Genomic DNA, 57671 nt, shown 5'->3' with positions numbered 1-57671 from the left:
TTATGACACACTTGAATGTTTAGGCTACAAAGCTAGAAGGGGTGAATATAGTGACTCTAATTTGTTATTTTTACTAATAACGAGCGCATAATTAAATAACGGGGCTGATACAACCGCACTTAATAGCACAGATGATGTTGGTTTGTTTGGGTAGGTGAATACATAAAGGCAACTTCTATCCTCTTCATTTGCGAATAAAACAGATTGAAAATGTAAGGAAGCATGCTTTTGGTATTATTCTAGAGGTGCGAGCTGCGTTAATTGATGTCATTAACTAAATAGATTGAACCACAAAAATTATAAAATAATAACTAATCTTTATTTTTATGCTTCAAGGCATACAAACCACCAGCAAGTGAAAATATTGTAATAGTTAAAACTATAATAGTCGCAATTTGAATTGTATTCATAAATACCTCGAAGTAGTTTAATAATAATTATACACAAAGCTATTAAATATAAAAAGCGCACTGAGATTAGTAATCTTTACTAGCTTCAAATTATTAGCTTGTGGCCTTAACTGCAAATAAATAAAGACCTGATAAAATTGATACGACAAACGTCAATATAGCTACAGGTAAGTTAAGCTCAATTAATGAATTTGAAGTTGCTTCAAAAATATTGGTAAATTATATACCTACTTATTTGACTTGCCGACTGCACTAACCTTTCCATTTGACCATCTTATGAAGAGGGTGTTCCCTACTCGCCATTCAGTAATCTTTTTAATCATTCTTCCAATTTTCCTTTATTAACATTCCCAAACCACAGAATAAGCATGCCAAGCGCGGCACAAGCGACGATACCAAAAACAACCCAGACAGGGTCATCATTTGCCGATATTGAACTAATCATATTTACTAATTTCTACTTTCTTTTGCGTAGTAAATCTATAGCTGTCTTCTGTTTTTTTACTTCAACTAACAAGTTCATCTTATGCGTGTAAGCATCCTGTAACTTAGCATCAGTCTCTTTGAGTGCAGCTTTTACAGATTCGAGTTCTTTACTTAATGCTAAATTAGCATCATTTAACGCAGTTAAATCTTTATCTTCTGATTCCGCTATCTCATTTAAATTAATGTGATTAGGGCTTATATCATTATTATAAATTTCAAAATTGTCAGTTTCTTCCTGTAAAGCTAAATTAGAAGCTTTCAGCGTTTTTAGTTCGTTTTGTAATGCAGTTTTTACTTCGGTGAGTTCATTAACTTTATTTTTATTGTCTTCTAGCGCCTGGGTAGCATCTTCAAGCTCTGCATTAACTTTTTCATTCTGCTTTATAAGGGCTTCATTACTTAAGAGTAATTTAGCGTTTCTTTCATCTAGCGTTTGTGCGAGAGCCTTGCTTTCACTAGCTAATGCTTTCTGTGAAGTTAGCTCTTCTACTAGTTCTTGGTTCAACCTACTACTAGACAGATTTTTTGTTCTCAACTGTTCAATTTGTGTATCTAGCTCCTTTACGGCCAGAGAATGCGTGCGAGTCAGTTCCTCCAGAGCTTTTTGATATTGTGCATCATTTTCTTGATTTTCATTAGCAAGCTCTCGACTCTGCATTAACTGCCTCTCAAGTAGCTCTATCCTTGTTTCGCTTGCCACTTGCTTAAGACTCAGTGCCTCATATTCAGCTTTGAATTGTGATAGTTCTTGCTCGGCTATTAAACGCTGTCTATTAGCTTCATTAAATTGGTTTTTATAGCGTAGTTCTGCCTCTTTTTCCTTTAGCGCCAATTCATCCATAAACGTTTGTGCAAAGTTAGATGACAATGCAAATTTGTTATCAAACCATTCCTTTTGCTCTTGGGCCCTAATAGTCTTCCAAGATAGTAAGTGTTTATGAGCTGTGCTCGTGCTTTTAATTTCAGGGATCAACGACAAAAGCATAGGAATGTTGGGCTCAATACCTTTTTTTACTAAGTTATTACACAACTCATGAATCATTTTTTTGTGATTTAATGAAGTGGTTTTTGCAGACATTGGTATTACCTACTTTTAAACATGATTGAATTATACACACGCTTGTTCATATAGGCAATTACGGCAAATAGTATCGCTCTTATCGCGAAACAATTTCGCCATTAGCGAGGGAATAGTTTCGCAATTAATTACAATATGAACGAGCTTAAAACCAGACGCCAAAATCAAAAAAGCCATATAAATCATTGTTTATATAGAACTTTATACTTAACCACTAACTAAGTTAGTTATTTGAATTTAAATTTACAGAAATAAAAATATTAATAACTCTAAAATATCCATGTTAAATACAGAAAAAAAACGCGAAAGCTTTCGCACTAACTTTCGCAGTTTTTACGAAATTTTATTAATAAATTCGATGATAATTTATATCTGTAATAAGAGCTTTTATATACAAATACATACTAATTGTGTTGATTAAAATGTATACAAGTCTAGCTATATCTTCACTATTTCCAAACTTTATAATTGCAGCGTAAAAAAATAATTGGCAAAAAATTGATACAAAAGCATAAGCATAACGCTTTGTTAGAATAGACATACATTTTCTCCAGTTTTTGTTTGTCACATACTCAATTTCTGCAATAAGCCAGCCACATTTTTTCAAACGATCAAACAAGCATTTAATGTGTTTTAAATCAGGTTGTTACAACATTAAATTTATGAGTGTTTTAGAAGTATACATATTTAATGTGTAAAAAGTTTAAGAAAGAAATGATAGTTTAATAAAAGTGTAAAAAATGAAGACACTTTTCTACTTTTCTGCAAAAAAACTGTAATCAATACAGAACACATGCTCTGCATTTAAACGACTTTTGATAAGACACGATGACAAATGCAATAACCAATCGGCTCTATTTTTTATGGCCACTGAGTTGCCTGACGTCATTACGCACGGATAAAGCCACTTTACAGAATTGACTAAGTACTTTATTTCATTAGTCATAATCATTTTATTGCGTTTTCAGCATTTTGGAATCGCGATATATATGGGAATAATTGCCCACACACCAATGCACGATTCATGTATCAAAAAATGACTCGCATTACAAAAATCGGTATACACAGTTATACATATTATGTACTATCACTTTACTAGAATAATTGTTAAGTATGAGGTTTTTCATGAGTTCAGAAAAAGTAGCTAAAACTGATAGAGATTTTTATAATTTAAGTGTAGGCGCAACGAATCATAAAGAAGCACGTAATAGAAGATTGTTGAGTAATAACCAAAAACAACTTCGCAACTTTACTCGTAATGAAAGCAAAGACTATTTAGGTGTGCATGCGGCTACTATAGATAAATACACAAAATTAGCTAACATCGACCCTCGCAGACATGATGATTCTCAGTGGTCACTGGACTTAGAAGAAATATACAAGGTACGTGATCTAATGCCTCAAGATTTGAGAAAAGCGGAAAAATTCAACCGTGGATCAAATCAAAAACTCCAAGTAATCGCGATACAAAATCAAAAAGGTGGCGTAGCTAAAACAGCTACTGCAGCTACACTAGCTTCTTGCCTAGCAACAGAGTTCCATCAAGAATTTCGCATTGGCCTAATTGATATGGATGCACAAGCAACATTGACCACCTTTTACGCTACGAAGTCAGAGGCGTTGGGTGAGCTATCATCTGGTGATTTGATTACTGGGAACTATGAGCTAGACGAAGGTGAAACAAAGCAGCAAGTGATCTCAAATGCATTCTTACCAACAACAATACCAAATTTACGTATCCTACCGGCTGCACAATCAGATAGGGCTTTAGACAACTGGTTTCACGAACAAGTTATAAATAATAAAATTGAAAACCCGTATTCAATTTTAAAAAACATTATCAATGAAGTTGAAAGTGAATTTGATATAATTATCATAGATACCCCACCGAGCCTAGGCTTCCCAACGTATAATGCTTACTACGCGGCGACGGGTATTATCTACCCATTAGGTGTAACTGAAAGCGATATTGATGCCACAAGTTCTTACTTTGAATTTATTCAGCAAGTGTGGGCTATTTTAAAAAAAGCAGGTCATCCCGGCTTCGATTTTATGAAAATGTTACTTACTAATTTTAAAGAAGGCTCAACAACAACGACAGGATTGATGACTGGTTTGTGTGATGATTTCTCGGACTATTTATACTCAAAAGAGTTTAAAGCATCTGAGGCTGTTTCTAATTGCCAAGCATCAATGGCTACTGTCTTCGATATGTCCAAAAGTGAATACGACAAAAGTAAATCTTCATTTCTAAAAGCTCAAGTAAATGGGTATGAAGTAACAAGTCAGGTATATAGAGATATTGCAAAAGTATGGCGTGAAAGCAGTAAGGAGGAAAAATAATGGCAAAAAAACGTGGCTTTAACAATCCGACAGGTGGTGTACCAGGTGGAGAAGATGCGATAGTAGACGCAGCAATAAGTAAAATACAGCATCTATCAAAGGATCTAAAATCGGCAATTGAAAGCTCAAATCAAAATACAAATGCAGTGCTTAAAGAGTTCTTTGGTTTAAGTTCAGTTGGGGAAAGTAAAGTATGGACTTTGAAGTCAGGTAAAAAAGTAGAATTCACACCTGTTACATTGTCTTATGAAGAAGTACGCGATAATACCACCGTCACGTTTGAGGTTAACGGACGATTCCAAGACGATTTAACCCTTGAGTCATTACAAGATCTAAACTCAATTCTTACGCAACAATATACACCGGCCATTGCAAGGTTACTTGATGGGAAGATGGATATATTAGACGGCTCACGTAGGCGTGCCCGGTTTTTATATGAAGAAGGAGCGATTAAGGAGTTTCACCTTCTCGTTTCTAGCGAAGATATAAGCGTCAGTGATGCGAAAGCGTTAGCAAAAGAGCTTCAATCGGCAAAGGAGCATAGCTTAAGAGATATTGGTTTGCGTTGTCAGTTGATTAAAGATAATCACTTTAATGAGACTGGCGAAACCTTAAATCAAACTGCATTAGCAGAACAGCTCGGTGTTAGCCAAAGCTTAATAAGTAAAGCGCTCACTGCTGCTTCGGTAAAAAAGGAAATGCTAACGCTTTTCCCTGATGTGAACACGCTCGCTATTGCTGACTATAAACTTCTCAAGCAAGTGCAAGACGAACTTGAAAGTAACAACTTTCTTGATGGATTTATAGATGAAATCGAAACTGAAATTATTAGCATAGATGATAACCTTGCGGCCGATGAATATAAAAGTGCTGTTTTAACTCTTATTAAAAATGCAAACAAAAAACTTACTGCCAAACCGAAGGATAAAGCGGTTACAACTAAACTGTTTGACTGTAAGGGTAATCAAAGAACAGCTAAAAAAACTGAAAAGGGTAGAAAGGTAAGTTATACATTTGACAAAATTACTGAAGAGGCTAAACGAGAAATCGAAGAAGCTATAGTAGCGCTCTTGGAAAAACATAACCAATAACCTTGATAAAAACCTGCTGATTAGCAGGTTTTTTTGTGTTTTTTATACAAGAATTATTTATTCTTTATTTTTCTTGAAAACAATAACTTACAACAAAATATCGCAAATTATTCCAGCGATATAATACACGTTATTCCTTTACTTACTCTGTTCACCCTACTCTCTTAACAACCAGGTAATACCTCAGTTTACGGTATTTTGATTTTGACAACCTATAAACTAATATAAACCTTATCATAAAAAAATAAAAAGAAAGTAACTATGAAAAACGTAAAAATAACACCTGCTCACTCTATAGAAGCGAGTGCATGGGCTGATGCTCTTTTTTACGAATGGAACGAATCTGGAATACCGTTTGATGTAACCTGCTTCGACTCAGTGCCGCCAACGCTCAAAGAAGTGCATGAAGCCCTTTCTGTTACATTAGGTTATGCATCGTGGGATGAGCTTATAAAGCATGTATCATGCCCACATGAACCAATTTACATAACAGCAGAAAACAACGCCCATGAAGCTCTAGGCGAACGATTGTCGCGCTACATTAAGTATAATTACTCTCATGGCATGGTGCTAAACATGCTGGAAAATGCAGGCGTTGGATATTCACCGTCAGACCGAAGAGCGATACTTGAACTGACATCACCATGGGGGCTTATAGTAGAGCAAAGACAACTCGCAGATGGAATAATGGTTGTTAAGACTGCCGGGCATGGTGGTTTAAAACTAACGAAAGAGCGTGCTGATGCTATTCCCTCACATCTAACCCTTAATAGTGAATATTATGAAGAAGATGAGGCATTTGCACTTGTCTACCTTACATACCCGCAATTATTCCCGTCTGTTCAAGACAAAGCCAATGGATTAGGTAGGCTCAGTATATTTACATCGCATTCAGTGCCAAGAAAGAAAAACCAAGCCGAAATCGATTTTCTTGCTGAGTGCAATGTAAGCTTTGACCCTGAACTTGACTTAGTTTCTAAGCCCCACGTTGAGGATGAAGAGCTCAATAGGGATTTAACTGAAATGGAAAAACATGTTATTCGCTATCTAAGTGAATGCGTTCTCAGTAATAAGCGCCCTATCGCTATGCCCGATACTGAATACTTACCGTCATTAGCTGATTGGGTCGAGCGTTTAAATAGATTTCCCAGAATTGATGGAACTTGGAAGAAAACAGATAAAAACTGGAAGGAACATTTCTACACTGCTCCTGGTTTAGATTAGTGTTTATCAGATTGGTTTTCCGGCAGTAAAATTTAAGCCAAAAAAAAAGCGCCCAAAAGGACGCTTTAATTGAACAGATTTATTTCAAAATCAACTAGAAGACCTATTGGCTACAAAGTAAAGACCTCCAGCAAGTGTGCTGAATGTCACCAAAACCACAATTACCGTAGCTATTTGATAAATACTTGTGTCCATATTATTTGTCCTCTTTGTTATATTGCTTTGAAATAGTAAATGAAACGACAACCGCAGCTACAGAGCAAATTAATGCTCCTATAGCTTTAACTAAACCTTGAATTTGTAACTGGTGGCACACATCTGCAACTTGGCTTATGCAAACTCCAAAGGAATCTTCTAAAGCTCCTACAATTAAGCTGGGTATAAAACCAACTAATATAGCCATCAGAACAAGTTCAACAAGTATCTGGTCGAAGTTTTTCTTTTTATTACTCATTGCTTATCCTCATATTTGAGGGGGAGCAATCCCAAAAGGGAGAGCGACCCCCTTTTGGGTTAATGTTTAAGGCAATTATTTAATTGCCGGTGTTAATTCTCAAATTCAGATAGAGAATATATTTCGTATTGTTCTGCTAAATAATCTGCGTCACTCACTAGTTCAGTAAGATCATAGATTGGTTCTAAGAAATCATTAGCCTCATTGTAAACATTAAAAATCAAACCCGATAATGCTGGGTTGTTTTCTATCAACAATGCATCTAAATGCTTCAACTTAGTACGCGTTATTATTTCACCACATGAAGCAGCGCAGTATAAGTCACCCGCACCACTATCTAATGACTTTAAATCACTTGGTTTAATAATTTCACCACATACGTTAGCTGCAACAACATGAACAAACGTTGTTGCATAACCCGAAACAAGCTTTGTTTCGCACATAACACGCTCCTATATACGATATTTTGACAGAGTTAAAATATGTTTGATTTTACAATTTTAGATAACGCACTTTTAAGGTTTGAAACGCACTCTACATTCGTAAAGTATTTGTTATCTAAACCTTCTATGTTATCTCTAGTCATCCCCACACCTAATACAGCAATACTTATACCCAATATCTTTGCCAGCTCCAATGCTTCAATAAATGACCCCGGACAACTAGGCTCACCATCAGTTACGAGGAATAAGCACTTCTTATCTTCAGATTGGCGATTCAGTCTCATTAATGCAGACTTCATTGCCTCACCGCTTGGAGTGTATAAATCAGAACAAACTTGAAAGCGTTTTGCATCGATATATTGTTGGTTAAAAGGTTTTGCTATATATAGGCACATCTCAGACGAGTAAAAACCAATTTCATTTTTAACTTGTAAGCTTTGCAAACCCTTAGACATTGCTAATGCTACCGCGTTAGCAATCTCTTGATAGCCACCAGCCATAGAACCGGACGCATCAATTAAAATACTAATAGCGGCGCTCAGTTCGTTTTCTATAACAGGTGTTTTGAAAATGCGATCATCACCTAAAACTGATCCAACAAGTTTTTTGCTAGATAATTTTCGGCCACGATTTCTAAAACCATTCAACTCCTCTGTGTCATCAATTAACGCTCTGTGTAGGGTTCGGTAAACCGCCTTGCCAGCACTGGGTATTAATTCAGGGTTATTGAAAGGTAATCCCATCTCTCTCCATTTAGTCGTTACAGGTAACGTATTACTAAATATATCGCGAAGTTCGGAATCATCTTCAGAAGGGCTAAAGTTTTCTGCTTCTCGTCTCAATTCTTCGGCTATCATTTCATGAAAGTCAGGTACTTCAATATTATCGTCTTCGATAGCATCTATAACTGACTTAATTATTCGTGAAGTTTGATCACCGTTTTCTTGGTCCTCAACAGAGGCTTCATTTCCATTAGTATCCGTGCTTGAATCATCTGATTGTCCACCATCTGATTGCTCACCATTTGATTGCTCACCATTTGATTGTTCATCATCTGATTGCTCACCATTTGATTGCTCACCATTTGATTGCTCACCATTTGATTGCTCACCATCTGATTGCTCACCGTCTGATTGCTCACCATCTGATTGCTCACCATCTGATTGCTCATCATCTGATTGCTCATCGTCTGATTGCTCATCACTTTCTGAATCGTCGCTATCATCACCATTTTCAGGTTCTTCTTGCTCCTCTTCATCTGTACTTTTCATAAGCTCAATAACTTTCCAAGCCATATCTGCACAATCACGCGTACTACGAGTGTTTGTAATTCCATGTACTATTTCAGTTAAACTATCTATAAAGTTATTGTCATAGGTTGCTTTTAAATACGCTAAAGCTTGTTCAGCATATTGATCTAGACAAAGGTTGCCTGCACCAAGTACACGGCCTTTATATAAGCAGTATGTTAATACTAGTGATAACGGATTATCAGAACTCACAGGTTCACTAAACAAGCCTTTCTTAATTGCTATTAAAACAAGTTTTTCAAGGTTTAACTTAGCGCCTGGATACTCTGAACCAACTAACTTCTCCATTCGTGCATCTTCAAAGATATTGCATAAATTTGAATGTAACTTACTCTTAAAGTTGATTGAAAAACTGGTGTGTTTTTCATGGCCAATTTCATGATCAATATAACCATGCGTCATAGACACATAATCAGGATCAGTAAAATCGCCAAATGGAATATTAATTCTTCCACCACAACTATAAGCCGTACTACCACTAACAGTGACCTTAATACCTTCTCTGTCACTCATTAACTTTGATAATACTCTAGCTACTTTTATAACTCTGTTTTTTGATTTCATGGGTGGTTACTCTCCATAGGGGGTTTAACGGCTAAGCCGTATAGGGTTTTATTTAAGGGTTTATAGCCGGAGCTATTAGGTTCTATATCATCTGCTTTTCGTTTTACTGCTTAGAGAAACAATAAAATGAAAAATAGAGGACCAAAAAGGACTTCCCTTTTCAGTTCTCTATTTCTATATTTCCATTAGCAATTGATATACATGGCAAGATTTCATCGTTTGACATAAAGCCTAAAGGCTCAGTGACGTAAGTCACTGAACCCGACTTTAATTTGCACTTACAATAGCCACAAATTCCAGTTCTACACTGTGACTTGTGTACAACGGAGCCTTGTTCAAGACTCTGAAGTATTGTGCCTTTGCTTTCTACGCTGTGATGTTGACGCGACGAAGTGATGATTTTAATCATGAATAACAACTCCAGTATCAAGTTGAAATTCAGGCCTAAGAGCTGGTGGAAAACCATCAAAGCCCTTTGACTGATAAACATCATTCCAATCAATTTTATCAACACCTTCAGGACAATTTGGTACAAAGATTTCTGCATTTCTGCCCTCTTTTTCCAAACGTTCCTTCAAGCGCTTCGCTGCAGCAAGACCAGCCCCACTAGGTTCAATATCAGCCCAAATTAGGACAAACGTAACGTCATCTGGAAACTTTACAGCTTCCATTAAACGATCCGAAATACCGACCCACATAGGAGTTCCTGTAGCTTCACGAACACTAAGTGCATTTTCAATGCCTTCAGCTATACCTATAACTTTTTCTCCAAAACCTACGTCTCTTGGTTGGTCTAATTGAATAGAACAGCCTCGAACATCAGATATAGGCGCAAAAATCATTTTGCTGCGCATAATATCTGCCTTAACCGGTAGTTTTGTGTCGAGAAAAGTGCGGTGCATAGTGACAGGTTTACCGTTCACATCACGTACCATGGCAAGCATTCCGGGGAAATGCTGCCAATTTGTTTCATCGCTTTCCTTATATGCAAGTTTTGGATGAAAGCCCAAATCAGACATATTAGTAAGGTCCGAATTAATACCACGATTGCGAAGGTAATCTTGCGCATGAGTGTTCAAAATTGGCTTAGCTTGAGCTTTATTGTTCCTAAGAACTTTTTTAGCTTTTGCTAAGGCCTCTTCTGACGTTTTGTATGCGCTTTGTTGGGTATGCTTACGTTGTGCTTTAGCTGCATCTGATTCAGTAACTCGTGATAAGTCACCGCCGCAAATACGTATAATTTCATCTAAAGCCTGTGAGACAGAACACCCAACATACCAAGACACAACTGATATACCATCTGGTAAAGGCCCAACATCGTTATGATATGCCCCACCTGTATCTCTGTAGTCTCGAAACCATCTAAACTTAGTACGGCCACCACCGGTTAAAGGACAAGGCTGCTGCCTAATACCTTTTTCAAATGATTGCGCTAACCCATGGTAGTTTGAAAGAACACTTTCCCAACCGCCACTTTGGTCTACTAATGCTTTAACATGGTTAATTTTGTCGAAATTGTTGTAGTTCATAATATTACTTCCTCATATATCGAAATCACGGTGATCCCAATACATCCGAGTCTCAGGTGTATTGGTGATCACCGTGACCCGGTAAAAAGAAAGCTCGCCACCCAAGCGGGCAAAAGCGAGCTTGGATGGTGGTTATGCAGTTACTAGTTCACTACTCTCAATTCTTCGAGAACTATTAGTAGTGACTGATCTAACACCTACAACAATATCTTTACCTTCATGTTCAACTGTTTTAAAAACGTAATCTCCACGGACTACAGTTTTAATAGTTTTACCTTCAAGCATTTTCTTTAAATCGGTTTTCATGGTTACTCTCCAAAATATCTAAATTTGGGGTACAACCATGCCCAAGCGGGTAGGTGTACCCGCGTGGGTTTATATTCTTAATCTTTAAAAAAACTTTCCAAAAAAAGTGTTTTTAGGGAGTAAGCCACCAGCAAAAGCGCTAGGCTTTTACTGGTGCTAACAATTGATAAAATTAATTACCAACCATCAAAAGCAAAACTATCAATAGCCACATTCTCCTGCTGAACTATGAATTCAGAGTTAAATGGGTCACTACTTGATTGTTCTACTGCTTCTCCAAATGGGTTATCACTGAAAGGGTTATCTTCAGTGTTTATACTAGACTCTGCAATTAACGCATTATCCACTACTGGTACTTCTTCAACTTCCTCTATTTCTTCAACTTCGCTTAGCTCATCACCACCTTTTCCATAAGCAATAACTTTTGCTCTGTCACTCACAAGTGTCAAAAAATGACATACTTTGTGATAGTCACCACCCATTAAAGGGTATGTTAAAGGTAATTCATTTAGCACTTCAGAAAAGCGCTCAGCTACACGAGCAACAGTAGAATCCAAGAAAGATAAATTGACCAATTTATCGCGTAGAGCGAAAACTGGTTTTAACTTCTTGCTTGTTGCTTTTTCTGCCATAAGGAACGACTTTTGATAGATTTCCGCTGCTTCGTTAGAAATTTCATCAAACAAAGTTTGACTCGCTTCAACAGCCATAACATCTTCATCACCATCAAAAAGAGGTTGAATTGCCATTGGTGGGTGCACCTTGAATGTGAATCGACCAGCAAATTTACTAGCTTCATCTGAACATTTTCTAATATAGGCCTCTACAGGCTTATTATTTAAAATATGGTCTTCAATAGTGTTTTCATACTCACTTCTAAGGTTATGCACTTCAGCTTTAAATTCAGTATCAATTTCATTTAACTCTGTAATCAAATCATCTAATTGACTGATTGGTACAAGGGTAGCGCCTTTTGCAAAGCTAATACCTCGTTGATTAAGAGCGCGACGAGCTTGAGCTGAACACTTACTAACAAATCTAAGCTTTTCTTTCGGGAACCAGCGTAGCTTAGTACCTGAAAGCAACTCAGAGTCGAGCACTTGTCCATCTATTAACGATTTACTATCAGAGATAATACTTTCGCCACATGCTCCTTGAACTTCTACTGAAATTAAACAAGCGCCACTTTTAATGTCTAAATTGGCATTGTTTGCGGCTAGTTTAGAAGCTTCTTTTGCTGAATCGACTGTATATGTTTGGGTTGTCATGGTTACTCTCCGGGGGTTTGATAAATTCGGAGCATAACAACCCTGTTCAGGGGTATTATGCCCCTGTAGGGTTTAGGTTTAGAGGTGTTAGCCTCTATTTACAATATTCTAAGTTTCTAGTTTTGTGATCGAACACAAAGCTATTAATGGTAGTTAAATACCCATCATCCAGCTTTTCTTGAATACGATCTCTTGAAGAAACTTTACTATCTACTACTTGCGGTATCCAATAATCACCATAACGTTTGTTCTTTTTGTAAAAAACATAAAGAACATTGTTAAAGTGACCAATGGCCCAAAGTTCATCATTGCTTTTACTTAAAGTAATAACATCGAAAGACTCTGTTGGGTACGAAGACGGCCTACATGGTAGAAAGCCTAATTCAACCGCTTCTTGTCCTTTGTATTCAGTGCTGTGTTTAATCGTAAAGTGTGTAACAACATCATCAAGATGCGTATTGTTATCCACCCACTCTATATCACTAACTTTTCTGTATATACTATTAAGACCAGTAAATACTCCAACGCAACTAAATGTAACCGATAATCTCTTTCCATTAGCATTAGTACCGATAGACATTGCTTTAAATGAACCGTCTGGAAACTCGTGAGCTTCAAAAACGGAACAATCTAAACTGTCTGTCATATCGTAAAAACTAGCTACCGGTTTTATGGAAGAGCCTGTTACTTTTTTGCGTGTGAGGCAAAAACTTCTCCACTTGGTTTATCAAGATCTAAACCTAATAATCGCTGCAATACTGCATCAACTATTTCCTGGCTATCACTATCAACACCGCCTTGCATAGAGAAATCTAAGGCTTCGCGCCATTCCGCATCTTTACCAAATACCATCGTATGAAAAGCCCAATTAACCAATGTTCGTGTACTAAAAATACAACCGATTGGATCATCAATGCCTTTACCATCATCACCCACACGTAATTTTCTTAATTCGTTACCGACTAAGACCATCTTATGTGCGACAGCATATGGGATTGCAGGGAATTGCTTTTGTATTATTTTTAACTCTTGTGCTGGTTGTGGGTAATACGTTCTGTACCAACCGATACGTGAACGTAAGGCATCGTCTAACTTCTGTGAAGAAGTGTAGAACTCTGAGCCGCCCTCACCAGTCGTGTTACCTGTGGCAACGATACGACACAATGAGTGTTTAGTTAGTGTTTTTCCAATTTGCTCTATAGGCCAAGGCTTACCTTCCAGTAATCCATGAATCGCAGCACCAGTGTTGCGATTTACCTTATCAAGTTCATCAAAAATTACTAACCCACCGCTAGCGTAAGCTTTAGCAGCTGGACCAGGATTAAAAGGTGTTTCACCATTCATAAGAACTCGTGAACCCTCTAAATCTTCTGGCATTAAGCTACCGTGACACTTAACCATGTATACAGGTTCATTTAAGTGATCTGCTACAAAAAGTAACATTTCAGTTTTACCTGTACCTGTTTCACCATGCAAACCAAAAGTTTGAAGTTGAACAGGAGCCATCCACCAAGATAATAAGCGTTTAAGCGTCTTTTCTGTCGGAATGTAATACTTGTTAGAGCCTTGACAATCAGGGTGACGATTTTTACGACGAGTAAGAGTTCTTTCACCGGGAGTGAAAAAATCAGGAAAAATGCTATGTGCATCGACCTTCTCTAATTCGTTGTAGTTTACTTTTGCTGATTGAATTTCTGTTACGTTTTCTGCCGTGTTTGTGTTTGACATGGTTACTCTCCAAAAGGAATTAAGTTTTTTGGAGATAGATCTTCCCTATCAGGGAAAACTATCCCCGATTAGGGTTTTAAATTTAATCTTTAGAATTAAATTTAGGGTTTAGAACTTTTTATACAGTTGTTAAATTATGAAACGTAAATGCTTGATTCAGCCATTTTATCAATTTCATAATTCTCGTTATATGTTTGAACTGCTAAAGCATATGCTTCTATATACTTCCCATTAAAATCAGTTGATAGCTCAGTTAAAGCTTTGTCTATCTCACTAATATATAATTGGGGAACTACATCACCTTGCTCTAATGCAATCCAAACCAAAATATCAGTATTGTTAATAAATGAATTAAATTTAAGATATTTAGATGTAACTATCGCAGTGATAATTTCAACTAAGTTATAAGCAAATGCTTGCCTAAATACTAAATCTCTCATTTAATCTCTCCATCTATTTCAAATACACATGTAAGTACATTGTTTAGAGACTGCTTAGTATTCACTGTTAGGAACATAAGTAACTCCAGAACGAGTATATACAGATGATATTTCTAACATTTCTAATGCAAATACATTTACACCGCGAAGTCTAAGTTCATGGTAAATTCCTTTACGGAGTTCAACATGATCAAAGCCAAACGCTTTACAAATTAATGCAAAATAGTTAGAACTAACGAACTCAAGCTCGACAATTAAGTCTTCACTATCAATAGCAACATCACGCAGAATTTCTAAAGAACGATCAACCATCCATAAGCATAGTTTTTCAATTTCTTCATCTTGCCATTCAACATGAGATATACAGTTAACTGCATCAAGTTCAGGGTCGAACAAAGAGATAATTGAGTCTTCATAAGTGGGATTTCCCCGCTTAATTGCTTGCAATATATCTAAATCCAACGGGTGTTGAATTACATTTTCTCTATTCCAACTTGGTGACCACTGAGCATGTTGCTTAATAAGTTCACCTTTTTCGTGCATCGAAAGCCAACTAATTACTTTTTTATCAGTAACACCAAAACGTTTAGCACAAGCTCTAACAGTAGAGCCGTGGTGTTGTATACGATAAACGCATTCAATTTTGTCTAGGTGGTTAACTTTATTTTTCTTTGCATGGGTTTGCATGGTTACTCTCCGGGATATAAAAAACGGGAGTACATGCACCCCAAAGGAGTGAATAAATACTCCCGTAGGGTTTAGGCTGACGCCTTGGGTTTAATTTAGTTACGATTTAAGTGGTTGGACTTAAAAAGGAACTTTCAAAATACAAATAAACAAAACCAAACTTAAAGCACTAAACAAAACAAAGAATAAATATTGTTAGGGTTAGTCAATAAGTGAGTCGCGATAATCATAGTAATGAAGGAAATAAATATTACATTCAAAATTAAGATTTTCAGTACGGCGTGTGGTTTATGAAATGTTTGCTATGAAAGTGAGTTAACTAAAATGTGTGGAAAATAATGGTTTTAGCGAAGCAAATTCAACGAAGTTGAATTGGTGGCTAATGTCATTTTATTTGCCTTGGGTTTATTTAGTAACGATTTAAGGAAATAAACTTAAAAAGTGACTTTGAAATTGTAGAAATAAATTAAAACCAGAATTAATAACTAAAAGAAACAAAGAATTGTTAAGGATAGTTAGCAAGCATGTAGTGTTAATTGAAAAATATGAAAGGAATAAAAAATTATTACAGTCAAAACAATATAAGCATTACAACGAGTGGTTCAAATAAATAATTACGATTTAAAGTACGGTTACTAGTTAGGCATTAGGAACATTAATTAGCAAATTCAACGTGGTTGAATGGATTGCTAATGGTGTTTTATTTGCCTTGGGTTTATTTAGTTACGATTTAAGGGGTTAAACTTAAAAAGAGTCTTTTCTAAATTGGATAATTAAAACGGGAACTGCACTTAAAAGACCAAACGAAACAATAAAGTTGCTAAGATTGGTTAATAAGCCTGTTGTGCTTGTCATGGTAGATGAAATAAACATTAAGGATATAACATTCATAAGCCATATAAACAAAACAACGAGTCGCCCAAAGAAATTTTCGCTATGAAAAAGTTTTGAAACTAAATAGGTCGGCAGATAAATACATTTATTAACTAATCCAACGAGGTTGAAAAAATTACTAAAGATGTTTTTATTTGCCTTAGGGGTTAGTGCGCTTTTTTTAAAGTTTCGCATGAGTGGTTACTCTCCGTTTTTTTAATTTACAAATAGCAGGACTATTTGGTTGGGTTTGGGGTTGATGCCGTAGCATATGATTCATTGACCTAAAAAGGTTGAACCGTCGCGATACAGGGATGTAAAGCCGCTAAGGGTTATACTCCATGCAAGGAGTCGAAGTTAAAAACTTCAGTTAAAAAAAACGGTAAAAATTATTAAGGACATAACTAGGTAGTTATGTTTTCAATAAATTTTAAGCATGAAAAATACCAGATAAGCTAATGCTCACTGGGGGAGGGGGGTTGGTATTCATATTTAAATTCGTTTTGTTGGCTTAGCCAAACCGATCGCAGGTGCGAAAAGTGTTATCGCCGTAGGGATTTATTTTCGCCGTAGCGAAAGGGGGTTTATCGCCGTAGCGATTTATTTTCACCGTAGCGAAAATGGGTTTATCGCCGTAGCGATTTATTTTCACCGTAGCGAAAATGGGTTTATCGCCGTAGCGATTTATTTTCACCGTAGCGAAAATGGGTTTATCGCCGTAGCGATTTATTTTCACCGTAGCGAAAATGGGTTTATCGCCGTAGCGATTTATTTTCACCGTAGCGAAAATGGGTTTATCGCCGTAGCGATTTATTTTCACCGTAGCGAAAATGGGTTTATCGCCGTAGCGATAATTTGAATATATAACGCATTTACTTTTTTTACAATGCTTGTACTGTTTTTTATTTAAAAAATTGAAGCAAGGTCAAATAGTTTTCTGACCTCGCTGATAAAAGACTACTTCCGTTTAAAGGAACGCCTAATCTGGCTGCATTTCTTCAATAAATTGCGAGTGCTTCCCATGGCGATAACTTATATGTAATCGTGATTCAGCCCTAGTGATGGCCACGTATAACAAACGCCTTTCTTCCTCTAAAAATGCTAACTTACTGTCCTCATTGTCACTATCGCCTCTAAATTTTGTAGGCACTCTATTTTTTTCAACATCTATTATCCATACTTTTTCCCACTGAAGTCCTTTTGAGCCATTCATAGTGGCCAGTATCACCTTATCTTTATCGCTATGGTCAATTTCGTCTTTCATCTGCATAAGGCGAATCAAAGCTGACACCCTCATTCTTAGTGACCCGCTATAACCTTGTAGTCGGTCAGAAACTAACCGTAGTTTATTAACAGCGCGTTCGTGATCCTTTGATATTACTGATGCAATATTAAAAACTTTACTTATAAACTCATCAATTCCTTCTTCATCGTCATTACTAGGTATGTTTTTGGCCAAGTCCAAATAAATATTTAGGTTTTTGTTTTCCGGCAATGATAATGAGCTAACCTTATTTATATCGCCAACCTCAACAACATGCTTATGTGTTTCGCTAATAACATTATTTGGTACACCTATAAAGCTAAGTGCATCATCAATAAATACCATGCTTTTCGGGTTCGATAAGCTTCTGTATAAGCTGACTAAGCCAACAATCAATGGTGACTCCCATATAGATTTACCACCAATCCTCTCAACAGGAATATCTAAGTAAACTAATTCTTCCTGCATCAAATCCAATAACTTATTGGTTCGAGCTAACACTGCCCAGCCTTTAGGGTTTTGAGCTATTTCTAGGGCTACTACGCCTTGGCATTCAAACGGTACTGAAGTTTTGCTCATAATGACTTTATCAGGTTTATTGGCGTACACTTTTTGATTAATGAGGTTAAGGTAGTTTTCAATTGCTCTGCGGTAATGCCAAGATAATCCACTTGGTACGATTCTATTTATAATAGTTTCTTTTTTGTATTGGTGGATACGTTCAGGATCAATTTTAAGGGCTTTTTCAATATCTAAACGTGCATAATCTTTGAAAACGACTCTGCCACCCGGATCTTTTGCAGAGTTCATGCTTTTTGGCATTCGCTCTACATTATAGTCAATGAGCTCTGCTGCATACGCCAATATCTCAGGTGCACATCTAAAACAAATACTTAAAAGGAAAGCTTTGGCTTCAAATTCTTCTTGGAATTTAACCATGTTTTTGTAACCAAAACCGCCACGCCAAGAATAAATGGCCTGGTCATCGTCTCCCACGACCGTAAAGGATCTATTCTCTTTTTTATTCTCTTTTATCCAAGCATATTCTATTGCTGACGTATCTTGAAATTCATCCACCAGCATGTGAGTAAAATCCAACGGCTCAATTTTCTTAGCACTTAATGCAAAAATAAGCTCTATACTCAATGTCGTTAAATCAACTTTTTTGTACTGCCAGAGTGCTTGAAGATATTTCATTGAAATTTCTGAAAGCTCGCCAATATCCCCATTTGATGATAGATACTCTACAGGGAATTGTGTATCTAAAAATTGTAGATTTTTTTCATCTGTACCTACAGCACGACGTTTAAATGAATCGTGTGTTGGTCCCATTATTAAACTACGCCCATCTAATAGCGGTCGTGCATGGTCAAGTATTAATTTAGCAAACGTTCTTATATCTATTCGCTTTAAGTCATTTTCACTGATCAATTTTGAAATTCGATGCTCTGTTTCCTTTGTAGATGAACGAGTAAAAGTAACCATTATTAGTTTATTAATTTCATTAGCCTTTATAATCTCACTGGCCAGTTCTATTGATAAATGGGTTTTCCCACTTCCGGGTAAAGCGAGTACAAGTTTGTTTTCGTCTCTGTGTACAACTACAGCGTTTTGATCGTTTGTTAATGCCATATGTAATCTTACAAGTGCCTAAAACATGCATTCTATTATTTCCTGTCCAGTAGCCTAAATTTTACAATAGGTAAAAATGACCTCTGTAAATTCGAAGTAGGGTAAATATGTATATGAACAAATACAGTCGCATTCTTGGTAGACGTATCAAATCACAAAGAGAGAAGCAGTTACTTTCGCCAGAAACTGTTGCCACAAAATTAGATGTACAAGTAAGCGATTACCTAAATTGGGAAAGTGGCAAGGCAAAACCGCAAGAGCGTCAACTTATTAAATTGTCTTATATATTGCGAAGTCATGTTTCTCAATTTAAAACAGGACTGGTATTGGATGGATTACAGCCATGATTAAAATTCAAACAGTGGGCAAAGAGGATTTTCTTTGTTATAGCCTTGACCAACTTTCACAAGCAATAAACAAAGTAGCTGGTTGCCATGCTTCAGTTAAGTATCGCCAGAAAAGTGGGCTTAGTAGAGTTTTGTATTTGACAGTAACCGCTGGTGGCGTAATTAAAGATACCTATACTGAAAAAGTATACGAAATAGAAGAATTGTGGCGATTGCACCTAATATAATCAATAATATTGAGTTCAATCAGTAGCCTATTTATACAAATATGTTTTAATACATGCAATTAAACATTTGGATTAAAAAAATGAACTTCATAAAAAAATCAATCTTAGCACTATCTACGCTTTCATTGGCAGCTTGTATGTCTACTCAGCCACCTGTTATAACAATGGAATCAAATGAAGTTTATCAATTTGACGATGATGCTAGCTTTGCATTAAATGTGGCTCAAATGACACGTAAAACCGCAGGTTTATCTGATGTAGCGTTACCAGAAGAAGCGCAATTCAAAGCAAATGGAGCATTAGTTGGGGCGGAATACGCTATGTCTTTCCTAACTGGTGGCTTAATTGATTTAGCTGGGAGCATGGGTGCTCAATCAGAGGCAGACAGAGCCTTTAATTGGAAACCTATGCTTGTTTTTTTAGGTGATTTAGATAGCCCAAACGTCGATGCTGACGCAGTAAAAGTTGTAGAATCTGAATTAACAAAAACTTTTGAAAACATCGAAAACTCTAATTACATTGGCATTATGAGGCTTAGTGCTGACGGCAGAGATAACAACTTTATGTTTATGTTTGATGGAGCGCTGTGTGATAAGACAGGGCAGCCAAAATTAAAGTATGATCTTGCTAATAACTCAGGACAATTCATTAACGTAAAACGTGAATACGAAGGCTCATGCGCTACGCCAGTAAACGTAGAAGTAACTGGAAAGGTAAACTATGAGGGTGAGCAACAAAGTGTTATTACAGTAACCTTCCATGGCGGGTATGCAGGTTTTACTGATATGGCTATTGCTACTTCAGGCTTTGCGGTAGTACCACAAACATTCGGTCGTTGGGGTAGTGGGGTTAAATACACTGTTCCAGCCCCTTACGTAATCCATAACAATACAATGCATTTATTCACTAAAGAAAATTCTTCTTTTAAATTAAACAAATAATTATTCTGAATTAGATATTCATTTTTCTCTAGTTGCCAGCCTATTAGGCTGGCATTTTAACATCCTAAAGAATATCAGCCGCCTTCCTCACTACCAAGTGTAAACCCGAACTCACAAATTTGTGGACGCGGGTACTTTGAACAATCCAATGGTTCGTTCATTTTTTCCTTAATAGCCTTTGCTCCCTCAGCTGCATTGCTTGTTCTTTGTAGAGTCCTTTCAGTGGGTGTCTCTCTGTATTCAGTGTTTTCATACCTACCACCAGCGCTTAAATCATCTTGATTCGACTCGGGTATTAAATTTGACTCAATCATTACGCCAATCCATTCACTTAGATCAATTTGATTGAAGTCTAGTGCTTGTAATTCCTCATGCGTTAGCCCTGAGCACTCAGTCATATCTTTACCTAGTAATACATGAGCTTGCTCCATAACTATTCGACTTAAAATAGAGCCATAACAACAATAATCCTGCCTTTTCATATAGCAAACACCTAAGCCTTCTTTAGCGCAATATTTATCCTCCACCGCATAGCATTGACGCATTTCAAGTTTAAGTGCCGTATCACTGTCAACTTCATCACATGCAGTTAATAATGAACCAACCAGTTGTGCTAGTTGATACATAGAATACCAAAACATTACCGCACCCAAAAAGTTAGCGGCACTTGCCATCCCATCACTTAAACCAGTTACAACCGCATCACTTCCCGCCTCAGTTGACACAGCTGTTGAGAACATAAGTTTACCCAACTCTTCTGGCAACGCGTCATAAATAAGTTGATATATATATTGTGTCATAGGACCTAAGCCAGCTTCAGCTACAGTTGAAGCTGCTGCTCCTGCAGAACCGCTAGCCGCACCCGGTACAGCGGTTGCAACATTGCCCGTAACGGTTTCCACGGCACTGGTATAAAATGAACTAAGACTTTCCCAAGCGTTTGTAGAAGTCACCGAGTCAGATACCGTAGTCCATGCACCATTAATGGCTTCTACAGCGGGTTCAGAAAATACCCCTCCCATTTGCTGATTTTCAAACTTGAGCATCATTTGTGTCATGTTTAGGTAATCAAGAAAGTCGATACCTTCTGGTGCTTCGCAGCAATCATTACCCCAGTCTGAAGCGGTAGCCCATGAGCAATATTGCCTTTCACCTTCAAAAATACGACAGGTTGATAAATCGCCCGGCACATCACACGAAGCTTCACCTGGTATTTGTTCCATAACGTTTGCTATGGCCGCAGCTTTAAGGAAGTTTTCGTTTTCTTCTTTTTCACCCCAGCTACATTCACCACCTGAACATGGCAACATGCCTTCACATGATGATTCAGTTGTCTCATATTCAAAGTCAACGTCATAGCCTGTGTCACACTCATAGGTTACTGTTTCATTTACGCAGTAATTCCAACCGTCAATCGTAAAACCTTCTGTACACTCTGTTTTAATTTCGACGCATTCATCTTTTTCTTCATAAGTTCCACACGTTCCTCCTGTAGATTGAATTTCGTCCCACGATCTACACACCTCATCTACCGAGCCATCGGGTTGCTCTACGTTAGTACATACTTTTTCACCTTTAAAGGGATCGCATGTATATCCATCTAAGTTAACTTCCCACGATATATTTTCTATATCGCCGTCATACCATGGCAGGGTAGAGGCTAGCATTTCTTCATCATACCCCTGTAAGCCACCTTGTATTGTCTGGTAACCAGTAAACGTACATTGTCCATTTACTTCAAATTCTCCCGTGATTGGATCAGGTGGGAAAGAAGTTAGTCCCTTTGTTTTTTTATCTTCACTTGAAAGCGCGTCATAGCATCCCTCTGGAATTTGAGTATCTTCACCAAGCTTACCTACAAATCTATATTTTGCTTGAGCGTTTAGAATCCATTCAGTGTCACCATACTCATCTGTTTTATCTTCAATGCTAATAATACCCACCAAGCCATTTGCACAGCTTGGCGCTTGAAGCTCAGTCATTATCGTAGATTTATCAATTTTTCCCGGCAAGCTTGTCCCTTCCCAAGTATCTAGTGTAACCCGGCTAAAAACTGCATCTGGATCAGTTGCACACATGTTCTTAAAGGCATCATTTGCAGCTACGTTAAAATCAAAAGCAATCGAATCCGTTGGTTCTATAGCTTTAACTATTCCTGTTTGAAGATTAAACTCTACCGTTAATATATTTCGCCCTTTACCTGCAACAGTAAGCACTGCATCTGAAATTACAGGCACTGCTCGCTTTACTTGGCAATGAAATGGATTATCTTTTTGTAGCCTTTGGCAAAACCTCTCTTCAATATTTGGGGCATATAAATTTCCACTTTTAGCGACAGTTGTTGAGCCACATGAATCAAAGAAACCAGCACCGCCAGTTTCTAATTCATCTAATGTTGCATAGCTTTGTGCCATTATTGCATCTGGAACAGTTTGTTGTGCGCCCGATTGGGCATTACTTAAAACTGTTCGATAAGCAACAGCTTCGCCTGTATTGTTAGCCGTTGAGCTAAGTCTCGCATTAGAATCACGGCCAGCTTGATAAAAGGCATCTTCATCTTCATACGTTCCTTCACCTTCCCATTTTGTTTGTCCGTGATTTAATTCAGAAGAATATATTTCGTCTGCTGATACGCTAACAGGTGAAAGTGAAGAGTCTGCCCCTGGCTTAAGCCTTACTTTGATTGCACCACTTGAATCGCGGTACGTTTCAAAAGCTCGGCTTTTGTTTAACTTAACATTTACGTCATTTGTAGTGGGGTCAACACTGGGCATTATTTGGGTTGAGCTAACGGCATTTGCATTCTTCACTGCCGTCGTCATATCCGCATTTGAGCCTGTTGTACCTTTTATATCAACCGTGTTGGTCCTTGAGTTAGACTTGAGGATCATAGTCTCAAGCTGACTTGTCATATCCCTTGAAGCTCGAGGTACTACATCATAGGTTTTGCTTTCTAAATTATGGCGATATGGATTACTAATATCGTACTTATTATCTAAGTCCTTTAGTATTTTGTCTTCATCTTGAGCGTAACTTGATGTTGAGTATGTACCTAAAAGCATACCTACCGTTAACGCACTAGAATTTACTAGCATCGTGGAAATGATCAGTGAACCATATACACCTATATTTTTTAACATTACTCACCACCCTCTGTGCTGCCAGAACCACCACCACCCGGTAAATCTCTTACACAACAATCACGATAGTTCCAAATTAGGTATAAAAACGTTTTATCTTTACCTGGTCGTTTTCTTCCACCAACGGGAACACACCAACGCGCTGTTGACATTCCCATAGGATGACAGCAGTTTTCATACGCCTCTATGCTCTCACCTTCACCCGCTTGCACTTGAATAGAATCGGGACCAGTAAGTTCATCATCTACTTCAAAATTAGGTACTGGTGTAGTGCTTGACTCAGGTATTGGATACAACATAGAGAATTTATACTGAGATCTAGGTGTCATTGGTGCCCATGTAGGCTCACATTGCGCTTCAGGCCCCATAGTCTTTCGAGCTAAACCTTTACGATGTAGAGATGCGATTGCTCTTTGCGATATTAATGAAGTTGCTGCAACTTGGTCAGGTTGAGGATATACAAAGCCTGTTAACGGGTATAAATTTCCATCACAACCGGCACAAGGAAATGAGGACTCAATTGGTGCATCAGCTGTTGCGCGAACACAATCTAAAGAGCAATAAGCTTGTGCAATTGGATTAGAAAATATAATTGCTTCTGGATTTAACAGAAGAGCAAGTAAATCATTGTGCCACAATGGATCAACTTCGCTCAGGTACATTAAATCAAAGTCAACGTATTCAGAGCTACATGAGGGCATAACAAACATTTGTAGCATCACCATTATTGGGTATGAATAGTAATGATATTGATAAAAGCCACTCGTTGAGCGAGTGCCATCTTTAGGCGCTTCGTTTGAGTGACCAAGACCCTCATAACTATTTTGTAGCCTAATACCTCCCAAACCACCGCTACACCAAGGGATAGTAGTAACTTCAATTACTCGCTGTGGCTGCCAAAAAGCAAGAGGCCAACCAATTTGAGGAACACCGGCTCTATCTTCACACGCACAAACAGGAGAGCGGGGTGCCGCACCGTCTGGAGGATTGCCAATACCAAGTAATGAAACGTTATCTAAAAAACAATCCCAGCAAATGCCTGTAAATACACTCGTAAATAAGTTTGCATCTTCACAAATCACAGATGAAGCGCCTACACCGTCGGTACTTGCAGCAGTCCCACTAGGAATTACATCTTCAGCCTTTGCCGTACAAGCTATAAGTGCTAAAAAGAATAATGCTGTATACATTATATTTTTGGTCATTCCACTTTTGTTTTTGTTACTGTTTTTAATATTAAAGAATGACATTAAGCCCCCCTCAAATCATTGAGCATTGCGAGCGCCCAGTTAACACCAACAACTATGTAGGAGTATGCTTGCTTGGCAACATCAGGGTATGTGTAAGTTATCCAAATACCGACGGCCACGAAAAATAAAGCGGGTATAATTTTCATTTATCTTCCTCATTAATATCGAATTGTGTAACGTGAAGCATTGATTTTTGTAAATCAGTTTTAACGACTGCTGGTAGGGCGGATAGTTGGAATCGAGATGCCAGCTCTTTTGGCATTAAAAATATTTTTTGTTTAAACTGATTTTGTAGCGCTTCAATATGTGCCCAACCTTTTTGCTTACTCACTTGTGAAGTGATTAACATCAGTTGGCCAACCGTATTCATTTCATTTAACTTTTTCGACACCCATTCAACTTGCTTAATATCAGTTGCATTAAATATAACTGTCGTAAAGCCAACACCATGTCCTTTAAGTGGGTTCATTACTGAGCCTTGCTTAGCAATCAGTTCGCCACGCGGTGTGCTTATATCTTTTGATGCAGATATTGTTGGATCAATTAACCATTCTTCGGTGCTGGTGGCTCTAGGGAGTGGGGTATAATCTTGTCGTGACCAAAAACTATCAATTGTGCGCTTACGCTGAGCTTTCCAATCATAATTAGCCATGCGCTCTTTCATTTCATCAATAATGCTTTTTTCTATAACTTGGCTAACAGGACCTGTTACACCGTAATTTACGCTTTCATTTTGATTTTTATATTCCGTTTCTAACCAATCAAAGCTGGTCACACCCGAGGCAATGATATATCTATCAAGTTCACGATAAAGAATCGTAGGAACTGAATTTACATCGTACTTTTTAAAGGCTGTTGGGTTAAAGCGCACAATAGGAGGTTCTTCAATGCCTTGCACAATTTCGCGCAGTAACATCATCGTTTCATTAACCATTTTATGTTGTGGGTGTAACCCATTTACATAGACCTCAGCCCCTTCCTTTTTGGCTAAGTAGATAATATTTTTTATTGTTTCTCTGTCCATTGAAAAACTAATAAATATAGCTTTTTCATTGGCTTCATTTTGGCGTGATTTTGGAGTATCAGCACTTGCATTAAAGTGGCTAGCTTGTTCCTTTGTTAGTCCTGCATGCTCATGTAACGCACGCTCAAGAGAGCTGGTGGATTGCTCACTAAGCATTTGCGCAGAGGCTCGATATTGTTCAACTTGCTTGTTAACCGTTTCTTTATCAAAAGCGTCTAACCAGCCTTTTGCCTTCATTTCTTCTGTTTTAGCTTTAACATTATCAATCGCTACTTTCATTTGTTCACGTTGCGCTGGGGTCATCTCGTGCATTGAACTATTGCTGCTATCTGGCAGAGCGAAATCACCTTTATTCTGAGCAGCTTGTCTAAATTTCTCCTTCATACTTTCAGGAATTTCAAACGGGGAATTATTCAGATCAATAGATTTGACTGCATTGGCAGCATCTTGCTTTACCTTTGCTGCATGTTCTTCTGCAGTTTGTGCGTGAGCGCCACATGATAAGACAACGATTAAAGTCATTAATTTAGAAAATCGCATAAGCTGTTCCTTTAATTTGTTCTTTCTTAAGAGGCCCCCAAAAGCGCCCGTCAAAACTGTTAATAGTCTCGCCAATCATGAATACTTCATCATTTTCAAGTTGAATTACTTTTGTATAATCTTCAATTTCGCCAATACTGTTATCAGCTAAATTTAATGCGGTTATGATGTGTCTTAGTGACAAAGAAAACTCTGTTAAATTGTCTACCACAACTTTATTTTCCTCGACTGACACGACGCTATTAGGCATAGCTGCAACTTTTTTGATCCAACGTAAACCCGTTGGGTAGAATTGATTTTCAACATTCATTTCAAAATAAGCTAAATCGCCTTGTTCAATGTCTATATCCCACTTATCTATTAAGAAAAAAGACGCGTTAAGGCACGCACTCTGCCCCGGCGGGTAAGCCAGCGTGTACCGAGAAGAAAAATATATAAAATAAAATATGAATGAAACTGCAACAAAAATTGCTGAAACATGCTTTTTCATTTGGGTCGCCCTTGATAATTTTCTCTATTATCAAGCATGAAAATTGAAAGGTTAAAAAATAGAGAGTACCAATATAGGTGCTGTAATTTTCTTAATGAAATTAAGAGGGGTTAAAAACGAAAAAAGCCCCATCTAATATTGCATTAGATGGGGCTATGGTTTTTTTCTTAACTACCAGCTAAATGAACCTTTTGTACGTCCACCAGCATCATCAATTGCTTCATAGTTGACTGTCATGCTTGGATATTCACTGAATCGTAACTGAGTAGATGCGGCGCCACGGCCCACATACTCGCCATTAAACCACCAGTCGTAACCTATCACGTAACCATCATTGTCTTTACAGTTAGCAGTAATACGGATTGTTCCAGAACGAACAAGTTGATCACTGACACACTCAGGTAATGAATTAGCGTTAACTGTATAATTTTCGATAACCTCAGTTACTTGGCCATATTGACTCGTTGTAACTGCTTTTATCTTATAACTGCCCGGATTTTCAATTTCAAAGCGGAACATTGGACTACGCGATTGTAGCGTTTCTTGTTCAACCCCATTCACGAACCATTTGTAATCTATTATATAGTCCTTTGGATGGCCTCCTGTCATTTGGGCTCTAGTTACAAGGCCTAATGGAGCGCGACTATATCGGTTCGACGGAAAATGGATAAAAGTACCTTTCGTTTCATCTGGCTCAATTACATCAACATATTTACTCAATATACGACTCATCCCACGGCTGTCAGTCACTTTTGCTTTTAGCTCATGAACGCCTGCATCTTTAAGGGTTATCTCACTATAAATTCTAGCTGGTGTTCTTGCTTCTATGCCATCTTCTTGTATCCATTCATAATCATATGTAATACCAGGCATAAATTTACGTTGAACCTCTATCATGCCCGTAATGGTAGCTGGTGCGACCAATATATTACTTCTTACAGCTATATTCATTTCAGGAAAAACATATTTCCACGTTTCTAAATTACGCTGTGTTTCTCTAAATGTTTCAGACTTATATCCTTTTACCCACGCACTTAATTTGAAGTTTAACCGGCCTTGAGCATCTAAGTCGCTCTCTACAGGTGTGTAGTCAAATATGACTTCATCGCTCGTTTCCCCATTTGGTTTAGACCATTGATAAACTATGGGTAAATCAACCCCCCCATTTAGATTTAAAACTTGCGCTTCTACTTTAATAGGAACGCCTAACTCAACGAGATGTGTTGCTTTGATTTGAGCCATAACGGTTCTTGGTCCGACAGGCCTTACGTAAAAACGTGAAAGCGCCCATGCATCATCACCCGCACCAGCAGTAGACGTATGGTATTTAAAACGCCCTAAAATTATTTCTTGCTCGCCGGTTGCTACTAATATTTGCTGTGGAGAGCCATCAATCCACGTAGCACCATTATCACGAGACCATTGAGCTATGCCGTCGTAATCAGTTAACTCTTTTACATAATCAAGCATTTTTAATTTCATATCTTGTCCATCATAAACCTGTGAAGGTCCACTGATTACAAGGCTAGCTTTATCATAACCGCTTATTTTAAGTGCTTGCGTAGTCGTTGACTCATTTGTATTTTTGTTCGTGATTTTTGCTTTAACATAGTAATCACCCGCTTCACCCATAAAAAACGGTATTGCGCTTCTGCCACTATATTCATCCATAGTCTCCCAGTTTTTATTGTCTTTAGATTTAAGCCACACCGCATCATTACCAGCAACCATATCTTCTATTGAATCATAGTCATAGCGAACTAATGTAGTAAACGGCACTTTCCCACGCACTTGATTACTCGCCAGCTCACCACTTACACCTGTGCCTAGCACAATACGCATAAATATCGGTGTAGATGTTAATTTTTTTGTGTATTCCGGGTGAGGCGATTTAACTTCCGCTACTGCATAAAAACCGCTACTTTTTCTAAATATATCCTCAATACTTAAATTGAAAATAACCTGTCCATTTGCTGAATTGGTTTTTACATCTGATATACGTTGTTCTTTCCCTTTATTGTCTTTATATGCGAGGTAAACATCCCATTCACCCATCGATAAAACTTCATAGTCACTTTGCTTTTCTTGCCAGTTCCATGCACCAATATGAGCCGTTACTTTTACATCATCGGTACTTAAAATTACGTCGTTACTTTCCATCGTTAAATTTAAAGCCACTCTGCGTGAAGGTAAAACAATCACTTCACCGTATGTTCCCGCGTTGTGTTGAGGGGATAAGTTGTATGCAGCCTCAACTTTAAATGGGTATCTATCAAATACGTTACGCTTGTTAGCATCATCATCACGTATTACACCTAATAATTCATAAATGGGCTTATGACTACGTTGAGCCATAAATTCACTATTAGAATATTCACCTCGCGTAACGTTTATATTTATTTCGCCGGATACATTTTCCAACGTATATCTAGCTAGAACTGGATTTTCAGGTATGACCCCGTAAACGCTATCGTCTAGCTTGATTATTGGTGACATTTCAAAGGTCATTGTCTCTGCAGGTTTTATATCGTAAGAAAAGGTTTCATGACTTACTCTAACTTCTTGACCATCTGGATTAACGACATAGGCGCTGTATTCTATTTCGTTATCAGATAGTTTATTAATAGAGCCAGTTACTTTAAGAGCCCAACCTTGCCAAATTGTGCTCATCCCATCAGGAAGTGAATCAATTTTAACGTAGCATCCTTTACGGGCTTCTCGTGAGATCTCTCTTGCCAGCTCCTGTGAAGCGACATAGTTACAAAGGTATCTGCTTTGAGATACATACGCAGTACCACGCTGAACATATTGGTATAACTCTGTTGTAGCTGTACTAGATTTGATGTTGAAAAAAGATGGTGCATAGGTCAACTCTTGGTTAAATACACCTATATTTCCTGCTGTATCCTTAGCTTTAATGATAAGGGGATATAATTTACCGGGAGTTAATGTGTCTAAGTCACCAGTAAAAAATTTAACATAAGTTCGTGGATCAGCAGGGTCATCGACTAAGGTTAGGTTTTCGCCGCCAAACGTTGCTTCAATTATCGTATTTTTACTATCCCAGCCCGGATTTGTAACAGCCCCAAAGTCTGTAGCAAAGTAAACACCGTCTATCATTCTCGCTTTATCACGTAGATGACTTAACTGAATTTCTGGTGCTGTTCTTTGCATTACAAAGGTGTCGTGCTTATAATCTTGGCCATTTGTAAATTCGTCACGCAAATCAGCATCAAAGGTAAACGCACCATCTGGTAGAGATTTAAAACTATAGCGGTAAACAATATAATTACCATAGACTTGAATATCGTCTGCTAAAATTTTATTTTCATCATTTAAGTTAATTTTATCGTGAATAAAGAAAAAATGATTTCTATCAATAAACACTGACTGTTCAAACGTTATATCTTCATTAGAAGCAATGTATAAGCTTGAATTAGCTAATTTCCATGTTTCTTCATCTTTTAAATCGGTGAATGGACTGAATAATATTAGTGCAACTTCATCTTCATTTAGTTTTATTTCAGTCCCATCAACATCTTCAACTAGCACTGTGCCGTCCCTTTTGTTGTTTATCGCCACCTTCACTAGTTTAGGTGGCGTGTAATCCCAATCTAGCTTATGGACGAAACTACCTTCATTTAATGACGTAAAATATGGAATTATTGAATCAATTAGCGTATTTAATGGGATCATTCCAGTAATGATAGTTTCTTGTTCACCTAAAGGTCCAATATCGAGTGCGATACGACATTCATTAATACCAATTGGTACATTACAAGTAAGTCCATTTAGTTTTATTACTTGAACAAAGTCTCTAGGTTCTACTTCGAATTGGATGCTCTTAACTTTTGCGTTGCTATCTCTAAGTAAATGCGCAATACCTTTAGTCTGCCTACCGTTGCTATAGCTTAAAGTGGTTTCGAGTAATTTAGGGCTCTCTGGAATGACCACGTTGCTTACTACCGACCCCGAAGACAATACTAAGCTTTGATCACCATCATGGAAAATTGATAGTCTCCATGAGGTTGTATTAGCGCCTACAACGTCAGCATACCCTTTTGCTGTAACACTACTTCCGACTTTTGCTATGCCAATCGGTAGTTTTATCCATTCAAGGTAACACTTAGTTTCACCATTGCTCGCCGTTTTATCAAAGGCATAATCCATGGCTATACCTTTATCTCCAGTAATCGAACAGCCTGTAAAGTTATCGAATGTGGCCGTAAACTCAGTAAGTTCGATTTTATGTAAGACTCTTGACGTATCAATATTTAGTGATGACTTAATCGTTCCATCTGGGGTTTTCGGGTGTATTTCATAAGTGTATTCGCCCAAAGTGTAATTATTTGAGCCTGAATAAGTGCTAATTCGTACTTTTAGGTTTTCATACGATAGGGAGTCCATATATCCACTAAACGAAACTTTACCGCTTTTCGTTACTTCTTTTTTATTTACGGCACTTATAACATGTGTCACTAAACACACAGCTGAATTGTAAGGATCGCTTTTTTTCGCTGCTTCAACATCATGTGTTAATGATTTACAAAACTGACTTACTTCAGACAAAGAAACATCCGAGGTCATCTCTTCGATTACCGCAAATGGTTCAGTCATTACCTCTCGTTTAGTCTCTAGGTTTTTAAATTCGTAGGCAAATACTAAAACGGGGGCATTAGGTGCTGTTGTGCCTATAAGTAGGCTACCCTTTGCATTATTTGAAACATCAGCAGGATAAAAATCAAGATTATATTTTCCACCAGCGTTCGAAAAGTTGTAGCTGTTAGTAATATTTTTAGTGTCACCCGGATTTAAAGTAACACCTTGTATAACTACACTGCCTAAAGCATCACTCCTTAATGTAGCAAAAATAGGATAAGAACCACTAAGTACATTACCATCTTTAACCGTTAACTCTTTTGATTGAATAGGTTTACCACCTGAAGGGCGTAACAGGTTTTGACTAATACTTGGTAAAACAATTGACGAACTACCTTCAATGAGCGATACACGTGGAGGGTCATAATAAAAGCTTTCTTCTACAGTGGTTATATTTTCTTGGACATCAGTAACACTTACTCTAAGTTTATAATTACCTGCTGTATTTTCTGAGGGAAACAGAACTGGATATAGAAGACCATACTTATCTGAGCCCAATGAAGAGCTTGCAAGATATACGTTTTCATTTGCAGGCCCACCTACAAGTTGTATATCACTAAATTTTATATCTGATTGATTATCGTATGCAGTGATTACAACATTATCAAGGCTTGGAATAGTGGAACTATTATTACTAAAGTTGATTTCAACTATTGGTGCTGATTTATCTGAACTAAAAGTTACAGCTAATTCTTTTGATATAGGTCCATGATTTTCTTTTGCGGCAACAACTATATCGTGCGAGCCTTCAGGTAGGTTTTTCAATTCCCACTGGTAAACATAATAGCCCCCATTCGAACTTATTCTTTTTATAGGTACGTCAAATACAGAACCCGCCTTGTCTTCAATCCATACATTACTTAACGTAAGCCTACCAAAATAGCTGCCTTGCCCTTGTTGGTAAATTTCAGCAGTTAGTTTTGTCGAACTTTCATCGTAAGTTGTACTAATTTCTGGGTAGTACGCATCATTCCATTCTACTTCTGCCCACCTTCTTTGCGCGTAAAGTGTTTTTTCAGCGTTATATATATTAATCTCATTATGAATATATCCAGTAGTCCCTTTTTTTAATTCTAATGGAGCTGAAAATGTAATAATACAAGATGATCCACCTGTAGGAACTATACATTTGAACCCTTTAAACTCAACAGTTTGTTCAAACGTTCTGGGGGATACATTTACCTTCAATTTAGGAATCGAAATAGGAAGGCGATCGTTATAAATATAATATTTCCTCCAAGTATCCCAGCCAATATCAGAATAATAGAATTGTGCATCAGCGCCGAATTCTGGAGTTTCAGGAACGCCTGGTTCCAATACCAAATCATACTGTATGCTCCCTCCAGCCCATGACCCGAAATTTACCCATTTAACGTCATTTTGATTAAAGGAATTTATAGGAGATGTGAAAGTAATATATGCATATTTTTCGTCGGAATATATAAGACCGGCGCCACCAAAACGGCTTGAAATTTTTAGACCAGCTTCATTAAAAGAATACCAATTATTCCTATCAAGTCGGTAAATTATCTTGATTGGATTCGTCTTAACACCCATACCTGCAACATAAGGTACATAACCTGTAGTACCCGGTACGATGCTTGTCTTAGAATCAGGATCGTAAACTGCATACGGTTCTGATGGAGCGCCGGCATAGTTATCATAATAAACTGGCTGAGAAACTGTATTAATATTTCCCGCTAAATCATATATATCGACTTTGACATTAAACAGCTCATCCAAATTAGATACAGGAAAAAGATCATGGTAATTATATTGAATAGTTTTAGTGGTTATATTATATCCGAGTGTTGCTGACTTATATTCACTTCCATCTTGTCTAAGGGTTCGAATAGTTATTTTTTGAACACCAATATCATCTTCAATGTCATCTAAAAACACATAATGGTCTGAGCTACCAGCAATACCCATCTTCCAAACATCCGATGTGGTGTCATTTGAATAGCCATGTGAATTAGATCTCAATTTAGGACTACTGGTTGGAGCTAGCGTGTCTATGATAATTTCTTTACTAAAAGTTTCTACTATTTGGTTATCTTTAGTTAGAATCTCTTGAACAACGCTATAACGACCATCCGAAGGAGCTGCAAGTATAACGGTATCACCGTAGTAACTTTTTTCACCAACATTAAATCTATCTGATGCACTTATAATTCCAGTTTCTTTCCATGAAACAGTAGACCCAGCACTGTTAACAATCTTAATTTTTATTTTTCGATCTAAGCCTGCTGAAGAATATACCGCAAGTGTATTCTTAACACTAAGATACTCAGTGGAGCCTGGTGAACCCATTATTGTGTCTGAACCGGTCTGCGAATGCTTAAATGAATATTGAACAATATCTGCATTAGCCGATGTTGCGGATATTAATGCACAGATGCCAAATAGAAACCTACATATTAACTTACTTTCTGATTTCATGATTTTTCCTAAAATCCCCAAATTTACATCATGATATTAAAATTAAACCAACTACCGAAATATTAGAGCACCCCAAAAGGGCACCTCTAAGTTTTGAGTTTTATTCAGTAACAGAGTAAAAAGTAGATCTAGGCGAATTTAGTCAGTAGCGTGCTTTTACAAATTTGATATAAATACATACAAGATAACTAATGTATTTAGGAGTGACCAATGCAAGCAGACCCTTTTCAAAATTCACCAAGGCAGAACTCATTTAACAATGGCTCTAATAGACAGCAAAGTTCTTATAATAACGGGAAAGCGCCTGCCTCTGGCCATGCAACTGAGCAACCTAACAATCCACTACATAGAGCAAGGCCACATTCGCAAGTAAATGGTTATGCTCACAACGACATACAAGCTCAGCAAGGGACAGGTAATGGGCTAACGAATAATCAGCAATATCAAGAACAAGATCCTCAAAATAACAGTGAAAACGAAAGAGATTACACAATGTTCCCCGTTTACTCTAAACGTGCGGCATTGCAATTTAAGTTAAGTGAAACTAGAAAAAGCCAAGGTAGAAATTTTAGCTTTGACACGATTATGATTGAAGGGGCTGTTCGCATTAACCCAAATGACCATAGTGACAAGCGTTACGACTGGAGTAAAAAGCTTAGTGTCCAAATCATGCTTACAGAACTACCTGTTGTTATCGCTGTTTTCCTTGGTATCACGACTAGTTGCCAGTTTATGAACCACGGTCAAAATAAAGACAAAGGGTTTAATTTCGAGCGCCAAGAAGATGGTTTATTTGCTAGCGTATTCCATAAAGGAGGCTCAATGGCTGTCAAAATGGATTGGCCTACAACCTTAAATATTGGGCATTTTATGCTGGCTCAATATACTTCAAATTTCGCTGGCTTAGGGTCGGATATAATTTTGAGAAATATAAATCGTATGTGTCAGGATATGATTGCTTGTAGTAAATTTCCTGTTAAAGCACAACAAAGACAACAATAATTTTAGTGCCGCAAAATGAATAACTATTGCGGCTTAATTCTCCTGTAAAAGGCAGATTTTAGTTTGATTCAATTCAATCATGTATGTTCTCCAAAATCACTTATATCAATTTTAAAAAACGGACAGTTCAATCTTCATCAAGATTCTATATATGGTGGGGTTGGCATTTATGGTTTCATTGAAGGCTATCCTGTATGCCCAAACCAAAGGATAATCGGGCGGGGGCAGAGTTAGTAATAGAATGGGAAGGTGATTTCATAGACCTAGGAACAAAACCACTGCCGATTAGTTTAAATCCTAATTCAATTTACAGGCAGGGTGCTTCTCGTTCAATTATCCCTGCACTACCAAGCTTAACCAGTATTAAAGTAATTGATTTTACAATCCATGATTTCGCTCTACGAAAAATTGGAATGCGCGACCGAGTAAGGTTGCATAGGTTAAAATCAAAACTATCTAAAAATCCTATTCTTGTGAACGTTGCTGCATAAACGCTATTTCGTATTCCTCTAACGACTCTCAACTACTGGCATTAACTTTACAATTAATGCCAACTCAAGCTTTCAAGCTAATTCATGAATTTTAACAGGGCTGGTGGATTGGAGTATTTTTTCTCCCTTAGCTTCAAAATATTCAATTGCAGAAGCTAATCTTCCTAAGTCTATACTTATATTTTTAATTAATGAGTCTGTAGAGCCATGTTGTTTTTTACCGCCACTCAATAACTCTCCAGCTCCACGTATTTCGAGATCTTTTTCAGAGATATAAAAACCATCACTGCTCTGCGTTAATACATTCAATCTAAATTCAGTGGATTCAGAGGGCTTATTAGGTAAAAATAAGTCAAACTTCCCCCAATTACTTCCGCTTTGCGGTTGTGTGCGCGCTAATCGACCCCGTATTTGATGTAGAGTAGTAAGGCCAAAGCGTTCTGCACCATAAACTATACAGTGGCGCAAATCAGGTATGGTTAACCCTACTTGTATTTTTGACGTTGAAACCATTATTGGTATATGTGTCTTAAACTCATTAAGTACAATTTCGCATTCCTCATCATCAAGCGCCGAGTGATATACACGCACTAAGCCGGGAAAGTGTGAATTGAGACTGCTCGCTAACGACTCAGCATCAATCATTTTATTGCTACTCCCTTCGCTATCTCGCTTTGGGCAAACAATTAAGACTTTACACCCATAAGATAAAGTTTCATGGATTGAGCGCATAAGGTCAGAGCCTTGCTCTTTATGTACTATTCGTGTGTATATTTCTTTCGGTAAATGCTGCTGCTTGAGATAAAAAACATTGTCACTGCTGTATTTTGTAAGCGCCAGTGTTCTTGGTATCGGTGTAGCTGACGCTTCAAGATAGTGTGTGGACTTTATTTGGCGTCGCTGCTCTACTGATAATTGCTGTTGCTCATCTATTATGAGGAGTTCAACATCATTAAATTCCTTGAAGAGTAGGGCTGTGGTACCAAATATCAAACGCGCTTCATTAGCGTATGAGTTATTACCTGCGCATATTAACGCGCTTTGAACTTCAGGTATCATCGCGCAAACTTCTTTTCTTAGTTGTTCACACAATGAGACATTAGGGGCGAGGAATATTACTTTGCTGTTAGTCTGTGAAAGTACAACCTGTCTAGCCAACATTGCCATTATAACCGTTTTACCTGTCCCAACATCTCCTATTAGTAGGCCATCAAGCGCAGTAGGCCCATTACACAAACGATCTATGATTTGGCTAGCAACATAGAACTGTTCACCGGTTAGTGTGAACGGTATATATTTGGTAAGTAATTTTTCATCAATTTTGGTGGTTACCTGAAGCGTGGTAGTCGGCACGCATTTTCGTTCTTTTAATATAGCCCCGGCCATTAATGCGGTACTTAGTCGCTTTAACATCTCGATTGATTTATAAAATTCATGTACTAATTTAGGATTGTGAGCTTTATATAATAGGTTATTGACTGACATCGTACCTGCAAACCCTAATTCAACTAATACGCTTTCAACAGATTTGCCAAACAAACGCTCTAACTCTAAGTATATTTGGTCTTTCCCTTTTTTAATTTCGCTTTCACCTATATTGCTCTGTAGTGATCTATTTGCGTCTGCCTTTATTAGCTTACCTTTAATTCCATCGTATACAGGTACAATTTTACCAGCCTTTTCATCATCAATAATTGAGGCTTTATTGATTTGATACTTACCATTTACAAGCTCGATTTCACCCTTGATATGCATTGGTTTATTTTCTTCTTTAACGCGGGAGTTTTCATCACCAAACAATACGAAAGAAGCAGAATCGTCAGAATCTGTTAGGAGGTAACTAGTGTATGGCACACCTCTTTGTGATGTGTGCTCGCCTTTCTTACTCACTAAGCCATAAACTATTATTTCATGGCCTATACACGTTTTGAGATTAGAAAAATTATCAATTACATAGGTGTAATCTTCTACCTTTGATGGCAAATACAAAGCAGGGCACTTGGAATAAATTTCAAATTTTGTCATGTAAATTCTCCTTCCCATTATTAAACCACAATCCAATAACCTAGCTACCGTTCTGCAAAGCTAACTGGGCTTTACTAAGCCAGTATTTACAAAGCGGGTTACTGTAAAAGCTCGAAATCTTCACGCTCGCACTCTGTTTTCTATTTGCAGCCTTTATTGCTTGATATAGGTTCATGCATAAAATTGACAGCGGTGTATCTTCGTGAAGAACTGGTTTCGAGTAACTACTTTTTTGCATTAATTCAGCAAGCTCACTCTCCAAGTTAAGAAAATCTTGAAATTGGATATTCCCTACAACTAATTGGTTGAGTAAATCTTTTGTCTTTTCCATTCGTTTGTTTGTTGATTGTTAATTAGGTTATTTTACCCTGCATATTTATAGCTTCAAAAATTTAGAGGACACCTATTTGCACTCTCTAACTTTTGCGGGCTTCATAAAGTATGGATAACATAGTGTTTTTAATGAAGAGGTCTCAATATGAATAAACGAATCTTACTTGCAGCCGTGTTATCGATATGTATAGCTGGCTGCGACTCTCTATTTTCTGATGAGAAAGAAGCACCTGGTCTAACCTTTGTAAATGTTCACGATAACGACTTTGAAAAACTCAGTGGCCACTGGGTATATAACCCGGCTAAATGTGAGGGAAAAATTAAAATTCATGGGTTATTAGAATATAAATTTTCTAAAAGCGGGCTGTCTGTAGGTGGTGCTCAAATGCCGCTCACAGGTACTTTAATATCGAGACAAATAAGCGCTGATGTTGAAGACTTATTTTCAAATATGAAAACGTGTTCCGGTAACCCAGTAATCTTGGCAAGTGAAGCAAGGCATCTGCAATTTGAAAGCAAAAGCTATAAACTTGCTTTTGTTGTAAGTGGGGAAGATGTTTGGGCTATTGAGGGTAACGGTAAGCCATACTTGCTTGAACGATTTAGCGACGTAGATTTTAAAAGCTCAGAGATTATTGAGCCAACACAAAAAGAGTTGAGCAACATATGAAAGCTTATATAGATAGCGCTTTGAACACTATAAACACTCCTTTATATAGGAATTTATGCCTTCAGATTATCAAAAATCCAACAGGCTCAACAAAAGAAGTAATTGCAATTAAGAAGATGCTACTTAATAGCTATTATTCTTCAGCCATGCGGCCTTTTGAAAATATAGAACTCACTGACGCAGATTATGGTATCAGCATTTTATTATGGTTGGCATTTTCTGATCATCCGAACAAAATAATGCAACAGGAACAGTGCTTATGGTTACAATTTGCCGAAGATGATTTAATTACTTTGACAGTAAAAATGGTTAACTCATTGAGTAAGCAATCTTCAGTCTTAGAATATACTGGTATTTGGAAGTCTTTTATAAAAGATTTAGATAAAACTACTAAGCTAGCTGCCAGTAAACAGTCAGCATAATTCAGTGCTTATTTAATTTCTAGTTTTGAGAACAGTTAGGACTAAAACTGCTGTTACTTGATATAGGGTTAATACCATAAGGTGCGGTGACACTACTTCTAGTAGGGCAGACAATTCATAAGAGATGATATTTTCCCACCTTACTGGGAACGCAAGGGAAGTTACAACGAGCAAACCGAGCGTGATACAAAGGCCCTTTAGCGCTATCTTTATATCCTGCCATGAGGGGATCATGCTTTGCATAACAACCACAGTTGTTAAGCCAATACCTAGATAACTTAGTGCATTTGTATCAGTGCTTTTCTCCTGGTTATATAGAATGAAAAGTATAGCGAAACCAAGAAGCAGGGGGGCGATGCCTACCAACATATTGGTAAGAGCGCCCAAAAGTCCTCTGTGTGGTATGAATTGAACAAACCCCATTTTATTTTTATCTTTGAAGTTTGGTAAAAATTGCGTCTTTGTGACTTTTAAAAGTAGGATTTTTGCAAAAATGTAATGTGCAGCTTCGTGCAAAGGTACGCCAAGTGTAAATATAAGCTTGAGTAACCATGAAGATGAAGTAGACCTAATTTTTAATCTTAGAATAAAATTAACCAAAACAAGAGTTACAAATAAGGTGATAGGGCTCAAATATCACCTATAGTGTTCAAAACTCTTTGTTTAAGTACGTCATCTTCACAGAATGCCAATATAAAAAATGCCCCAAAGAAATCCAAGATTTTTTCATAATCACTAATAGGCATTTCTCCACTTTCTATAAATTCAATCGCTATTGTGGCAAGCGAAAGCCTTTCATTGAAAGAGTCTGCATAAATAGAGAGGCGCCCATTTAAGTATGGATCTATATATTTACTGTCTATCCCCATGTTTTTGCTAAATATTGCTGTCAGCAAGGTTATCATCCAATCTGAATCGTATTCCAACCATGCTTCTATTTCTAATTCAGTTATTTTTTCTATATCATTTTGTGCGGCAGGTAAAGTAGCGGTATTTTCGATTTTTAAGGCATCTATTAAAATAAATGAAAACTTTTCTAAAATCTTTTCTCTAATAGTAATTCCAACATAAATGCCTTGGTTTGTAAGCTCTATTGATTTAATAGGTGTGCTCTCAAGCCATGCTTCTATCCACTGCTGGTGGGGAGCATCTTGCTTATCAAAATCGAATTGCTTTAAAGTGTCAGTATACGCGATGTAGAGACTTGAACTATGAGGTTGTTTTAGTTCTTTTAATAAATAGGTAAACTTTTTTGTAAGCATGCTCAGATAATTTCCATATTTTATTTTGGTTTTTAGGCTCAAAAATCCTTTTACAAGCACTTATAATTGTAATGCATAATTTTACGTATAGGTCGAAATTTAAATCTGTTTCCGAACAAATTAAGCTCAACAAGCCATTGAATTTGTTGATAAATAAAACAATTAATTGCATGAATTATTTTTGAATTTCTATATTATAATTTAATTTTTATACCATATATGGCATATATATTATTTTATTATAACTCAACTTTTTTGGTTTCAGTAATGGATATTACCAAATAAGCTCATTTAGACGGACACTTTGTGCGATATGGGTAAGTTTATTGGTAATAGAATATCTGTAATTGGATGAACTTGAGGCTGGCAATATAATAGTAAAACAATAAAGTTGATTAAAAACAACGCCTTATGTCCAATACTAGGCAGTATCGGACATAAGCCCTTGATTTTCAAGAGTTTTTAACCCCTTGCAGTCTTTATGGCCTCGTGACGTAAGGTTAATATAGAACGCAAAATATCAACGTCGTTTAAAACATCTAATATGTCGCGATTTGAACTTTCTTTAATTTGCTCTTTAAGCCAATAGCTTGCTGCAGGATCACTTATAATTTGATTCTCAATAAATTCTACATCTTCTAAATTAGTTGTTATGTTCATCATTACCATAGTCCTTATTTACCAAATATTTAGTTAATTCATGAAGCTCTTTAAAAAAATCACTCTTATCCAAACCATCAAATTTAACAACATGACGACCGTTTATAATGATGCGTGGAACTGTACTCAGCATACCTCTCGATGACATCAACCTTTGATTTCCAAGAGTGAATTTAGCCACTTCGTTTGTTTTCGGGTTGTTATATAGCGCCCAAATATCTGCTTCATACTTTTCATCCACAACCTTGATTAACTTCTCCACTAACGATGGTGTAATTGTCACTTTCTCTTTGTGTATGGCCACAAATATCAAATCGACTAAAGAATTACCAATCTCTGGATAAAGCTCATCACTAACTGCCATGACTTTAGATAAAGCTAAAAAACCATCAGGACTGGTTTTTGATATAATATCGACACTCACCCTTCTCTTAATCACACCCTTTGGCACAGAACGGTAAATCTCATCTTGAAACGTGTTCAAATTTTCACAAGCCGGGCAAAAGAAACTCAGATATTCAATAAATGTAGGCTTACCTGTTAATTTTGATGATGCATATGTATCGTAGTGCAGCCCTTCTTTGAAATCTGTCGCATTGGCTGGGTTAGCTGTCATTGCAGTTAATAATAAAACCCCTGCCGTTATGATCACTTTAAACATCATTTCTCCTCGTTATAGTTTATGTCTATGAAATCAATTATCCGTGTTCAGTTAGCTAATCTCAAAAGATAGAGATACCCAAAATCCCCTTTCTAAATAATTTTATTCCAAGTGGTAGCCTAAAAATCGAATATTGATATTGTTCATATAAATTAAGGGGGAATTTATGCATAAAATATTTTTCGATGGGGCATGTAATCCTAATCCTGGTCCAACCGGATGTGGTGCAGTTATATTTGATGGGCAAAACAATGTGGTCGCCGAGGTTTCAATATTTAATGGGCACGGTACTAACAACCAAGCGGAATACAGTGCGCTTATATATGCTTTAGAGAAAGCAATTGAGCTTGGCATTCGTAAAGCCACAGTCTATGGCGATTCAAAGTTAGTGATTAATCAGCTAAATGGAGTATGGAATTGTAATGACACTGCCCTACGCGTCCTAAATAAGCGGGCTATGAAGCTATGTTATGAGTTAGAGTTTATTGAATTATGTTGGATCAAGAGAATTAACAATAGTCATGCCGACAAGCTTAGTCAGGATGCATTAGAGGGAACTGGCCTTGCAGATAATCAAGTTAATACTAAAAGAGAGCAGCTTGATAGTGTTATTGATAGCAACAAAGGCAATAATAACCCGTCCAACGTCGTAGATATAAATGAACAGCGATTAAATGAAATAACTGCGGTTCATTACTACAAGGGAGTTGGATTTAGCGTTATACAACACTCTAAATTATATGCTATCAATTTAAATCCCCTTTCGTGTTCATGCGCGAATTTAAAATGTGAACATATAAATGCCGCTATTGCATATTCCCAAACGCAACAAATTCATAAAAGTGTATAAACCCATTCGGTAGCGTGAATTTTCGTTCTTTGTATTGTGTTCTTATTGAAACAAATCAAAGGCACAAAAAATGGGTATAGCTAAACTTATTGAAGAAGTAAGAGAATTTGGTGATTTTGAATTTTATCCAACATTAGATTCAGATATTGCATTAATAAAAAAACACATCGACTTGTTAGGCTACGACAAGCCCTATTCTGTGCTAGATATTGGTGTTGGTGATGGTCGTGTGCTTAATGCAATCGCACATGAATACGGTGAAAAGTATGCAATTGAAAAATCATTGCCTCTAATTCGAGCTTTACCCGCTGATATTATGATTGTTGGCACTGATTTCATGGCTCAGACGCTTATAGATATTGAAACATCTGTTATATTTTGCAACCCACCATTTACCCAGTATTCTGAGTTTGCCTCAAAAATTATTGCGGAATCTCTAGCACCGGACGTATATTTAATTTTGCCTACGCGCTGGAGTAATAACCAAGCTATAAAAGACGCATTAGCTCGCCGTAAAGCAACTTTCACTGTAATAGGCAACTCTGACTATCGTTCTGCAGATCGGCCAGCACGATGCACCGTAGACGTTATCCATATAAGCTTATCTAAATCTGCTTCGAGAAGATGGGATAGAGCCACCGTTGATGTAGACCCTTTTGCAGCGTGGTTTTCTGATAACTTCGATATAGATGCACAAGGTAGTGCTGCAAGAAAAGCAGACTCGCTCCATCAGAAAGTGCAACCTGATAAATTTGAAATAATAGCTGGTGGCGACCTAATAAGCACATTGGTAAGCCACTATGATGCCAGTTTAGAAAAGCTTATTAACACTTATAAAGGCTTAGAACATGTAGATGGAAGCATTTTAGATGAGCTTAACGTTTCGATCGATTCTATTTATGCTGCTATTAAACTTCGTATTAAATCTTTAAAAAACAAATACTGGAAAGAGCTATTTAATCGCTTTACTCCAATAACTGATAAGTTATGTACAAGCACTCGAGAAGAGATGCAAACCTTGTTGATGAAGAATGTTAACGTTGACTTCACGAAAGAAAATGCTTATGCCATAGCTGAATGGGCAGTAAAAAACGTGAATAAATACATAGACTCACAATTAATATCTGTTTATGAGAGTTTAATTGGCGAGTCTAACATTACTTTGTATAAATCAAATCAACGAACATTTGGGCGCTCTGAATGGCTTTATAATAGAAAACCATCCGGGTTAGATAGATTTGCATTGGACTATCGAATAATTACAAGTAATTATGGCAATTTTGGCGGCTATTCATTTGATAGAATAAATGGGCTTTCAAAAAGTTCTGCAAACAAAATAGATGATCTAATTACTATTGCACACAACTTGGGCTTTGATACGCTAGGACAAGAGCGAGCAAGTACCGTTGAAGAGTGGGAACCAGGTAAGCTTAGAACATTCCATTACTTCGATCACACTGCTCAAAAGAAAGTTGTATTATTCACTGCTCGGGCATATCAAAACGGTAATATACACCGCAAAATTAATCAGGGCTTTATAGCGCGCCTTAATGTCGAATTTGGTAGGTTACGAGGATGGATAAATACCCCAGAACAAGCGGCCGAAGAAATAGATGGTGTTGATATTGATTGTGCAAAGCAGGCTTTTCACAGTAATCTAAAAATAAACGTGGGTACTCAGTTTTTAAAATTAAACTAACGTAATTGAGATTGAAGGTGCTTAACTAAATAAGTCTTAACTTAATCTGTCAGATTTAATTAACGGAACTTAATCAAATCTGACAGTCGCATATGTGCCAATTGCGGACGGTCAGGAGAATAATGCCAAGATGAAGTCAAGATTTGCCCCCTCTGGCCTATAACGCCACCTTAAGCGCAAAATTATAGCTGGCTAAAATCGAGAGCAAAGCGAACACCGCCAGCTATAATTTGTCCGTTTCAAGGTCTTGTTATAGCGCTTTGCTTAACAAATCTAATTCGTGGTTTATTTGATTGAAATATATATCTTTGTTTGTGAAAATAGATTTCATTCCTGATAGATATGAAGATACCTGATCCGGGTTATTTAACGCTAGGTAAATAATCTCTATATCTGACATATCTGAGTTATTCACATGTCTTTCGGTTACAGTTAACGATCTGAGTAATGTTATATGTGATTTGAAATTTTCAATTTCACACGCATTGTTTAACATATCCCTCGCTGAATCAATTCCCAAAGCTATTTCATAACTAGACTCAAAATGCCTTAACGAATTTTCAAGCTCAAACACTTTATTGAGAGATTGTTCAAATAATAGTTTTTGAGCATTGATTCCATAAATTTTAGACATATTAAAATGGCCATTTACATCACTAACTTGTCTTTGTAAAAGTAGTAAATCTGTATACACGAAAGCCAACTTACTTTTGTTCTTCCATATACCAATAGCATAAAGCGCAAGGAGAAAACCTCCAATTGTAGCTAAATTAGCTAAAGATGATAAAACAACATTCAATGATAACCTTTGGAAAATTAGCGCTAAGTACACTCCTGAAAGTACCAAACCGAAAATGCAAACTGTATAAACAAACTTATCGTTAAACATATTTCTCCATGCGCTATAAAGCCGTTTTAAAAACCCTTGTTAGGTAAATTAAACATAAGAGTAAATCATTGGATTATTTAAAGTATATTGAAATAACAGCTATAAGTGTAGCAATTGCGCTCCATATAATAGCTCTCCGAGCTAACTTATTAGCTTCGCGTGAATTAGATAAAGCATCACGTGCGATTGAATTAGCATCCTCAGAAGTTAATAAGGCTTTGCGAGAAATTGATAAGCTTTCTTTCTCGCGATCTTCTCGGCTTACTTCGCGAATTTCTGATTTGGACTTCATCCACTCTAACGCAATAGAGTGTTTAACTCCTTTGGAAAATGAGCCACTCTCTAAAGATACTTTAACCGCAGGGACACCAAGTAAATCGAACTCAGAAAAACATAGCTCTTTAAAGTCTGATATTGCAACAGATTCAGCGGAAACATCTTTAGGATAAATAGCACCTCGATCTATTTTTCGCTTTCCGCTGCTACTGGATTTAAATCCAATCCAAAAATCGATAGGGATTTCATTCTCACCATTTTCAATAGTGAGAGTTACCTCATTAATATTACATACAGTTGATTCTCCGGCGTAAATTATGTTAACTGTACTCACGATTCACCTAACAGCCTATTGAACACCTTTTTGGTGTTTATAACACACAAAAACGGCGGTTAATAATGTTATCGGACAAAATTAGGATCCAATTCATCAAAACAGGAGTAAATTTAACTTTTACAATGTCCGGTTATCGCTCTTAGCCGAAGTTGGGCTCAGTGCCATGAGCGGACAGTGATAACGCCGCAAGGAACTGCAGCGTACTTGCGCTGTTTTTTAGCAAATAAGGCAACAGTGTTAGTCGTCCGATTGACTTGCTAGTTGCTAATTTGGTGATGTATTCACCTGCAGACTTATAACTAATTCCAGTTGTATTATATAAACCATATACTGCACCATACCCACTAAAGAATTCACCAATATCAGATAAGGGTCCACCTTTATAACCATGTATTTTTAAATAGTCTGTACACGCATCTGACCACCTTTCAATCCATGTAGATGGAAAACCATAACCATCTTCATCCGATACAATTCCGAATTCATTTAAGTGATCAACTACTTTCTTAACCAACTCAATGTCCCAATTAGTTAAATGATCTAAAGTACTCATAATATTCCTTGTAAGCTAACAGCTTATAAAACAACAAAACGGCGTATATTACATACCATGATAATTTCACCAATAATTACCTTTGTAAACAAGTAATTAAAACAGCTAGAAATTAAGCATGTTATTTTGCCCCAAAACGGCGTTTAATAATGTTATTGGACAAAATTAGATTTCTACTCAAAACACAGGAATAAATTTAACTTTTTCAGTGTCAGGTTATCGCTCATATCTGTCAGATGAATCTAAACCTATTAGTCAAAACTGTAAGATCTGATATGAGCTACTTCACCCAAACTCACCTTTTTTAACAGGTTTAATGGTTCTTCATTGAATTGACAATAAAAAAGCCGGCAACAGGGGCCAGCTTTATCTATTTCAAACATAATCATGTATCTATCACCGTTGTACTTCATTAGGATTTAAAAGTTGACTCTAACGCTGTCGTAACGAGCATTATTTAAGTGCCTGTGCTTTCAGAGTCTTTTAGCAATATAGCCTCTGCCATCTCAACAATTTCTGCTCGTGAATGTAAACTTGGTTTTATTCCTGCATTTTGAAGCACTTGTTTTTCATCGCTCAGTTCTTTCGTTCGTAACGTTTGCCCTAGAGCTTGCAATATTTCACCATCTGCCACGGTTAAGCCTCCAAAGCGCAAATCTTCATCTACAATTAAATTCCCTAAGCTATGGACTAACTCACCAACAGCACATGATAGTTTTTGCTCATCTGTAAACATTTAAAATTCCTTCTAAGCTCAATTTTTAACAGGTATTTATGCTGCGCTTTTTTTTGCCGGCTGCTTGCTAAGCAATAACCCCCAGTCTGACGATATTAATTCTTTAATATGTGGGTTTAAACTTTCATCATACTTAGTAAACGCAAGCGTTCTCTCCTCTTCTTCTACAACTTTTTCAACATACTTTCTGCGCTTAATTCTAATTGATGCTGTACATAGGTTACTTGCAAACTCCTTATTGTATCGTCTCGTTAACTCATCGGCAGTGCAATTTGTATTGCCCAGAAAAAAGGTTTTAAGGGTATCTTCACTTATCCCCGCTGGCTTCGGACGTTTTATATTGTTGCGAAATAGCGTGTTCTTTATAGCTAAATCTGATTTGTAAGTTTTAAATGTTGAATTGAAAAGCTTAGTAAGCTCTGCCAAAGAATATTTATTCACATTCAAACTTAAAAACTCGACCTGATCATCTGAATATTTAGAATTTGTAGGTTTTTTCACAATAATTACCTTTTAGGAAACAACAGAGCACTAATTTATACTAAATGTATATTCAGGCTACTAAGCTGGGGTGGTAAAAATAAGGCGCGGCCTTATGCTTCGCCTTATTTCTTTTATAAACATTTAATGCTTTGATGTAGTGTCCATATCTTTTGTGCATACAAGCTCTTTAATCATTTTCCGAGCACTCTGCAAATCAGTCATGTAAGAGTGTATTGCACCAAGCAAATGCTCTGTAGTGACACCTTCTAAAATCAAAGGGAAACAAAAGCAAAGCTGATTTTCATTGTTAATGAATACTTTTAGAAGTTTGAAACGTAGGTTGAATTCAGAAAGTAGCTGATAATCAAAGAATGAAAAATTCTTTACTCTGCTTTCAAAATAAAGGCTGCTAACGGTTTCTTCGCCTCTCCAACTGGAGACAGACTCAAGGGGTCTAACGATTAAATCGAAATAGTCTAATTTATACAAAATTCTATTTTTTTCATAAATAGCATCCTCAAGAACAACCTCTTCGATTAATTGAGTAACATCAAACATTGTAACGTTCTCAATTATTTCGCCGGGCTGGTAGTGCCCAGAAGACATTATTTGGCACAGGTCTTCATTAAGATCTGTACCGAATGGATTATTATTTTTTTCAAAAGATTTTTTATTCATAAAAACACCCATAGAAAACATGCAACTAAGAAAACAGTGACTAATATTGGCTCACCAATAGTGTTAGTTTTAGTTACTAATAAAAATTTAAAACGCTTTTTCGTTATCGGATAACAGAGAGGTATCCCGCTGTCAGTAAGGTAATCACCGACCAAATGCATTGCATAGCCGAAGCAAAGCCATAGCAGCCAGTACGGAGCAGATTGCCCATATACAAACAGAATAACGGCCAAGGGGATTATGCTATGTGTTAGTCCTCGATGGCCGAAAACAAAACTTATTGGCTTAGATATAAATCTAAAACGCTGACCGATGAACGAACCTGGATGATCTAGATCTGGCAGCGAAGCGCCGATTAAGGTTAATGCACCACCCAGTATTAATTGTGAGTTAATTTGTTCAAATTTATCACTTAAAAAGTCTAAAGCTACGAGATAGCCACCAGCTGCTATTGCAAGGTGGCTTTTAAACATCATTGTCTTTACCCCTTGTTAGAGTTGTTTTTAGTGTCAGTGCTTGGATTTAACGCTTTGGTTCGAGCTTCAATTAATTCTAATTCACGGTTGTGCTCTGCTTGAGTGGCCTTTTCCTTCTCAGCACGACGTTTACCTAAGCGTCTTTCCAAATCATCAAATTGCTTTTGAACAGCGTTATTATTAGTCTTCGCTTTCAATTGCTGTAATGCTTTATTAAATTCTTCATATGGCAACTTCAGCAAAGTATACGCGTGGAATTGGCCGTTAATAGTCGAGAGCTTTTGATCGACTATTTGGTAACCCACTACCGGAATTGAATCAACTATTTGGTCAATCAAAAATGTAGTTTGCGTATTAACATCACCGCTTGCACCACCTTGCTCAAACGAACGTTCTGAGCCAGACAGCTCTTGTCCAGTTTGTTTAGCTAATTCAAACTCAGCCTGTAATCGTGCGGCACGACGAGAGTGATTTAGCTGTTTTGATTGTGCAATACCAACACCATAAAATCCGGTTGAATCTGACGCTGGTGGTGCTAGTACCCACTCAGGTGAAGCTTCAATTTCTTTTTCTTGCTGTAGTGTTGATTTTTCTAGTTGCGCAGCTTCGTTTGCAGCACGTTGATTTTCTAGCGCTTCAAGCCTATCTGCCATATCATCATTTGATGAACAACCAGATAAGATAGCTAGACCCATCGCTAGCGAAGTTATTTTCAATTTCATGGATGTATACCTTGTTTTAAAGTTAAATATTAACATTGAGCTGCTGCAAGTTATAAAATTACAGCTACCCAAAAAGTACATTGTAAATTTTTTAGTCTAATTCTATAACTGATCCGCTATAGCGGCTTAACCATTTACCCGATCGCTTACATTCGACGAATTCATCTTTGGCTAGATGCATTTCTGCAAACGCTTTAGCAAGGCGAGTATCTTTAATTTTGAATAGTTGGCAATAATCTGCTGACGCATATTCGACAGTAACGAACAAAAAGCGACGTATATGAATGCCCACTAAACTTGCAACATATGTATAAAATGCTTGCTGTAAATCGTATTTCAACGAGCGCATTTGTCTTGAAAAATCATCTGGATTAGCGGAGCGAGTAGTTTTTACATCAGCCGCTTCATCGTCAAACCTAAGCCAATCGAATTTAACCTTCAAAAGTAAACCTGAACGTGGGCAGCGTGAAATAATGGCAACCTCTGGTAAGCCATAATTAATGTATGCATCAGCTTGAGGTTCATTTTTTAAAGATTTAACAATTCGTATAGCGCTATCCCACACTTGGCCATCAACACCCAGCTTACCGCCATACAATGTTTTTTCTTCGCCTTCTATTACTGCGGTGCTTTGTGCGCCCTCTTTTTCGCGATTAAGTCGTAGTAAATGTTCAAAAACTCTAGCATTTGGATCATGTTTAACCAATCGCTCAGCTTTAACAGCCTTAGTTCCTGTTGTTTTTAGATTATGCTTTTCCAGCTCAGCTTTAATTTGCGCTTCAGTATGCAAAGCATCCGGCTCATCAATAGGTAGTAATTCTCTAAAGTATTTGTTGTAAAAGTCTTCTGGCTCAAGAATTAGTTCATGGCCAAGTGTGCCTGCATCTAATGTGCGTTGAGTTTGAAGCGTGCGCTTAACTTCAATACCTGATAAATATTTACGGTAGTAATGAGGTGGTGACTCCTTGAATTCTTTAAGTTGAGATGAGCTTAAAGCAGGGAGGCTATGGTACAAATCGTTAGGCATATTAATGTAAATGCCTTCAATTAACTCCCCTTTAGAATCAACATAGTTAGGCTCGCCATTAGCATCGAAAGCTTCTATGGCTTTTTCTACCCAATTACTTAACTTAGGTGCAAGTTCTTCATTAGAGATAGCTTCTTGAATCTCATCAAGACCATAACTTAATTGTTTTGCTGCTGACATTGGTTTAACCCTTTAACTATTTATGCCGACCATAATGCCATAGATAGAAATTCAGGCTACTAACCTAGAATTGCATATTAATCAGGCAGTTAATCTTGCTATAAGCTAAACTTAATCAGTACTAATTTCATAGAGCATATAATTTTGATTACACAATTCTGGTATTACACACCAAGATTATGTAACGCATACGGCGTTAAACACACAATTGTGGTGTTGCTCACCAGTAATATGTAACGTGAACGGTATTGAACACACAATTATGGTGTCACACACCAAGAATATGTAACGTGTACGGCATTGAACACACAATTATGGTGTCACACACCAATAATATGTAATGTGTACGGCATTGAACACACAATGAAGGTGACACACACCATAAATATGTAATGTTCACAGTATTGAACACACAATTGTGGTGTCACACACCAAGAATATGTAATGCCCACGGTGTAGAACACACAATTATGGTGTCATATACCAAGAAGATGTAATGTATACGGCATTGATTACATAATTATGGTGTCGTACACCAAGAATATGTAACGTGTACGGCATTGATTACATAATTATGGTGTCGTAAGCCAAGATTATGTAACATATACGGCATTGATTACATAATTCTGGTGTCGTACACCAAGAACATGTAACGGTAAATCTTAATTTCACAATCACGGTGTGGTACACCAAGAAGATGTATTGTATACAGTATTGAACACATATTTATGGTGTACCACACCAAGAAGATGTAATGTAACTAGCATCGATTACACAATCATGGTGTCACACACCAAGAATATGTAATGTACAAAGCATTGAATACACAATCTTGGTGTGAAATATTACATTATTAGATTAAAATTATTTAGAACCCAACAATACTGGCGTCCGACTATGAGTAAAAAGCTAAGTGATATACCTATTTCAAGAACTAACTTACCTAAACATATTAAACAAGGTCATAAATTGGTATTTAGTCGGAAAGACTTATCACCACGCGAGGCCGATTTATTTGCTCTAATGATGGCTCAAATGAAAAGCTCTGACTGGGTTAAATCAACACCACAATACACTTACACTGCCAACCAATTATCTGAATGGTTAAACATTGATTCAAAACATATTGGTTCGGTGCTAGCTCCTGCTGCAGAAAGGCTTGCAGGTTATAAAGTGGGCATCAAAATTGAATCTGAAACGGAAGATGATGAATTCGATTACAAACCTCTATTCAAAAATATCAAATATAAAAAGGGACTATTAACGATGGTTCCTAATGACATGCTTGAGAGTGAATATATTGAATATCACCATGGGTTCGCACTGATAACTACAAAAACATTCTTAGATCTAAAACAAGAGTATTCTAAGAGGCTTTACGAGTTGCTAAGCCGCTTTAAAAAAGATGGATTTGAGATGCATTTTATTAAGGTTGATATACTCAAAGGCTTATTTGGATTACTCGACGAAAGAGGAAAACTAAAAAAGAATAAAAGCTCATTTAAAAACAATGGTGTTTTTATGCAGCGATGTATAAGAGATAGCATTGATAGATTAAGCAATCACCCTATAGTTAGGAAAGAGCTGCTATTTCTGGAAAGTAAAACAGGTGATATTGGGTATGAAGTTAAAACACAAGGAAATCGCATATCTGAAATTAAATTTCTTATCAAATGGCATGAGAAAGGCACGTACCATGAGCTGAACACTCAAGACGCTCTACAAACAGTGAAAGAAATGATTGCAAAAAAAGTTACTCTTAAAGAAAAACTTAGTGTTCCCGAGTTAACTAAACTTATGATGGCATATCGTTATTTAGAAATAGATGAAGAAGCGGATAAAGTAGAAAAAGCATTACAATCTTATACAGAAAAAGAAAATGTAGAAAAGACTGTAACTGAAGATGAAAAGAGTGAGCTTGAGTCACTATTAGAGTTAACTAAAGATCTAGATTACTAAAATTTAGACACCATAAATGTGTTAACTATAAACCGGTTAAGTGATCAGCAACACCATTTAAGTGATCAGTAACACCAGTATTGTGATCCTAACCACCAACTTTGTGATCAGCATTACCATAATTAAGATCTAGATTGACTTTTTTTATGTTTTAAATCAAAGAGATACAAACCCTATAGTTTTATATCTCTTTCTAGTATTTATACATTTAATATAAATTATAGGGTTTGTGGATATGTGTATAACTTTTTAAAAGCAATAAATCCCAGTTTGTAGCCAGAATTTTCAAATATGTTTAACTACTGAAAAAACTGGAGTCAAACAATGTCACATAACAACTACATCGATTTATTTTTAAATAAAGAATTTAGAACTCAACTTATAGCCACGTATGAAACTAATAAAATTGACCGTTCATTTGATGTAAATGAAATCAATAGCCAATTACGTGAACTATTTGCTTGGATAACCTCTCAAGTTAACAAACAAAAATTATATAGCAACCGTAAACCTAGCTTTGACAGCATAAAACCTAAAGAGTTAGCTCGCTGCATTCTTGAAATAGCCAATATGGGCTTATCTATTAATCCATATGACAAAGAAGCCTATTTGTTTATACATTGGGAATCTCACTGTGAACAAGTATTTCCAACTGTTCAAATTGGTATCCAGGCCATGAATCAATTTTACGGCGCCTGTTCCAAAATCAAATCTACCAACTTCAGTGTTGTGCATGAAGGCGATCAATTTGAATGGTACGGTGAAAACACGCCACCGCGATTCATACACTCATATACAACCGATGGAAACGCCATTGTAGCCGCTTTCTCTGTTATCACCTTTACGGATGGTACATTCTATTGCTCGTACATTGGTACAAGTGAAATTCAATCTATTATTTCTGATAAAACACATATGGCAGATGATGCTGGAATAAGTGCTTGGGTTAACTTTACGAGTCGCTGTGTGCGCAACGTCATTTTACGCAGGACATTTAATAGTCTCGCGAACTTATTAGGCTTACTACCGAATAACAGAAGTATTAATGACTCTGGTGTTGTTGTTAAATTTGAACAACAAACGCCGAACGTGCCACAAACTAAGAGTTTTACTGAGGAGTCAGTGAGTGATGAGGATTTTGCCGCTCTCTTGGCTAATCAATTAGAACAGTAGTCAGATTATTGATATGGCCTATAGTGGCCATATCAACATGATTAATTAAAGGGTAACTATCGTGCGTAGAATTATTATAGCTATAGCTGAGCACTACAAAAGTAATAAAACAGCAAAAATCACCCAGTTTATTCAAGGTGAATATAACCGTGTTGTAATTCACGAGAACACGCCTATTTCATTGCACGATGTCAATGAATCGGACGTTTTGCTTGCTCTTAATGAAACATTGTTAAAATTAGAATTGGATTTAAACGAATTACTTGATTTTGTGAGTATTGTGCCTGCAATTGACCGCAATACTAAGCAACTGACGGCTGTTGTAGAGCTAAAATCGGGCTACTTTCGTCACCTGATTAACTCAAGCGCAAAGACAAAGGTTCATGAGGACTTTATCCTATACACCACTGATATGTACCAGCTTTGCGGTAACGATAACCATATTAATTATCGTGAGTTTCCTAAAAAGCCTGACAGCGAAGTTATCGCTGCATGTATCAACTTCAACATAAACAAAGGTAAGGGTTCGTGTGGGCTCTCTCTTAAAGAGCTGGAAGCAATTAAGAGACTCTACATTGATATTAAGTACGGCGGCTTCAATGCATTTGATGATGATGAATGGCTTGATATATACAAAGCGTCCACTTATCGCCGCGCATTAGAAGATGATGCATTACAATGCCCCGAAAACATTCTCGGTAAACCTGTGACTGCTAAGTATAAAATAGCGGTAGAAATGCATAACGTATTTTTTCGCAAACAAGAAAAAGCAGACTCTTTGATTAAGAATGACTTTGGACGGGTAATTGGTAGAAAAACCAACCTTTTCTCCCCTGCTGAATTAATTAAACAGAAAAACTTACCGCGTTATGGTGGATTTAAAATTGCTGCATCGCGTGGCCAAAGTGCCACCAGCACTCTTGATAATAATGTGGTTACTTTAGACCCATTTGATTTTGGTAATTTCAACCATGAAATATTGGTTAATAACAAACGCAGTGAGATTGAGCCGGTAAAAACTATATCACCGGCAGAGCATGAACATATTGAATCATCTGAAGAACTTATTGTTAGCGACTTTCTTTGTTAAATAATTAAAAGTGAAATAAATGAATATTAAAACTCGTGTCATATTAAAATGTAATGAAAATGAGCGCAAATCAGTACGCATAATGGTGTATGAAAACGACTCTGAATTTTTCATACGTTTAGATCTGTGTGGTATGGGTTTGAACTTTGAGTATGAAGAATTTACTGCTGGTGGCTTTAAACGTGAACATTTGGCTTATGAGCGCCTTGAAGAAGAAATTACATGTTTAGAGCAAATTGATTTTGAAGTTGCAAAACGTAATGACAATCCAGTCCAAACATTAGAGCTAGAACAACTAAAATCGAAGCCTATCATGCCTCTGTCGTACTCAAAGTTAGATGACAAGCAAATCGATGGCCTAACAAATCATCCGTGCTTAGAAGTCTATTCAGGCATTCAGTCAGTCATTGTATTTGATGAATTTTACAATGTTAGATTCTATCCAGCTAACAAAATTGGTATTGAAGGGGCTGTACTACCTTTACCAACGACATATACGAACATGATCAAGGCTGCTTTTAAGCGACTTGGCTTGGGATACACTATTGTAGAAGGCTTCTATTCAGCTAGATTTGGTTTTACGGCCGTTGATGCTGCGATAGTGAATGGTAAAAAGCTAATAGATGTTCGTTACAGCGAACGTTTTAAATTAATGAATAGCTTTGTAAGTAAGGTTAATTCCAGTTTATTTAAAGCTGGTGACTTAAAAACCTCCAGTCGTACTAATTTAGGATGCAGCGCATACTCAGTTGTGCATAGTTCAGTTTTATTCCTTAAAAAAGAAAATTCAGTTCCATTGTCATTGATGAATGACGTTAATAGTCAAATTGATACTCTTATTATTGATGATTTAATGCCTGAGCGTGCCTCTTTGCACTTAGATGGGGAGTTTATCGAATGTTTGAATGTTACTACTGGTGTTATATGTAAAAGACCTAGTGTGTTTTACAGTCGGTCTAATTACAATTTTTTTGAATATGCTAGTGTTGCGTGTGTTCGGACTGAGAATGATCAAAGGGAGCCTTTGATTTTTTTCTAACTACGCTTATATCACGTTGCACTATTTGTGATAACAGTTGCGCAGAAACAGTAAAATCCTCAATAGTTTTACAAAGATTGTCAGATCGGACGCCGCCATATAAATCAAAATGCCGACGCGCCTCTAAATAGTTCTTATCTCCATCTTGAACTATTAAAAGTTTTATATCGTGGTTGCCTTCGTTTTGTTCGTTTACCCATTGGTACGGCAGCGATGACAACTCACATAGTCTTATACGCATAAGAAATTGTTCTATATAATTATCATGATGCCATTGCCCCGAAACTGAGTTTAAAACTATAAAACCGGCCTTTGGTCTGTCGATGGTAAAGTGATACCCACTGGCCTTAGAATAATTAGCACATATTTTAACTTTTCGCCCTTTAAATGCATTCTCTAAGAAGGCCATCATTTCCAAGCTTGAAACTGCATCAATTATACTGTCGTGGTTTTCAAAGTATGAAACCCCAGCCTTTATAGCCTCAACATGTTCAAATATATCTACACTCATATTACTCCCTATGGACTAAATTCAAGGTTACAGACTTGTTTTGGGTTGGCTTCCCCGGATACCTCAGCCCATGCTGCAGCAGCAATGTATGAACTCTTTGATATATCTTCTTCAGAAAAACTTAGTATTTCAACACGAACCCCCATCGACGTTTGAATTAATTCAGCCATCACGGGCTCTGGCGTCAATACAAATTGAAGTAACTCTTTCGTCATCTTAATGTCGATGTTAGAACATGCAATAGCCTTGGCGTAACAAGATAAACTGAGAAGTAATGTTTTATTTGTTATTTCAAATAAGTTATTACTTTCGTTTCCCTTATTTAAATTCATTGCTTCTAAAAGTGCTCTTCGCGTATTGGACTCAATTTTGATGAAAACTTTTTTCCAGAAATCATTTAGCTTAATGCTAAGGGATTCTATTTCCAAATTAAGAGCGATGCCTTGCATACATTTTTGACCTATACGAGCGACGCATTGGGCGGGGTCTATTATCGGCGTTTTTCTTTTGTATCTTACAGATCTATTAGCTATTTCAATTATCTTTGATAGCACTGCGCCGTCTGTATGGGCCAATTGTACTATCTTTGCAGTGTTGTAATCCTGGTTAAAGCATGCATTCTTTAGCTCACTTATCACTTTGTTATTAGCTTTAACCAAGCTGCGTCCAGCGCCAAAAAGACGCCGGACCTCCAAAACAACAAGGGATTCATTACTCAAATTTAACATTCAATTTTCACTATTTACTGCCGGTGGTCTTCTAATACCATTTGGTCAATTGCATCCATGAAAGAGTAACCGTTATCAATTAACTCCTGCCTGCGCTGCTTTTCGTCGGCATTAGTGGTTAATGTAAGCTGTATGCGTCTATCAGTATATAATCGACAGACTTGTGATTGTCCTTCATACTTTATAAAAATCTCTGAGTAAGCAATATCAGTCCTTGATGGATCGGGTTGGACCGTATGTGTTGATTTTATCAGTTTAAAATCCAATTCACTACCAGAGTATGCTTTTTCATTCTGCAGTTTTTCAACGGCCTCTTCTCTTTGTTTAAGTAAAAGTAGCCAATTTGAGTTATCAAGAATTGCTCGACCTACATCTGAGCTATAACCATCCATTACAGATTGAGTGATTAGCCCACCAGCAGCATTATATTTTCTGAAGCGTCGCCAAGCTGTTTCTAGGAATTGACTAAAAAAACCAAGCCTTGCTTTTGTTGCTTCATCTCCCTTTAAATATTCCCACGCTTCGTCTAGCAGGAACATCCGACGACGT

General features: G+C 37.0%; 52 protein-coding genes (1 of these 52 only partly in view). 16 read left to right on the top strand and 36 right to left on the bottom strand.

Annotated elements, in window-relative coordinates; all coding sequences use genetic code 11:
* Positions 1–867: 867 nt before the first annotated feature.
* Positions 868–1974, bottom strand: coding sequence for a hypothetical protein (locus tag I6E85_RS11710; protein WP_024590317.1), 1107 nt, complete (start codon positions 1972–1974; stop codon positions 868–870).
* Positions 1975–3099: 1125 nt separating this feature from the next.
* Here I6E85_RS11710 and I6E85_RS11705 point away from each other — a divergent pair.
* The 3 genes from I6E85_RS11705 to I6E85_RS11695 all read left to right on the top strand — a co-directional run bounded on the left by I6E85_RS11705 (position 3100) and on the right by I6E85_RS11695 (position 6632).
* Entirely contained in the window at positions 3100–4317 is a 1218-nt protein-coding gene (locus I6E85_RS11705; protein ID WP_024590316.1) for a ParA family protein, read from the top strand.
* The gene (locus I6E85_RS11700; protein ID WP_024590315.1) at positions 4317–5408 is read left to right on the top strand and encodes a ParB family protein; all 1092 of its coding nucleotides are present in this window, start codon (positions 4317–4319) and stop codon (positions 5406–5408) included. Before I6E85_RS11705 ends, I6E85_RS11700 begins: the two co-directional genes overlap by 1 nt.
* Positions 5409–5669: 261 nt before the next feature.
* Complete coding sequence (locus I6E85_RS11695) at positions 5670–6632, top strand: hypothetical protein (protein WP_024590314.1); 963 nt, start codon at positions 5670–5672, stop codon at positions 6630–6632.
* A gap of 196 nt (positions 6633–6828) precedes the next feature.
* Here the strand turns inward: I6E85_RS11695 and I6E85_RS11690 are convergent, their stop codons facing one another.
* The 13 genes from I6E85_RS11690 to I6E85_RS11630 all read right to left on the bottom strand — a co-directional run bounded on the left by I6E85_RS11690 (position 6829) and on the right by I6E85_RS11630 (position 19130).
* A complete protein-coding gene (locus I6E85_RS11690) occupies positions 6829–7086 on the bottom strand; it encodes a hypothetical protein (RefSeq protein WP_024590313.1) in 258 nt (85 codons plus the stop codon).
* 92 nt (positions 7087–7178) lie between these two features.
* Positions 7179–7529 (bottom strand): hypothetical protein, encoded by a 351-nt coding sequence (locus I6E85_RS11685; protein WP_024590312.1) that lies wholly within the window; start codon positions 7527–7529, stop codon positions 7179–7181.
* Positions 7530–7561: 32 nt separating this feature from the next.
* On the bottom strand, positions 7562–9403 hold the full coding sequence (locus I6E85_RS11680) for a hypothetical protein (protein WP_024590311.1): 1842 nt from the start codon (positions 9401–9403) through the stop codon (positions 7562–7564).
* Between the two features lie 160 nt (positions 9404–9563).
* Positions 9564–9812: a class I ribonucleotide reductase maintenance protein YfaE gene (yfaE, locus tag I6E85_RS21220; protein ID WP_033027823.1), complete on the bottom strand. Its 249-nt coding sequence runs from the start codon at positions 9810–9812 to the stop codon at positions 9564–9566.
* Positions 9805–10932 carry a toprim domain-containing protein gene (locus tag I6E85_RS11670; RefSeq protein ID WP_024590310.1) on the bottom strand — a complete coding sequence of 376 codons (1128 nt, stop codon included), beginning with the start codon at positions 10930–10932 and terminating at the stop codon, positions 9805–9807. Before I6E85_RS11670 ends, yfaE begins: the two co-directional genes overlap by 8 nt.
* 132 nt (positions 10933–11064) lie before the next feature.
* Positions 11065–11238: a hypothetical protein gene (locus tag I6E85_RS11665; RefSeq protein WP_155945838.1), complete on the bottom strand. Its 174-nt coding sequence runs from the start codon at positions 11236–11238 to the stop codon at positions 11065–11067.
* Between the two features lie 176 nt (positions 11239–11414).
* Entirely contained in the window at positions 11415–12506 is a 1092-nt protein-coding gene (locus I6E85_RS11660; protein WP_024590309.1) for a DUF3150 domain-containing protein, read from the bottom strand.
* A 94-nt stretch (positions 12507–12600) separates the two neighbouring features.
* Positions 12601–13152 (bottom strand): hypothetical protein, encoded by a 552-nt coding sequence (locus I6E85_RS11655; protein ID WP_024590308.1) that lies wholly within the window; start codon positions 13150–13152, stop codon positions 12601–12603.
* A 38-nt stretch (positions 13153–13190) separates the two neighbouring features.
* Positions 13191–14234: an AAA family ATPase gene (locus I6E85_RS11650; protein WP_024590307.1), complete on the bottom strand. Its 1044-nt coding sequence runs from the start codon at positions 14232–14234 to the stop codon at positions 13191–13193.
* A 134-nt stretch (positions 14235–14368) separates the two neighbouring features.
* Positions 14369–14674, bottom strand: coding sequence for a hypothetical protein (locus I6E85_RS11645; protein ID WP_024590306.1), 306 nt, complete (start codon positions 14672–14674; stop codon positions 14369–14371).
* Positions 14675–14728: 54 nt separating this feature from the next.
* Complete coding sequence (locus I6E85_RS11640; protein ID WP_024590305.1) at positions 14729–15361, bottom strand: hypothetical protein; 633 nt, start codon at positions 15359–15361, stop codon at positions 14729–14731.
* A gap of 744 nt (positions 15362–16105) precedes the next feature.
* Positions 16106–16429 carry a hypothetical protein gene (locus I6E85_RS11635; protein ID WP_024608178.1) on the bottom strand — a complete coding sequence of 108 codons (324 nt, stop codon included), beginning with the start codon at positions 16427–16429 and terminating at the stop codon, positions 16106–16108.
* A 784-nt stretch (positions 16430–17213) separates the two neighbouring features.
* On the bottom strand, positions 17214–19130 hold the full coding sequence (locus I6E85_RS11630) for a UvrD-helicase domain-containing protein (protein WP_024590304.1): 1917 nt from the start codon (positions 19128–19130) through the stop codon (positions 17214–17216).
* A 113-nt stretch (positions 19131–19243) separates the two neighbouring features.
* Between I6E85_RS11630 and I6E85_RS11625 the strand changes: the two genes are divergently transcribed.
* From I6E85_RS11625 to I6E85_RS11615, 3 genes are all read left to right on the top strand, one after another.
* Positions 19244–19477, top strand: a complete 234-nt coding sequence (locus I6E85_RS11625) for a helix-turn-helix transcriptional regulator (RefSeq protein ID WP_158001141.1) — start codon at positions 19244–19246, stop codon at positions 19475–19477.
* Complete coding sequence (locus I6E85_RS11620) at positions 19474–19704, top strand: hypothetical protein (RefSeq protein WP_024590302.1); 231 nt, start codon at positions 19474–19476, stop codon at positions 19702–19704. Before I6E85_RS11625 ends, I6E85_RS11620 begins: the two co-directional genes overlap by 4 nt.
* Positions 19705–19784: 80 nt before the next feature.
* Positions 19785–20645, top strand: a complete 861-nt coding sequence (locus I6E85_RS11615) for a hypothetical protein (protein WP_029753599.1) — start codon at positions 19785–19787, stop codon at positions 20643–20645.
* A 74-nt stretch (positions 20646–20719) separates the two neighbouring features.
* Here I6E85_RS11615 and traN read toward each other — a convergent pair whose 3' ends face one another.
* The 5 genes from traN to I6E85_RS11590 form a co-directional block, all read right to left on the bottom strand.
* Positions 20720–23785 carry a conjugal transfer protein TraN gene (traN, locus tag I6E85_RS11610; RefSeq protein WP_024590300.1) on the bottom strand — a complete coding sequence of 1022 codons (3066 nt, stop codon included), beginning with the start codon at positions 23783–23785 and terminating at the stop codon, positions 20720–20722.
* Positions 23785–25035, bottom strand: a complete 1251-nt coding sequence (locus I6E85_RS11605) for a TraU family protein (protein ID WP_024590299.1) — start codon at positions 25033–25035, stop codon at positions 23785–23787. The genes traN and I6E85_RS11605 overlap by 1 nt, the downstream gene beginning before the upstream one ends.
* 142 nt (positions 25036–25177) lie before the next feature.
* Positions 25178–26599, bottom strand: coding sequence for a TrbC family F-type conjugative pilus assembly protein (locus I6E85_RS11600; protein ID WP_024590298.1), 1422 nt, complete (start codon positions 26597–26599; stop codon positions 25178–25180).
* Positions 26586–27089 carry a S26 family signal peptidase gene (locus I6E85_RS11595; protein WP_024590297.1) on the bottom strand — a complete coding sequence of 168 codons (504 nt, stop codon included), beginning with the start codon at positions 27087–27089 and terminating at the stop codon, positions 26586–26588. Before I6E85_RS11595 ends, I6E85_RS11600 begins: the two co-directional genes overlap by 14 nt.
* A gap of 171 nt (positions 27090–27260) precedes the next feature.
* Positions 27261–34190 carry an Ig-like domain-containing protein gene (locus I6E85_RS11590; protein ID WP_024590296.1) on the bottom strand — a complete coding sequence of 2310 codons (6930 nt, stop codon included), beginning with the start codon at positions 34188–34190 and terminating at the stop codon, positions 27261–27263.
* Positions 34191–34400: 210 nt separating this feature from the next.
* Here I6E85_RS11590 and I6E85_RS11585 point away from each other — a divergent pair, with 210 nt between their 5' ends.
* Positions 34401–35192, top strand: coding sequence for a hypothetical protein (locus tag I6E85_RS11585; protein WP_024590295.1), 792 nt, complete (start codon positions 34401–34403; stop codon positions 35190–35192).
* Positions 35193–35386: 194 nt separating this feature from the next.
* Positions 35387–35683: a hypothetical protein gene (locus I6E85_RS11580; protein ID WP_024590294.1), complete on the top strand. Its 297-nt coding sequence runs from the start codon at positions 35387–35389 to the stop codon at positions 35681–35683.
* 72 nt (positions 35684–35755) lie between these two features.
* On the opposite strand, the gene I6E85_RS11575 is transcribed toward I6E85_RS11580, so the two are convergent.
* Complete coding sequence (locus I6E85_RS11575; protein WP_024590293.1) at positions 35756–37708, bottom strand: helicase-related protein; 1953 nt, start codon at positions 37706–37708, stop codon at positions 35756–35758.
* A gap of 478 nt (positions 37709–38186) precedes the next feature.
* On the opposite strand from I6E85_RS11575, the gene I6E85_RS11570 reads away from it, so the two are divergent.
* Together I6E85_RS11570 and I6E85_RS11565 are read left to right on the top strand one after the other, a co-directional pair.
* The gene (locus tag I6E85_RS11570; RefSeq protein WP_024590291.1) at positions 38187–38711 is read left to right on the top strand and encodes a hypothetical protein; all 525 of its coding nucleotides are present in this window, start codon (positions 38187–38189) and stop codon (positions 38709–38711) included.
* On the top strand, positions 38708–39133 hold the full coding sequence (locus I6E85_RS11565) for a hypothetical protein (protein ID WP_024590290.1): 426 nt from the start codon (positions 38708–38710) through the stop codon (positions 39131–39133). Before I6E85_RS11570 ends, I6E85_RS11565 begins: the two co-directional genes overlap by 4 nt.
* Positions 39134–39145: 12 nt before the next feature.
* On the opposite strand, the gene I6E85_RS11560 is transcribed toward I6E85_RS11565, so the two are convergent.
* The 4 genes from I6E85_RS11560 to I6E85_RS11545 all read right to left on the bottom strand — a co-directional run bounded on the left by I6E85_RS11560 (position 39146) and on the right by I6E85_RS11545 (position 41716).
* The gene (locus I6E85_RS11560) at positions 39146–39766 is read right to left on the bottom strand and encodes a hypothetical protein (RefSeq protein WP_024590289.1); all 621 of its coding nucleotides are present in this window, start codon (positions 39764–39766) and stop codon (positions 39146–39148) included.
* On the bottom strand, positions 39763–40395 hold the full coding sequence (locus I6E85_RS11555; protein ID WP_024590288.1) for a hypothetical protein: 633 nt from the start codon (positions 40393–40395) through the stop codon (positions 39763–39765). The genes I6E85_RS11560 and I6E85_RS11555 overlap by 4 nt, the downstream gene beginning before the upstream one ends.
* A 462-nt stretch (positions 40396–40857) precedes the next feature.
* Positions 40858–41058, bottom strand: a complete 201-nt coding sequence (locus tag I6E85_RS11550) for a hypothetical protein (protein ID WP_024590287.1) — start codon at positions 41056–41058, stop codon at positions 40858–40860.
* The gene (locus I6E85_RS11545; protein WP_121954243.1) at positions 41039–41716 is read right to left on the bottom strand and encodes a hypothetical protein; all 678 of its coding nucleotides are present in this window, start codon (positions 41714–41716) and stop codon (positions 41039–41041) included. Before I6E85_RS11545 ends, I6E85_RS11550 begins: the two co-directional genes overlap by 20 nt.
* Before the next feature lie 166 nt (positions 41717–41882).
* Between I6E85_RS11545 and I6E85_RS11540 the strand changes: the two genes are divergently transcribed.
* Both I6E85_RS11540 and I6E85_RS11535 read left to right on the top strand, forming a co-directional pair.
* Positions 41883–42566 (top strand): ribonuclease HI family protein, encoded by a 684-nt coding sequence (locus I6E85_RS11540; protein WP_024590285.1) that lies wholly within the window; start codon positions 41883–41885, stop codon positions 42564–42566.
* A 70-nt stretch (positions 42567–42636) separates the two neighbouring features.
* Positions 42637–44265: a DUF4942 domain-containing protein gene (locus I6E85_RS11535; RefSeq protein WP_024590284.1), complete on the top strand. Its 1629-nt coding sequence runs from the start codon at positions 42637–42639 to the stop codon at positions 44263–44265.
* Positions 44266–44515: 250 nt separating this feature from the next.
* Here the strand turns inward: I6E85_RS11535 and I6E85_RS11530 are convergent, their stop codons facing one another.
* The 9 genes from I6E85_RS11530 to I6E85_RS11490 all read right to left on the bottom strand — a co-directional run bounded on the left by I6E85_RS11530 (position 44516) and on the right by I6E85_RS11490 (position 50622).
* Positions 44516–45154, bottom strand: a complete 639-nt coding sequence (locus I6E85_RS11530) for a hypothetical protein (RefSeq protein WP_024590283.1) — start codon at positions 45152–45154, stop codon at positions 44516–44518.
* Positions 45155–45227: 73 nt separating this feature from the next.
* The gene (locus I6E85_RS11525; RefSeq protein ID WP_024590282.1) at positions 45228–45764 is read right to left on the bottom strand and encodes a hypothetical protein; all 537 of its coding nucleotides are present in this window, start codon (positions 45762–45764) and stop codon (positions 45228–45230) included.
* A gap of 142 nt (positions 45765–45906) precedes the next feature.
* Complete coding sequence (locus tag I6E85_RS11520; protein ID WP_024591271.1) at positions 45907–46320, bottom strand: hypothetical protein; 414 nt, start codon at positions 46318–46320, stop codon at positions 45907–45909.
* Between the two features lie 457 nt (positions 46321–46777).
* The gene (locus I6E85_RS11515; RefSeq protein WP_024591270.1) at positions 46778–47056 is read right to left on the bottom strand and encodes a hypothetical protein; all 279 of its coding nucleotides are present in this window, start codon (positions 47054–47056) and stop codon (positions 46778–46780) included.
* A 36-nt stretch (positions 47057–47092) separates the two neighbouring features.
* Positions 47093–47557, bottom strand: coding sequence for a hypothetical protein (locus I6E85_RS11510; protein ID WP_024591269.1), 465 nt, complete (start codon positions 47555–47557; stop codon positions 47093–47095).
* A 123-nt stretch (positions 47558–47680) separates the two neighbouring features.
* Positions 47681–48217, bottom strand: a complete 537-nt coding sequence (locus I6E85_RS11505; RefSeq protein WP_024591268.1) for a hypothetical protein — start codon at positions 48215–48217, stop codon at positions 47681–47683.
* Positions 48214–48693, bottom strand: coding sequence for a metal-dependent hydrolase (locus tag I6E85_RS11500; RefSeq protein WP_024591267.1), 480 nt, complete (start codon positions 48691–48693; stop codon positions 48214–48216). Before I6E85_RS11500 ends, I6E85_RS11505 begins: the two co-directional genes overlap by 4 nt.
* 5 nt (positions 48694–48698) lie before the next feature.
* Positions 48699–49415 carry an LPP20 family lipoprotein gene (locus I6E85_RS11495; RefSeq protein WP_024591266.1) on the bottom strand — a complete coding sequence of 239 codons (717 nt, stop codon included), beginning with the start codon at positions 49413–49415 and terminating at the stop codon, positions 48699–48701.
* 91 nt (positions 49416–49506) lie between these two features.
* Entirely contained in the window at positions 49507–50622 is a 1116-nt protein-coding gene (locus I6E85_RS11490; RefSeq protein WP_024591265.1) for a PD-(D/E)XK nuclease-like domain-containing protein, read from the bottom strand.
* A gap of 897 nt (positions 50623–51519) precedes the next feature.
* Here I6E85_RS11490 and I6E85_RS11485 point away from each other — a divergent pair.
* From I6E85_RS11485 to I6E85_RS11470, 4 genes are all read left to right on the top strand, one after another.
* Entirely contained in the window at positions 51520–52581 is a 1062-nt protein-coding gene (locus I6E85_RS11485) for a replication initiation protein (protein WP_024591264.1), read from the top strand.
* Between the two features lie 324 nt (positions 52582–52905).
* Positions 52906–53754 (top strand): recombinase RecT, encoded by an 849-nt coding sequence (locus I6E85_RS11480; protein WP_024591263.1) that lies wholly within the window; start codon positions 52906–52908, stop codon positions 53752–53754.
* Between the two features lie 61 nt (positions 53755–53815).
* Positions 53816–54844: a hypothetical protein gene (locus I6E85_RS11475; protein WP_024591262.1), complete on the top strand. Its 1029-nt coding sequence runs from the start codon at positions 53816–53818 to the stop codon at positions 54842–54844.
* Positions 54845–54863: 19 nt separating this feature from the next.
* Entirely contained in the window at positions 54864–55883 is a 1020-nt protein-coding gene (locus tag I6E85_RS11470; RefSeq protein ID WP_024591261.1) for a hypothetical protein, read from the top strand.
* On the opposite strand, the gene I6E85_RS11465 is transcribed toward I6E85_RS11470, so the two are convergent.
* The 3 genes in view from I6E85_RS11465 to I6E85_RS11455 are tightly spaced (at most 14 nt apart) and all read right to left on the bottom strand, a layout consistent with a single transcriptional unit that may run on beyond the window.
* Positions 55825–56394 carry a hypothetical protein gene (locus I6E85_RS11465; protein WP_139016102.1) on the bottom strand — a complete coding sequence of 190 codons (570 nt, stop codon included), beginning with the start codon at positions 56392–56394 and terminating at the stop codon, positions 55825–55827. The two genes, I6E85_RS11470 and I6E85_RS11465, sit on opposite strands and share 59 nt — an antisense overlap.
* 8 nt (positions 56395–56402) lie before the next feature.
* Positions 56403–57122, bottom strand: coding sequence for an HDOD domain-containing protein (locus I6E85_RS11460; protein ID WP_024591260.1), 720 nt, complete (start codon positions 57120–57122; stop codon positions 56403–56405).
* A 14-nt stretch (positions 57123–57136) separates the two neighbouring features.
* Positions 57137–57671, bottom strand: the end of a protein-coding gene (locus tag I6E85_RS11455) for a TraC family protein (protein WP_024591259.1). 2036 nt of this gene lie beyond the right edge of the window; the window shows 535 of its 2571 coding nt (coding positions 2037–2571); its start codon lies off the right edge, out of view — the gene reads right to left on this strand; its stop codon occupies positions 57137–57139.

Origin of the sequence: Pseudoalteromonas sp. NZS71, assembly GCF_015864715.1 — a bacterium.
GTDB lineage: Bacteria > Pseudomonadota > Gammaproteobacteria > Enterobacterales > Alteromonadaceae > Pseudoalteromonas > Pseudoalteromonas arctica.
This window is presented reverse-complemented; position numbering and strand designations above follow the sequence as displayed.

Bases quoted from the DNA above. Each gene is read 5' to 3' on its own strand.
- I6E85_RS11710 (WP_024590317.1), bottom strand. From the start codon at position 1,974: ATGTCTGCAAAAACCACTTCATTAAATCACAAAAAAATGATTCATGAG.
- I6E85_RS11705 (WP_024590316.1), top strand. From the start codon at position 3,100: ATGAGTTCAGAAAAAGTAGCTAAAACTGATAGAGATTTTTATAATTTA.
- I6E85_RS11700 (WP_024590315.1), top strand. From the start codon at position 4,317: ATGGCAAAAAAACGTGGCTTTAACAATCCGACAGGTGGTGTACCAGGT.
- I6E85_RS11695 (WP_024590314.1), top strand. From the start codon at position 5,670: ATGAAAAACGTAAAAATAACACCTGCTCACTCTATAGAAGCGAGTGCA.
- I6E85_RS11690 (WP_024590313.1), bottom strand. From the start codon at position 7,086: ATGAGTAATAAAAAGAAAAACTTCGACCAGATACTTGTTGAACTTGTT.
- I6E85_RS11685 (WP_024590312.1), bottom strand. From the start codon at position 7,529: ATGTGCGAAACAAAGCTTGTTTCGGGTTATGCAACAACGTTTGTTCAT.
- I6E85_RS11680 (WP_024590311.1), bottom strand. From the start codon at position 9,403: ATGAAATCAAAAAACAGAGTTATAAAAGTAGCTAGAGTATTATCAAAG.
- yfaE (WP_033027823.1), bottom strand. From the start codon at position 9,812: ATGATTAAAATCATCACTTCGTCGCGTCAACATCACAGCGTAGAAAGC.
- I6E85_RS11670 (WP_024590310.1), bottom strand. From the start codon at position 10,932: ATGAACTACAACAATTTCGACAAAATTAACCATGTTAAAGCATTAGTA.
- I6E85_RS11665 (WP_155945838.1), bottom strand. From the start codon at position 11,238: ATGAAAACCGATTTAAAGAAAATGCTTGAAGGTAAAACTATTAAAACT.
- I6E85_RS11660 (WP_024590309.1), bottom strand. From the start codon at position 12,506: ATGACAACCCAAACATATACAGTCGATTCAGCAAAAGAAGCTTCTAAA.
- I6E85_RS11655 (WP_024590308.1), bottom strand. From the start codon at position 13,152: ATGACAGACAGTTTAGATTGTTCCGTTTTTGAAGCTCACGAGTTTCCA.
- I6E85_RS11650 (WP_024590307.1), bottom strand. From the start codon at position 14,234: ATGTCAAACACAAACACGGCAGAAAACGTAACAGAAATTCAATCAGCA.
- I6E85_RS11645 (WP_024590306.1), bottom strand. From the start codon at position 14,674: ATGAGAGATTTAGTATTTAGGCAAGCATTTGCTTATAACTTAGTTGAA.
- I6E85_RS11640 (WP_024590305.1), bottom strand. From the start codon at position 15,361: ATGCAAACCCATGCAAAGAAAAATAAAGTTAACCACCTAGACAAAATT.
- I6E85_RS11635 (WP_024608178.1), bottom strand. From the start codon at position 16,429: ATGCGAAACTTTAAAAAAAGCGCACTAACCCCTAAGGCAAATAAAAAC.
- I6E85_RS11630 (WP_024590304.1), bottom strand. From the start codon at position 19,130: ATGGCATTAACAAACGATCAAAACGCTGTAGTTGTACACAGAGACGAA.
- I6E85_RS11625 (WP_158001141.1), top strand. From the start codon at position 19,244: ATGAACAAATACAGTCGCATTCTTGGTAGACGTATCAAATCACAAAGA.
- I6E85_RS11620 (WP_024590302.1), top strand. From the start codon at position 19,474: ATGATTAAAATTCAAACAGTGGGCAAAGAGGATTTTCTTTGTTATAGC.
- I6E85_RS11615 (WP_029753599.1), top strand. From the start codon at position 19,785: ATGAACTTCATAAAAAAATCAATCTTAGCACTATCTACGCTTTCATTG.
- traN (WP_024590300.1), bottom strand. From the start codon at position 23,785: ATGTTAAAAAATATAGGTGTATATGGTTCACTGATCATTTCCACGATG.
- I6E85_RS11605 (WP_024590299.1), bottom strand. From the start codon at position 25,035: ATGTCATTCTTTAATATTAAAAACAGTAACAAAAACAAAAGTGGAATG.
- I6E85_RS11600 (WP_024590298.1), bottom strand. From the start codon at position 26,599: ATGCGATTTTCTAAATTAATGACTTTAATCGTTGTCTTATCATGTGGC.
- I6E85_RS11595 (WP_024590297.1), bottom strand. From the start codon at position 27,089: ATGAAAAAGCATGTTTCAGCAATTTTTGTTGCAGTTTCATTCATATTT.
- I6E85_RS11590 (WP_024590296.1), bottom strand. From the start codon at position 34,190: ATGAAATCAGAAAGTAAGTTAATATGTAGGTTTCTATTTGGCATCTGT.
- I6E85_RS11585 (WP_024590295.1), top strand. From the start codon at position 34,401: ATGCAAGCAGACCCTTTTCAAAATTCACCAAGGCAGAACTCATTTAAC.
- I6E85_RS11580 (WP_024590294.1), top strand. From the start codon at position 35,387: ATGCCCAAACCAAAGGATAATCGGGCGGGGGCAGAGTTAGTAATAGAA.
- I6E85_RS11575 (WP_024590293.1), bottom strand. From the start codon at position 37,708: ATGACAAAATTTGAAATTTATTCCAAGTGCCCTGCTTTGTATTTGCCA.
- I6E85_RS11570 (WP_024590291.1), top strand. From the start codon at position 38,187: ATGAATAAACGAATCTTACTTGCAGCCGTGTTATCGATATGTATAGCT.
- I6E85_RS11565 (WP_024590290.1), top strand. From the start codon at position 38,708: ATGAAAGCTTATATAGATAGCGCTTTGAACACTATAAACACTCCTTTA.
- I6E85_RS11555 (WP_024590288.1), bottom strand. From the start codon at position 40,395: ATGCTTACAAAAAAGTTTACCTATTTATTAAAAGAACTAAAACAACCT.
- I6E85_RS11550 (WP_024590287.1), bottom strand. From the start codon at position 41,058: ATGATGAACATAACAACTAATTTAGAAGATGTAGAATTTATTGAGAAT.
- I6E85_RS11545 (WP_121954243.1), bottom strand. From the start codon at position 41,716: ATGTTTAAAGTGATCATAACGGCAGGGGTTTTATTATTAACTGCAATG.
- I6E85_RS11540 (WP_024590285.1), top strand. From the start codon at position 41,883: ATGCATAAAATATTTTTCGATGGGGCATGTAATCCTAATCCTGGTCCA.
- I6E85_RS11535 (WP_024590284.1), top strand. From the start codon at position 42,637: ATGGGTATAGCTAAACTTATTGAAGAAGTAAGAGAATTTGGTGATTTT.
- I6E85_RS11530 (WP_024590283.1), bottom strand. From the start codon at position 45,154: ATGTTTAACGATAAGTTTGTTTATACAGTTTGCATTTTCGGTTTGGTA.
- I6E85_RS11520 (WP_024591271.1), bottom strand. From the start codon at position 46,320: ATGAGTACTTTAGATCATTTAACTAATTGGGACATTGAGTTGGTTAAG.
- I6E85_RS11515 (WP_024591270.1), bottom strand. From the start codon at position 47,056: ATGTTTACAGATGAGCAAAAACTATCATGTGCTGTTGGTGAGTTAGTC.
- I6E85_RS11505 (WP_024591268.1), bottom strand. From the start codon at position 48,217: ATGAATAAAAAATCTTTTGAAAAAAATAATAATCCATTCGGTACAGAT.
- I6E85_RS11500 (WP_024591267.1), bottom strand. From the start codon at position 48,693: ATGATGTTTAAAAGCCACCTTGCAATAGCAGCTGGTGGCTATCTCGTA.
- I6E85_RS11495 (WP_024591266.1), bottom strand. From the start codon at position 49,415: ATGAAATTGAAAATAACTTCGCTAGCGATGGGTCTAGCTATCTTATCT.
- I6E85_RS11490 (WP_024591265.1), bottom strand. From the start codon at position 50,622: ATGTCAGCAGCAAAACAATTAAGTTATGGTCTTGATGAGATTCAAGAA.
- I6E85_RS11485 (WP_024591264.1), top strand. From the start codon at position 51,520: ATGAGTAAAAAGCTAAGTGATATACCTATTTCAAGAACTAACTTACCT.
- I6E85_RS11480 (WP_024591263.1), top strand. From the start codon at position 52,906: ATGTCACATAACAACTACATCGATTTATTTTTAAATAAAGAATTTAGA.
- I6E85_RS11470 (WP_024591261.1), top strand. From the start codon at position 54,864: ATGAATATTAAAACTCGTGTCATATTAAAATGTAATGAAAATGAGCGC.
- I6E85_RS11465 (WP_139016102.1), bottom strand. From the start codon at position 56,394: ATGAGTGTAGATATATTTGAACATGTTGAGGCTATAAAGGCTGGGGTT.
- I6E85_RS11460 (WP_024591260.1), bottom strand. From the start codon at position 57,122: ATGTTAAATTTGAGTAATGAATCCCTTGTTGTTTTGGAGGTCCGGCGT.